The 56752-nt window shown below is 73.9% G+C and carries 50 protein-coding genes (1 of these 50 cut by a window edge); 18 read left to right on the top strand and 32 right to left on the bottom strand.

The features are described from left to right. Positions 1-55: 55 nt before the first annotated feature. The 3 genes from ACFT5B_RS12770 to ACFT5B_RS12780 all read right to left on the bottom strand — a co-directional run bounded on the left by ACFT5B_RS12770 (position 56) and on the right by ACFT5B_RS12780 (position 1463). Positions 56-244 (bottom strand): DUF5302 domain-containing protein, encoded by a 189-nt coding sequence (locus tag ACFT5B_RS12770; protein ID WP_386798777.1) that lies wholly within the window; start codon positions 242-244, stop codon positions 56-58. Between the two features lie 98 nt (positions 245-342). Continuing rightward, positions 343-879: a transcriptional regulator NrdR gene (gene nrdR / locus ACFT5B_RS12775; protein ID WP_386798895.1), complete on the bottom strand. Its 537-nt coding sequence runs from the start codon at positions 877-879 to the stop codon at positions 343-345. 410 nt (positions 880-1289) lie between these two features. Continuing rightward, positions 1290-1463 carry a LysM peptidoglycan-binding domain-containing protein gene (locus ACFT5B_RS12780; RefSeq protein ID WP_386798779.1) on the bottom strand — a complete coding sequence of 58 codons (174 nt, stop codon included), beginning with the start codon at positions 1461-1463 and terminating at the stop codon, positions 1290-1292. A gap of 497 nt (positions 1464-1960) precedes the next feature. Here ACFT5B_RS12780 and lexA point away from each other — a divergent pair, with 497 nt between their 5' ends. After that, entirely contained in the window at positions 1961-2719 is a 759-nt protein-coding gene (gene lexA / locus ACFT5B_RS12785; RefSeq protein WP_386798781.1) for a transcriptional repressor LexA, read from the top strand. Positions 2720-2776: 57 nt separating this feature from the next. Here the strand turns inward: lexA and ACFT5B_RS12790 are convergent, their stop codons facing one another. The 3 genes from ACFT5B_RS12790 to hflX all read right to left on the bottom strand — a co-directional run bounded on the left by ACFT5B_RS12790 (position 2777) and on the right by hflX (position 7592). Further along, positions 2777-3799 (bottom strand): L-lactate dehydrogenase, encoded by a 1023-nt coding sequence (locus tag ACFT5B_RS12790; protein ID WP_386798784.1) that lies wholly within the window; start codon positions 3797-3799, stop codon positions 2777-2779. A 42-nt stretch (positions 3800-3841) separates the two neighbouring features. Further along, positions 3842-5941: an ATP-dependent DNA helicase gene (locus ACFT5B_RS12795; protein ID WP_386798786.1), complete on the bottom strand. Its 2100-nt coding sequence runs from the start codon at positions 5939-5941 to the stop codon at positions 3842-3844. A 97-nt stretch (positions 5942-6038) separates the two neighbouring features. Then, positions 6039-7592, bottom strand: coding sequence for a GTPase HflX (gene hflX / locus ACFT5B_RS12800; RefSeq protein ID WP_386798788.1), 1554 nt, complete (start codon positions 7590-7592; stop codon positions 6039-6041). Positions 7593-7664: 72 nt separating this feature from the next. On the opposite strand from hflX, the gene ACFT5B_RS12805 reads away from it, so the two are divergent. Beyond that, on the top strand, positions 7665-8303 hold the full coding sequence (locus ACFT5B_RS12805) for a class I SAM-dependent methyltransferase (protein ID WP_386798791.1): 639 nt from the start codon (positions 7665-7667) through the stop codon (positions 8301-8303). Here ACFT5B_RS12805 and dapF read toward each other — a convergent pair. The 3 genes from dapF to ACFT5B_RS12820 are packed head-to-tail and all read right to left on the bottom strand — an operon-like array spanning position 8275 to position 10675. After that, positions 8275-9264: a diaminopimelate epimerase gene (dapF, locus tag ACFT5B_RS12810; RefSeq protein WP_386798793.1), complete on the bottom strand. Its 990-nt coding sequence runs from the start codon at positions 9262-9264 to the stop codon at positions 8275-8277. The genes ACFT5B_RS12805 and dapF overlap by 29 nt on opposite strands. Further along, entirely contained in the window at positions 9261-10226 is a 966-nt protein-coding gene (miaA, locus tag ACFT5B_RS12815) for a tRNA (adenosine(37)-N6)-dimethylallyltransferase MiaA (RefSeq protein WP_386798795.1), read from the bottom strand. The genes dapF and miaA overlap by 4 nt, the downstream gene beginning before the upstream one ends. Then, on the bottom strand, positions 10220-10675 hold the full coding sequence (locus tag ACFT5B_RS12820) for a hypothetical protein (RefSeq protein ID WP_386798797.1): 456 nt from the start codon (positions 10673-10675) through the stop codon (positions 10220-10222). The genes miaA and ACFT5B_RS12820 overlap by 7 nt, the downstream gene beginning before the upstream one ends. 78 nt (positions 10676-10753) lie before the next feature. Between ACFT5B_RS12820 and ACFT5B_RS12825 the strand changes: the two genes are divergently transcribed. Together ACFT5B_RS12825 and ACFT5B_RS12830 are read left to right on the top strand one after the other, a co-directional pair. Continuing rightward, positions 10754-11416: a YbjN domain-containing protein gene (locus ACFT5B_RS12825; protein ID WP_386798799.1), complete on the top strand. Its 663-nt coding sequence runs from the start codon at positions 10754-10756 to the stop codon at positions 11414-11416. Then, positions 11413-11937 (top strand): YbjN domain-containing protein, encoded by a 525-nt coding sequence (locus ACFT5B_RS12830; RefSeq protein WP_386798801.1) that lies wholly within the window; start codon positions 11413-11415, stop codon positions 11935-11937. Before ACFT5B_RS12825 ends, ACFT5B_RS12830 begins: the two co-directional genes overlap by 4 nt. Before the next feature lie 22 nt (positions 11938-11959). On the opposite strand, the gene miaB is transcribed toward ACFT5B_RS12830, so the two are convergent. Further along, positions 11960-13576 carry a tRNA (N6-isopentenyl adenosine(37)-C2)-methylthiotransferase MiaB gene (gene miaB / locus ACFT5B_RS12835; protein WP_386798803.1) on the bottom strand — a complete coding sequence of 539 codons (1617 nt, stop codon included), beginning with the start codon at positions 13574-13576 and terminating at the stop codon, positions 11960-11962. A 149-nt stretch (positions 13577-13725) separates the two neighbouring features. Between miaB and ACFT5B_RS12840 the strand changes: the two genes are divergently transcribed. The 4 genes from ACFT5B_RS12840 (at position 13726) to ACFT5B_RS12855 (ending at position 17093) form a co-directional block, all read left to right on the top strand. Continuing rightward, entirely contained in the window at positions 13726-14481 is a 756-nt protein-coding gene (locus ACFT5B_RS12840; protein ID WP_386798805.1) for an amino acid ABC transporter ATP-binding protein, read from the top strand. Positions 14482-14543: 62 nt separating this feature from the next. After that, complete coding sequence (locus ACFT5B_RS12845; protein WP_386798807.1) at positions 14544-15377, top strand: glutamate ABC transporter substrate-binding protein; 834 nt, start codon at positions 14544-14546, stop codon at positions 15375-15377. 115 nt (positions 15378-15492) lie between these two features. After that, positions 15493-16191: an amino acid ABC transporter permease gene (locus ACFT5B_RS12850; RefSeq protein ID WP_386798809.1), complete on the top strand. Its 699-nt coding sequence runs from the start codon at positions 15493-15495 to the stop codon at positions 16189-16191. Beyond that, a complete protein-coding gene (locus tag ACFT5B_RS12855) occupies positions 16188-17093 on the top strand; it encodes an amino acid ABC transporter permease (RefSeq protein ID WP_386798811.1) in 906 nt (301 codons plus the stop codon). The genes ACFT5B_RS12850 and ACFT5B_RS12855 overlap by 4 nt, the downstream gene beginning before the upstream one ends. 506 nt (positions 17094-17599) lie before the next feature. Here ACFT5B_RS12855 and ACFT5B_RS12860 read toward each other — a convergent pair. The 5 genes from ACFT5B_RS12860 to ACFT5B_RS12880 form a co-directional block, all read right to left on the bottom strand. After that, complete coding sequence (locus ACFT5B_RS12860; protein WP_386798813.1) at positions 17600-18247, bottom strand: regulatory protein RecX; 648 nt, start codon at positions 18245-18247, stop codon at positions 17600-17602. 11 nt (positions 18248-18258) lie between these two features. Beyond that, positions 18259-19347: a recombinase RecA gene (recA, locus tag ACFT5B_RS12865; protein WP_386798815.1), complete on the bottom strand. Its 1089-nt coding sequence runs from the start codon at positions 19345-19347 to the stop codon at positions 18259-18261. A gap of 259 nt (positions 19348-19606) precedes the next feature. Beyond that, complete coding sequence (locus ACFT5B_RS12870; protein ID WP_386798817.1) at positions 19607-20401, bottom strand: MBL fold metallo-hydrolase; 795 nt, start codon at positions 20399-20401, stop codon at positions 19607-19609. After that, on the bottom strand, positions 20398-22641 hold the full coding sequence (locus ACFT5B_RS12875) for an alkaline phosphatase family protein (protein ID WP_386798819.1): 2244 nt from the start codon (positions 22639-22641) through the stop codon (positions 20398-20400). Before ACFT5B_RS12875 ends, ACFT5B_RS12870 begins: the two co-directional genes overlap by 4 nt. Beyond that, positions 22641-22874 (bottom strand): DUF3046 domain-containing protein, encoded by a 234-nt coding sequence (locus ACFT5B_RS12880; protein WP_386798821.1) that lies wholly within the window; start codon positions 22872-22874, stop codon positions 22641-22643. Before ACFT5B_RS12880 ends, ACFT5B_RS12875 begins: the two co-directional genes overlap by 1 nt. A 65-nt stretch (positions 22875-22939) precedes the next feature. On the opposite strand from ACFT5B_RS12880, the gene ACFT5B_RS12885 reads away from it, so the two are divergent. Both ACFT5B_RS12885 and ACFT5B_RS12890 read left to right on the top strand, forming a co-directional pair. After that, positions 22940-28024, top strand: coding sequence for a DEAD/DEAH box helicase (locus ACFT5B_RS12885; protein ID WP_386798823.1), 5085 nt, complete (start codon positions 22940-22942; stop codon positions 28022-28024). Next, positions 28011-28892 (top strand): DNA-formamidopyrimidine glycosylase family protein, encoded by an 882-nt coding sequence (locus ACFT5B_RS12890; protein ID WP_386798825.1) that lies wholly within the window; start codon positions 28011-28013, stop codon positions 28890-28892. The genes ACFT5B_RS12885 and ACFT5B_RS12890 overlap by 14 nt, the downstream gene beginning before the upstream one ends. Here ACFT5B_RS12890 and ACFT5B_RS12895 read toward each other — a convergent pair. The 3 genes from ACFT5B_RS12895 to pgsA form a co-directional block, all read right to left on the bottom strand. After that, positions 28856-29251 carry a helix-turn-helix domain-containing protein gene (locus ACFT5B_RS12895; RefSeq protein WP_386798827.1) on the bottom strand — a complete coding sequence of 132 codons (396 nt, stop codon included), beginning with the start codon at positions 29249-29251 and terminating at the stop codon, positions 28856-28858. The two genes, ACFT5B_RS12890 and ACFT5B_RS12895, sit on opposite strands and share 37 nt — an antisense overlap. Before the next feature lie 181 nt (positions 29252-29432). Further along, positions 29433-29957, bottom strand: coding sequence for a CinA family protein (locus tag ACFT5B_RS12900; RefSeq protein WP_386798829.1), 525 nt, complete (start codon positions 29955-29957; stop codon positions 29433-29435). Continuing rightward, positions 29954-30568 (bottom strand): CDP-diacylglycerol--glycerol-3-phosphate 3-phosphatidyltransferase, encoded by a 615-nt coding sequence (gene pgsA, locus ACFT5B_RS12905; RefSeq protein ID WP_386798831.1) that lies wholly within the window; start codon positions 30566-30568, stop codon positions 29954-29956. The genes ACFT5B_RS12900 and pgsA overlap by 4 nt, the downstream gene beginning before the upstream one ends. A 158-nt stretch (positions 30569-30726) precedes the next feature. Here pgsA and ACFT5B_RS12910 point away from each other — a divergent pair, with 158 nt between their 5' ends. Then, on the top strand, positions 30727-31971 hold the full coding sequence (locus ACFT5B_RS12910) for a CapA family protein (RefSeq protein WP_386798833.1): 1245 nt from the start codon (positions 30727-30729) through the stop codon (positions 31969-31971). A 389-nt stretch (positions 31972-32360) separates the two neighbouring features. Here ACFT5B_RS12910 and ACFT5B_RS12915 read toward each other — a convergent pair whose 3' ends face one another. Continuing rightward, positions 32361-34946 (bottom strand): DNA translocase FtsK 4TM domain-containing protein, encoded by a 2586-nt coding sequence (locus tag ACFT5B_RS12915; protein WP_386798835.1) that lies wholly within the window; start codon positions 34944-34946, stop codon positions 32361-32363. A 318-nt stretch (positions 34947-35264) separates the two neighbouring features. Beyond that, positions 35265-35675: a hypothetical protein gene (locus tag ACFT5B_RS12920; protein ID WP_386798837.1), complete on the bottom strand. Its 411-nt coding sequence runs from the start codon at positions 35673-35675 to the stop codon at positions 35265-35267. A gap of 86 nt (positions 35676-35761) precedes the next feature. Between ACFT5B_RS12920 and ACFT5B_RS12925 the strand changes: the two genes are divergently transcribed. After that, positions 35762-36343: a TetR/AcrR family transcriptional regulator gene (locus tag ACFT5B_RS12925; RefSeq protein WP_386798839.1), complete on the top strand. Its 582-nt coding sequence runs from the start codon at positions 35762-35764 to the stop codon at positions 36341-36343. A gap of 54 nt (positions 36344-36397) precedes the next feature. Here the strand turns inward: ACFT5B_RS12925 and ACFT5B_RS12930 are convergent, their stop codons facing one another. Further along, entirely contained in the window at positions 36398-37147 is a 750-nt protein-coding gene (locus ACFT5B_RS12930) for a TetR/AcrR family transcriptional regulator (RefSeq protein ID WP_386798841.1), read from the bottom strand. A 61-nt stretch (positions 37148-37208) separates the two neighbouring features. Here ACFT5B_RS12930 and ACFT5B_RS12935 point away from each other — a divergent pair, with 61 nt between their 5' ends. Next, a complete protein-coding gene (locus tag ACFT5B_RS12935) occupies positions 37209-37628 on the top strand; it encodes a VOC family protein (protein WP_386798843.1) in 420 nt (139 codons plus the stop codon). An 81-nt stretch (positions 37629-37709) separates the two neighbouring features. Here ACFT5B_RS12935 and ACFT5B_RS12940 read toward each other — a convergent pair whose 3' ends face one another. Next, positions 37710-39395: a ribonuclease J gene (locus ACFT5B_RS12940; protein WP_386798845.1), complete on the bottom strand. Its 1686-nt coding sequence runs from the start codon at positions 39393-39395 to the stop codon at positions 37710-37712. After that, complete coding sequence (gene dapA / locus ACFT5B_RS12945; protein WP_386798847.1) at positions 39392-40375, bottom strand: 4-hydroxy-tetrahydrodipicolinate synthase; 984 nt, start codon at positions 40373-40375, stop codon at positions 39392-39394. Before dapA ends, ACFT5B_RS12940 begins: the two co-directional genes overlap by 4 nt. 122 nt (positions 40376-40497) lie before the next feature. Here dapA and ACFT5B_RS12950 point away from each other — a divergent pair, with 122 nt between their 5' ends. The 4 genes from ACFT5B_RS12950 to ACFT5B_RS12965 all read left to right on the top strand — a co-directional run bounded on the left by ACFT5B_RS12950 (position 40498) and on the right by ACFT5B_RS12965 (position 43780). Beyond that, positions 40498-42006: an NAD-dependent succinate-semialdehyde dehydrogenase gene (locus ACFT5B_RS12950; protein WP_386798849.1), complete on the top strand. Its 1509-nt coding sequence runs from the start codon at positions 40498-40500 to the stop codon at positions 42004-42006. A gap of 62 nt (positions 42007-42068) precedes the next feature. Further along, the gene (locus ACFT5B_RS12955; RefSeq protein ID WP_386798851.1) at positions 42069-42683 is read left to right on the top strand and encodes a TIGR00645 family protein; all 615 of its coding nucleotides are present in this window, start codon (positions 42069-42071) and stop codon (positions 42681-42683) included. 57 nt (positions 42684-42740) lie between these two features. After that, positions 42741-43463, top strand: a complete 723-nt coding sequence (locus ACFT5B_RS12960; RefSeq protein WP_386798853.1) for an AzlC family ABC transporter permease — start codon at positions 42741-42743, stop codon at positions 43461-43463. Continuing rightward, complete coding sequence (locus ACFT5B_RS12965) at positions 43460-43780, top strand: AzlD domain-containing protein (protein WP_386798855.1); 321 nt, start codon at positions 43460-43462, stop codon at positions 43778-43780. Before ACFT5B_RS12960 ends, ACFT5B_RS12965 begins: the two co-directional genes overlap by 4 nt. 44 nt (positions 43781-43824) lie before the next feature. Here the strand turns inward: ACFT5B_RS12965 and ACFT5B_RS12970 are convergent, their stop codons facing one another. The 4 genes from ACFT5B_RS12970 to ACFT5B_RS12985 form a co-directional block, all read right to left on the bottom strand. After that, positions 43825-45468, bottom strand: coding sequence for a fucose isomerase (locus ACFT5B_RS12970; RefSeq protein WP_386798857.1), 1644 nt, complete (start codon positions 45466-45468; stop codon positions 43825-43827). Beyond that, a complete protein-coding gene (locus ACFT5B_RS12975; protein ID WP_386798859.1) occupies positions 45465-48074 on the bottom strand; it encodes a GH116 family glycosyl-hydrolase in 2610 nt (869 codons plus the stop codon). The genes ACFT5B_RS12970 and ACFT5B_RS12975 overlap by 4 nt, the downstream gene beginning before the upstream one ends. Further along, positions 48071-49570 carry an FGGY-family carbohydrate kinase gene (locus ACFT5B_RS12980; protein ID WP_386798861.1) on the bottom strand — a complete coding sequence of 500 codons (1500 nt, stop codon included), beginning with the start codon at positions 49568-49570 and terminating at the stop codon, positions 48071-48073. The genes ACFT5B_RS12975 and ACFT5B_RS12980 overlap by 4 nt, the downstream gene beginning before the upstream one ends. A gap of 105 nt (positions 49571-49675) precedes the next feature. Then, positions 49676-50665 carry a LacI family DNA-binding transcriptional regulator gene (locus ACFT5B_RS12985; protein ID WP_386798863.1) on the bottom strand — a complete coding sequence of 330 codons (990 nt, stop codon included), beginning with the start codon at positions 50663-50665 and terminating at the stop codon, positions 49676-49678. Between the two features lie 141 nt (positions 50666-50806). Between ACFT5B_RS12985 and ACFT5B_RS12990 the strand changes: the two genes are divergently transcribed. Next, entirely contained in the window at positions 50807-51940 is a 1134-nt protein-coding gene (locus ACFT5B_RS12990) for a glycoside hydrolase family 172 protein (RefSeq protein ID WP_386798865.1), read from the top strand. 66 nt (positions 51941-52006) lie between these two features. Here ACFT5B_RS12990 and ACFT5B_RS12995 read toward each other — a convergent pair whose 3' ends face one another. The 5 genes from ACFT5B_RS12995 to dapB all read right to left on the bottom strand — a co-directional run. After that, the gene (locus tag ACFT5B_RS12995) at positions 52007-52903 is read right to left on the bottom strand and encodes a carbohydrate ABC transporter permease (RefSeq protein WP_386798867.1); all 897 of its coding nucleotides are present in this window, start codon (positions 52901-52903) and stop codon (positions 52007-52009) included. Beyond that, complete coding sequence (locus ACFT5B_RS13000) at positions 52903-53856, bottom strand: carbohydrate ABC transporter permease (RefSeq protein ID WP_386798869.1); 954 nt, start codon at positions 53854-53856, stop codon at positions 52903-52905. Before ACFT5B_RS13000 ends, ACFT5B_RS12995 begins: the two co-directional genes overlap by 1 nt. Positions 53857-53931: 75 nt before the next feature. After that, positions 53932-55305 carry an ABC transporter substrate-binding protein gene (locus tag ACFT5B_RS13005; protein WP_386798871.1) on the bottom strand — a complete coding sequence of 458 codons (1374 nt, stop codon included), beginning with the start codon at positions 55303-55305 and terminating at the stop codon, positions 53932-53934. Positions 55306-55614: 309 nt separating this feature from the next. Beyond that, entirely contained in the window at positions 55615-56073 is a 459-nt protein-coding gene (locus tag ACFT5B_RS13010; RefSeq protein WP_386798873.1) for a hypothetical protein, read from the bottom strand. A 10-nt stretch (positions 56074-56083) separates the two neighbouring features. Next, a protein-coding gene (gene dapB, locus ACFT5B_RS13015) for a 4-hydroxy-tetrahydrodipicolinate reductase (protein ID WP_386798875.1) crosses the window boundary here: on the bottom strand, positions 56084-56752 show its 3' portion. 120 nt of this gene lie beyond the right edge of the window; only the last 669 of its 789 coding nucleotides appear in the window; the start codon falls outside the window, past its right edge — the gene reads right to left on this strand; its stop codon occupies positions 56084-56086.

Below are 56752 nucleotides of genomic sequence, written 5' to 3' on the forward strand. Positions count from 1 at the left end.
CGTGACCACCCGCCCTCGTTCGTCCCGGGGCCGCGCGAGCGGCCCGACGTGCGGCTCAGCCCGACTTGCGCCGGAACTCGCGCCGCACCGGCCCCTGCGTCTCCGACCCGTGCACGGCACCGCGGTCGCGCGCACCGTCCGACGCGCTGGTGTGCTGGGCCGCCTTCTTGCGGTCGAGTGCCTCGCGGAACTTCGCCTTGACCGCGTCGACCTCCTCGTCGGACTGATGTCCGGGGTCGCTCATGTCGCTCCTCCTCCGTCGGATCCCCCTAGCCTGCCGTGACGCGGGGGCCCGCGCCACGGGAAATCGAGTCCGGACCGGGTCCGACCGGCCGGGAGGCCCTACCGGTCCTCCGCCTCCGTGGCCGGCGACGACGACACCTCCGCGGCTCCCGGAGCGTCGCCGTCCGCAGCCGCGGGCTCGTCCCGTCGCTCCCGGTCGACCCGGAGCGAGGTGATCGCCGCCTCGAAGTCCTCGAGCGAGTCGAAACCCTGGTACACGCTCGCGAAGCGCAGGTAGGCGACCTCGTCGAGCTCGCGCAGCGGCCCGAGGATCGCCAGACCGATCTCGTACGCGTCGAGCTCGGCGGAGCCCGAGCTCCGCAGGGTCTCCTCCACCCGCTGGGCCAGGAGCGCCAGGTCGTCCTCCGACACCGGGCGGCCCTGGCACGCCTTCCGGACGCCGCCGACGATCTTGTCGCGGCTGAAGGGCTCCGTCGCGCCCGACCGCTTCACGACGGACAGGCTGGCCGTCTCGATCGTCGTGAAGCGCCTGCCGCAGTGCGGGCACTGCCGCCGGCGCCTGATCGACTGGCCGTCGTCCGACGTGCGCGAGTCCACGACGCGCGAGTCGGGGTGCCGACAGAAGGGGCAGTGCATGAGCGGGCTCCAGAGGTAGGCCGGGGGGACGGTGCTCAACCTACTAAAGCCTGTCGAACAACTTCGAGCGGTGTCGGGCAGCATCGTCCTCGGACGCACCACCGACACGAACCGGAATGTCAGCCCTGGTCAGGATCAGCCCAGTGCCGGGGACCGGGGGCCCGCTGCCACGAGAACGGGGACGGCCGCCGCAGCAGCCGTCCCCGCCGGGACGCCCCCGTCCCCTGCGCGTATCGCGACTCGCCTCGCCACACGCGGACGTGCACGCCGACCCGATGGGTCGACACCTTGCTCCTGACCCCCCAGCCAGCAGGTAAGGCATGACTAACTTAGGCGAACCTCACCCGGCTGCGCAAGCCGCCGCGAGGAGCCTGACCGAACCTCACCCGGCACCGAGGGCGCGAAGAGCCTCACCCGCGGGCGACCGGGAGGAGCAGCTGCTCGCCGGCACGCAGCCCGGCACCATCGAGGTTGTTGAGCCTCTCGATCTCCACGACCACGTCACGCAGGTCCTCGCGCGAGCTCGCCACGGAGCTCGCGAGAGCCCACAGGGTCTCGCCGGGCTGGACGACGTGGCGCGTCACCTCGACACCTCGGTGGGGCCCACTCGCCTGGGCGCCGCCCGTCGCGACGACGCCGGTGCACGCGAGCACGAACGCGGCGATCCCCAGAACCACACGACCCCGGCGCGTGAGTCGCAGAGGGCCGGGACGGGTGCCGTCGCGCCCCCGCTCCACGCGGCGCGTCGTCCCGTCCGCCCCGAGAGGCCAGCTCACCGTCGCACTCATGCCACACCTCACCGCTCGTCCCGACAATGCCGTACCGCCCGCCGCACCGACCCGCTCTGAAGCGGATTCTTCGAACACCTGTACGTCGAACGTCTGTACGATTCTTAGCACGAGCTCCCGACAGATGTCGAGACACGCTCGAACACATGTTTGAAACTGCACGTCAGGTGCCCTACGGTGGGACACAGGTCGGGGCCGCGCTCGCGTGAGGCTGCGCGACGGGGCGGCGTCGACCAGGCAGCACGGGACAAGGAGCGTCGACGCAGGGCCTACGGGCCGGCAAGGAGGACGGCATGGCCAGCGGCACCACCGGCACGACGCGCGGACCGGGCGAGGGCGACGACGGCGCCCTCGCGACCGTCCGGTCCCTCACGCAAGCCCCCACCGGACCCGACGGCCTGACCCGGCGCCAGCGCCTCGTGCTCGACACCATCCGCGCCTCCGTCGAGGAGCGCGGCTACCCGCCGAGCATGCGCGAGATCGGCGAGGCGGTCGGGCTGACCAGCCCGTCCAGCGTCAAGCACCAGCTCACCGCGCTCGAGCGCAAGGGCTACCTGCGACGCGACCCGAACCGCCCGCGCGCCATCGAGGTCGTCCAGCCCGACGACTCGCGCGCGATCCCGCCGCTCACGCAGGACTCCGCGTTCGCCGTCGCCGAGGTCACCGAGCTCCCGCAGACCCCCGCCTACGTCCCGGTCGTGGGGCGGATCGCGGCGGGCGGCCCGATCCTCGCGGAGCAGGTCGTCGAGGACGTGTTCCCGCTCCCGCGCCAGCTCGTCGGGGAGGGCGAGCTCTTCCTCCTGCGCGTCGTCGGGGACTCCATGATCGACGCGGCGATCTGCGACGGCGACTGGGTGGTCGTCCGTCGGCAGAACGTCGCCGAGAACGGGGAGATCGTCGCCGCGATGATCGACGGCGAGGCCACGGTCAAGACGTTCAAGCGCACCGGCGGCCACGTGTGGCTCGTGCCGCACAACGCCGCCTACGAGCCGATCCCGGGCGACGAGTCCCAGGTCCTCGGGCGGGTCGTCAGCGTGCTGCGCAGCGTCTGACGCCCGCCCGGCCGTCCCGCCGGGCGGGCTCCGCGTCAGCGGACGGCAGTCCCTGTCTCAGAGGCCGAACGTCCTGGCCGCGGCCCGGAGCGCGTCGGCGGACGCCCGGAGCCCGGCACGCTCCGCGTCGGACATCGGCGTCGGGATCGTCTCCCGGACCCCGGTGCGGTCGACGACGGACGGGACCGACAGGCAGACGTCGCTGAGGCCGTCGTAGTCCTGGAGAAGCGAGCTCACGGGGAGCACGGTGTGCTGGTCGTCCAGGACGGCCTCGACGATCCTCGTGGCCGCGAGGGCGATCGCGTAGTTGGTCGCCCCCTTGCCTGCGATGATCTCGTACGCCGAGTGCACGACCTCGTGGTGCATCCGCTCGAGGTCGGTGTCGGTCAGCGGCAGGAGCCCGCCCACACCCGGCCAGTCGCGGAGCGGGATGCCGCCGATCGTCGCGGAGCTCCACAGCGGGATCTCCGAGTCGCCGTGCTCCCCCGCGATGTAGGCGTGGACGTTCTGCACGGCGACGCCCGCGCGCTCGGCGACGAGGAAGCGCAGCCGCGAGGAGTCGAGGACGGTGCCCGAGCCGAACAGCTGGTTCGGGGGAAGCCCCGAGTAACGCAGGGCGGCGTAGGTCACGACGTCGACCGGATTGGTGACCATGAGGTAGATCGCGTTCGGGGCGACCTCGAGCAGGCCGGGCAGGATCTTCTGCATCAGGGCGATCGTGTCGCCTGCGAGGTCCATCCGCGTCTGGCCGGGCTTCTGCTTCGCGCCCGCCGTCACCACGACGACGTCCGAGCCCGCGCACACGGCGACGTCGTCGGAGCCCTCGACGTTGGCCTGCGGCATGAACTGGATGCCGTGCTGGAGGTCGAGCACCTCGGCGTCGACCTTGGCCTTGTTGACGTCGAGCAGCGCGACGTTACGGGCGGCACCGCGCATGAGCATCGCGTAGGCCGTCGTGGCGCCCACGGCGCCCGCCCCGACGATGGAGACCTTCGACGGGCGCCCTTCGGGCCGTGTCCCGGACGCCGCCGCGTTCTCGGGGTGCCCGCCGGTGATCCCTGGTGCTGCGCTCGGTGCCATCGTGCCGCCTCTCGGTCAGGTGACGTGTCCGCCGCGCCCAGCCTAGGAGCGCAACCGCTCCAGCGCAGAGGCAACCAGAGCCGGGTCCTGTGTCGGCCAGAAGCCCGGCATGGAGCGCTGCAGGAACGTGCCGTAGCGAGCGCGCGCGAGGCGCGAGTCGAGCACCGCCACGACGCCCCGGTCGGTCGTCGACCGCACGAGACGCCCGGCCCCCTGCGCGAGCAGCAGCGCGGCGTGCGTCGCGGAGACCTGCATGAAGCCGTTCCCGCCACCGGCGTCGACGGCTTCGGAGCGCGCGGACCGGACCGGGTCGTCGGGGCGCGGGAACGGGATGCGGTCGATGACGACCAGCGACAGCGACGGGCCGGGGACGTCGACCCCCTGCCACAAGGACAGCGTGCCGAACAGGCACGTCTCCTCGTCGGCGGCGAACTCCCGCACGAGCGTCGGGAGCTGGTCGTCCCCCTGGCACAGGATCGGCACCTCGAGCCGGTCGCGCAGCGCCTCGGCGGCCTCCTCTGCCGCTCGCCGCGACGAGAACAGCCCGAGCGTGCGTCCCCCGGCGGCGCGCACGAGCCGCTCGAGCTCGGCGAGGTGCGCCTCGCTCGCCTGCCTCCCCGGCGGGTCGAGGTGGCGCGCGACGTAGAGGATGCCCTGCCGGGCGTAGTCGAACGGGCTGCCCACGTCGAGGCCGCGCCAGGACACGCCGTCGGCGACGAGGCCGAGCGACCGCGCGGCGGAGTCGAACGATCCGCCGAGCTCGAGCGTCGCCGACGTGAACACGCCCGTGCGGTCCGCGAGGAGCTGGCTGCGGATGAGCCCGGCGACCCCGAGCGGCGCGGCGTACAACGTCGAGACGGCGGGGCCGGAGCCGAAGTCGCCGGCGCGCGCGCACCAGACGACGTCGTGACCGTCGGGGTCTGCTGCGAGCCGTTCCGCCACCTCGAACACGGCGAGCACGGCGGCCTGGGCCATCTTGAGCCCCGAGCCCGACTCGCCCTTGGCCTGCGGGTCGGGCTTGAGCGCCGACTGGAGCGTCCGGAGCCCGTCGCGGACGGCGGCCACGGCCAGGCGGGCGTCGTCGGGCAGTCCGTGGGGGTACCGCTCGGCCGGGAGCTGGGCCACGAGCGCGCCGAACGTCTGGGTGGCCGTGTCGAGCGCCTCGGTGGCGATGCCCCCGTGCCGGCGCGCGAGCCGCGCGGCGTGCTCGATCGCGGGGACCGACAGCTCGACGGTCGCCTGCGCGGTCACGCGGTCGGCGAGCTCGTGCGCCTCGTCGACGACGAGCACGTGGTGCTCGGGCAGCGCGCCCGGGGAGCCGGAGGCCGCGACACCGAGCATCGCGTGGTTCGTGACGACGACGTCCGCCTCGCGGGCCGCCTGCCGCGCTCGCTCCGGGAAGCACTCCGCGAGCAGCGGGCAGCGGGTGCCGAGGCACTCGAGCGCCGTCACCGACACCTGCCGCCACGCGCGGTCGCTCACACCCGGCACGAGCTCGTCGCGATCGCCGGAGTCGGTCTCCTCGATCCACGCGCGCGCGGCCCGGACCTCGTCGGCGAGCGAGCGCCCGCCGCGCCGCCCCCGCGGCTCGCGCCCGCCCGACGCCGGTGCGGTAGCGTCGCCGCCGCCGTCGGCCGCGGGATGGTCGGCAGCACCCGACGGCTCGAGGTCGAACAGGGTGCCGCCCTCGTCGACCGGGTAGCCGCCCTCGACCTTGTGCTTGCACGCGTAGTTGTGCCAGCCCTTGAGGAGCGCGATGCGCGGCGGCCGCGGCAGCCGCGGCGCGAGCGCGTCGGCCACGAGCGGCAGATCCCGCGTGAGCACCTGGCGCTGCAGGGCGAGCGTGGCCGTGGAGACGACGACGCGCTCGTCCGTCGTCACGGCGTGCCGGACCGCGGGGACGAGGTAGCCCAGCGACTTGCCGGTGCCGGTGCCCGCCTGGACGAGCAGGTGCTCGCCGGAACGCACCGCCTCGGCGACGGCCTGCGCCATGCGGGCCTGCCCCTCGCGGGGCGCTCCGCCGAGAGCACCGACGGCGACGTCGAGCAGGGCGTCGATCTCGGGGTCCGGCCGCGCCTCGCCCGCGGGCGACGCCGGTCGGGTGGTCGGGCTGGTCGCGTCGGGAGTCACGGTCGGGGGCACCCGGCGAGTCTACGAGCGGCCTCCCACCCGCGGCGCCGCGCGGTGCAGCCTGTGGACGGGGAGCGACCCGGACGCACCGCGTCGGCCGCGGACGGCGTCAGGCGAGCGAGCCCGTGGACGCGCCGACGCTCACCGAGCGGAGCTCCGCGGCCAGCGCGGCGTCCACGCGGGCACGGAGCTCGGTGCCGTCGGCGGTGTGCTCCTCGTGCTCGATCTGCCCGTCCGCGTGCACCCGGCTCACCAGGTCCCCGCGGTCGTAGGGCACGACGACGTCCACGCGCTCCCCCGGCTGCGGCAGCGCCGCTGCGACCCGCTCGAGCAGGTGCTCGACGCCCTGCCCCGTGTGGGCGGACACGAGGACGGCGTCGGCCTCCCGGCGGCGCACGCGCGCGACGACCTCGGGGTCGGCGGCGTCGGCCTTGTTGAGCACGACGATCTCGGGCACGTCGAGCGCGCCCGGCACGTCGGCGAGGACCTCCCGCACGGCCGCGATCTGCCCCTCGGGGTCGGGGTGGCTGGCGTCGACGACGTGCAGCAGCAGGTCGGCGTCGCCGGCCTCCTCGAGCGTGGAGCGGAACGCCTCGACGAGCTGGTGCGGCAGGTGCCGCACGAACCCGACGGTGTCGGCGAGCGTGTAGGCGCGGCCGTCGGGCGTCCGGGCCCGGCGCACGGTCGGGTCGAGGGTTGCGAAGAGCGCGTTCTCGACGAGCACGCCCGCACCCGTGAGGGCGTTGAGGAGCGACGACTTGCCGGCGTTCGTGTAGCCGACGATCGCCACCGACGGCACGGCGTTGCGCTTGCGGGACGCGCGCTTGGCCTCGCGCGCCGGGGCCATCCCCGCGATCTGGCGGCGCAGCTTGGCCATCCGGTTGCGGATGCGGCGGCGGTCGAGCTCGATCTTCGTCTCGCCGGGGCCGCGCGAGCCCATGCCCGCGCCGCCCGAGCCGACCTGGCCGCCCGCCTGGCGGGACATCGAGTCGCCCCAGCCGCGCAGGCGCGGGAGCAGGTACTCGAGCTGCGCGAGCTCGACCTGCGCCTTGCCCTCCTTGGACTTGGCGTGCTGGGCGAAGATGTCGAGGATCAGCGCCGTCCGGTCGACGACCTTGACCTTGACGATGTCCTCGAGCGCGCGGCGCTGGGAAGGCGCGAGCTCGCCGTCGACCACGACCGTGTCGGCCCCGGTCTCGAGGACGATCGCCGCGAGCTCCGCGGCCTTGCCCTGGCCGAGGTACGTGCCGGGGTCGGGGTTGTGGCGGCGCTGCAGGACGCCGTCGAGCACCTGCGAGCCGGCGGTCTCCGCGAGCGCGGCGAGCTCACGGAGCGAGACCTCGGCGTCGGCGGCGTCGCGGGAGAACAGGCCGACGAGGACGACCCGCTCGAGCCGCAGCGAGCGGTACTCGACCTCGGTGACGTCCTCGAGCTCGGTCGACAGCCCGGCGACACGGCGCAGCGCGCTGCGCTCCTCGAGGTCGAGCTGCTCGCCGTCGGCGGCGGTGTGGCGGGTCGCGCCCTCGTCGACGGCGGTGCCGGCGCGGGCGAGGACCCGGGCGACGACGGCGCGCGCGGTGGCGTCCACGTCGTCGGTGCGTGCATCCCGGGCCACGTCGGTCTCCGCGGGCGTCTCGGGACGGTTCTCAGGGGTGGGTGTCATGCAGTCCTCTCGTCCCCCCTAGGATCCCACGCCGGCGCCCACCCCTGCCAGCCGTTTGTAGACTCGTCCGCTATGAGCGAGCAGCCGGACCACTACTTCACGGCCCGGCCGGCGTCGTCGGACGAGCGACGGGCGCTGACGGTCCGGCTCGCGGGGCGCGACGTCGAGGTCGAGACGGCGGGCGGCGTCTTCTCGCCGGGCCGCGTGGACCTCGGGACGCAGGTGCTGCTGCGCACGGTCCCCGACCTCCCCGCGGACGCGGCGGACGTCCTCGACCTGGGCTGCGGCTGGGGCCCGGTGGCGCTGACGATGGCCCTCGAGGCCCGCGACCGCGCGCTCGCGGCGACCCGGGTCTGGGCCGTCGACGTCAACGAGCGCTCGCTCGACCTCGTGGCGCGCAACGCCGCACGGCTGGGCGTCGCGGTCGAGGCCCGCCTGCCCGACGACGTCCCGGACGACGTGCGCTTCGACACGATCTGGTCCAACCCGCCCATCCGCGTCGGCAAGGAGGCGCTGCACGCGCTCCTCGCGCGCTGGCTGCCGCGACTGCGAGCCGGCGGCGACGCGTGGCTCGTGGTCCAGCGCAACCTCGGCGCCGACTCGCTGCAGGGGTGGCTGGCCGACTGGCTGGCCGAGCACCAGGAGGGCGCGACGATCGAGCGCGCCGCGTCCGCGAAGGGGTTCAGGGTGCTGCGGGTGCACCAGCGCTGACGTCGGCGGTCACGAGGGCCCGCGCGTCCGGCGCACCGCCGTCCAGCGGGAACCGTCCGGCGTAGGACAGCACGGCCGGCCCCGCGAGCTCGACGCGACCCCCGGGGAGCGCCCGCACGCGGACCGTCCCGCCGGGGATGTCCACCAGCCAGGTGTCGGGCGAGCCCGGCCCGGCCCACGCGCGCACCGCGAGCGCCGCAGCGCAGGTGCCGGTCCCGCAGGACTCCGTCTCCCCCACGCCGCGCTCGAACACGCGCATGCGCACGCGGCCCACGGAGCCGTCCGCGGTCTCCTCCTCGCCCAGGGGCACGACGAGCTCGACGTTCGTCCCGTGCGGCGGGACGGGCTGGACCTGGGGCTGGACGGTGAGGTCGAGCTCCTCGAGCTCCGTCGCGTCCGCGAGCGCCACGACCGTGTGCGGGTTGCCGAGGTCGACGCTGAGCGCCGGCCGGGCGGCGCGCCACCCGTGGACGGCGACCTGAGCGTCGGCACCGCGAGCGACGGCGTCGTCCCCGCCGGGGAACGTCCACGGGCCCATGTCGACGGCGTACCAGCCGTTCGCCTCACGGACGACGCGCTTGACGCCCGCGCGCGTCCCGACGGCGAGCGTGCTCCCGTCCGAGAGGTCGACGAGGTCGAGGAGCTCCGCGAACGCCGCGAACACGCGGACCCCGTTGCCGCACATCTCGGCGACCGAGCCGTCGGCGTTGCGGTAGTCCATGAACCACACGGCGGCGGGGTCCTCGGCGAGCACGGCCGCGCCCTCGGGCAGGCTCGCGGACGGCGCCAGGCGGATGACACCGTCCGCGCCCACCCCCGAGCGCCGGTCCGCGAGGCGCCGGACGAGGTCGGCGGTGAGGTCGAGGCGGCCGTCGGGGTCGGCGACGAGCACGAAGTCGTTGCGCGTCCCGTGGCCCTTGACGAACGGCAGCTCGTCGGGCGTCTCGTGCGTCCCGGTCATGACCCCAGACTACGGCGGACCGGGCCGTCCCCAGGCTCCGGGGCGGTCCCGGCGTCGGCGGCCTCGACGACCTCGAGCGCGCGTGCGAACAGGTCCGGCGCCTGGGCGTCGAGCCAGTGCACGCGCGGGTCACGTCCGAACCAGCCCATCTGCTTGCGGGCGAGCCGCCGGGTGTTCGCGGTGACGGCCTCGCGCGCGGCGGCCTCGTCGGTCTCACCGCGCAGGGCGGCCAGGACCTCGGCGTACCCGACGGCGCGCGCGGCGGTCCGGCCGAGGCGGGGCGCGAGGGCCCGCACCTCGTCGACGAGCCCCTCGTCCCACATGCGTTCGACGCGTCCGGCGACGCGGGCGTCGAGCGTGGCACGGTCGCTGTCGAGCCCGAGCTGGACGGTCGGCAGGACGTACTCCTGCCGCGGCAGGTTGGCCGTGTAGGGCTCGCCGGTGATCGCGATCACCTCGAGGGCCCGTACGAGGCGCCGGACGTTGCGGGGCCCGATCGACGCGGCCGCCTGCGGGTCGGCGCGGACCAGCTCGTCGTGCAGGGCCCGCGCACCCTCGCGCCCGGCCCGCTCCTCCAGCTCCGCGCGCACGCGCGGGTCGGTCCCCGGGAAGTCCATCGCGTCGAGCAGCGCCCGGACGTAGAGCCCCGACCCGCCGACGACGACGGCGCGAGCCCCCCGGCCTTCGATCGCCGCGAGGTCCGCACGCGCCGCCTCCTGGTAGCGCGCCACGGAGGCGTCCTCCTCGGGCTCGATCACGTCGAGCTGGTGGTGGACGATGCCGCGACGCTCCGGGGCCGGGACCTTCGCGGTGCCGATGTCCATGCCGCGGTAGAGCTGGTAGGCGTCGGCGTTGACGATCTCCGCACCGCCGGGCGCCCGCTCCCCCAGGCGCTCGGCGAGGTCGAGCGCGAGGTCGGACTTGCCGGTCGCGGTCGGTCCGACGACGGCGACGATCAGCACGCGCGCTCCACGTGGACGACGGCACCGGCGCGGGCCGCCCGATGCCCGGACGGCACGTCCAGGACCTCGACGGGTGTGTCCCACCCGGCTGCGCCGAGCGCGAGGAGGGCGACGGTCGCGGCGACGCCGGCTCGGGGGGCGGCGGCGTCGTCGTTGCCGGTGAAGCGCCATGCGACCGCTGCGGCGTCGACGCCCTGAGCACCCGGGTCCGGGACAGGACGCGTCCACGCCGCGGCGGCAGCGTCGTCCGCCCCGTCGACCACGACCCGCACCCCGACGGCGTCCCGCAGCGCGGCGCGGAGCTCGTCCACCAGCGCGCCGGCCGCTGCGGCGTCGTGCCCGCGGCCCGCGACCCCGGGGACGAGCGTCGCGTCACCCGGTACCCGCACGCGCGCGAGTGCGTCGGCGCCGGTCCGCACGAGGCCGGCGGCGGCGTGCTCGGTCGTCATGGCGCGAGACTACGACACCCGCCGCCCGCGACCCGCCCGGCGCACGCCCCGCAGGGGTCCGGCGGGTACGGTGGATCCGTGGGGCACTTCGAGTGGCGGCGACCGTTCGGTCGCAGGGACGGCGGACCGGACGGTCCGGGCCCGTCCGGCGGCCGGGCGCAGCGGGGCTCGGGCCGGATGCGGCGCGAGCGGCTCGACGACGCGACCGCGGCGCGGCTCGGGCTCGATGCGACGGGGGACGTCACGGCAGCGCGTGCGACGGACGGCGCGGGCGGCCACGACCCCGTCCAGCTCGCCGTCGCCGACCTCGCGCCGGCGCCGGTCGACCGGGCGCGCGTCGTCGACTGGCTGCTCGCGGGCGGGTTCTCCTACTTCGTCGACTCCGAGGGCGACGTCGGCGGGCTGTGGCAGGGCCGCCTGTTCTACTTCCTGCTCTTCGGCGAGCACGAGGAGATCGTGCAGGTCCGCGGGCAGTGGAACCGCGAGGTCACGATCGAGCGCCTCGAGGAGATCCTCGAGCTGTGCAACGAGTGGAACGCGGACCGGATCTGGCCCAAGGCGTACACGCGCGTCCGCGACAACGGGCTCGTGCAGGTCTACACGGAGGTCACCGTCGACCTCGAGTTCGGTGCCAACGACGACCAGCTCGCCGACGTGCTCCAGTGCGGGCTGTCGACGGCGTCGGTGTTCTTCGACTCCCTCGACGAGACCTACCCCGACCCCCTGCGGAGCGCACCGTGAGCGGCGGCAACCAGACCGGCTGGCTCGCCCGTCTGTTCGGCAACCGGCCCAAGACCGCGGAGGCGCCGCGCGTGCGCGGGGACGCCGAGCTGCCCACGCCCGCGACCATGGACCGGGTCGGCACGTTCCTCACGCGCAAGGGCTACCGGTTCCGCGTCGACGAGGACGGCGACATCACCGGCACCTGGGAGGGGCACCGCTTCTGGTTCATGCTGCTGGGGCCCGAGCAGCACGTCCTGCAGGTCCGCGGACGCTGGGAGCGCACCGTCCCGCCCGAGGCCCGCCTCGCCCTCCTGCAGGCCATGAACGACTGGAACCGAGAACGGATCTGGCCCAAGGTGTACACGCGCGAGGAGGGCGACCGGCTCGCCGTCTACGCGGAGGTCTCGGTCGACCTCGAGCACGGCGCGACGGGCGACCAGCTCGGCCAGGTGGTCTCGTGCGGGCTGGGCACCGGCGTCCAGGTGTTCTCGTCGCTCGGGACCCTGCTCCCCCCGCCCGACGACGAGCCGGAGGACTAGCGGAGCGTCTGGTCGCGTGTCCTCAGGCGCGCGACGTCAGCGTCGGCATCCCGAGCAGCACGGGCTGTCCGGGCGTGGCGGCCCCACCGTGGGCGTGCGCGTGCTCGTCGCCGCCGAGACCGGCCCGGGCGCGCTCGCGCTGCACCCACGCGTCGCCCGAGCGGGTCCGGCGGACCTCGAACGGACCGCCGCTCGTCGCGGAGTCCGCGAGGAGGTGGTGCGGGGCGCCGTGCGTCACCTCGACCGTGAGCAGGTCTCCGGGGCGCGGCAGGGGCGTGCCCTCGACGAGCCGCGGGTCGCTCTTGCCCTCCGCGCCGGTCCGGGCGAGCCGCGCGAGCGCGGGGGGCAGGGCGACGTGGACGAGGCGGTTGTCGGCGGCACGGCCGCTGACGCGGTGCGTCTCGCCGTCCTTGCGGCCGTCGCCCTCCATGACGAGCACCTCGACCGTGCGGCCGACCTGGCGCTCGGACTCCTCGGCGCTGATCCGCTCCTGGAGCGCGAGCAGCCGCTCGAACCGGTCCTGGATCACGTCCTTGGGGAGCTCCGGCAGGTCCGCGGCAGGGGTGCCAGGACGGCGCGAGTACTGGAAGACGAAGGCAGAGCTGAACCTGCTGGCCTCGACCACGCGCATCGTCTCGGCGAAGTCCTCCTCGGTCTCGCCGGGGAAGCCGACGATGATGTCGGTCGTGATCGCGGCGTCGGGCAGGGCGGCCCGGACCTTGTCGATGATCCCGAGGAAGCGCTCCGAGCGGTACGACCGGCGCATGGCCCGCAGGACCCGGTCCGAGCCCGACTGCAGCGGCATGTGGAGCTGCGGCATGACGTTCGGGGTCTCGGCCATCGCGGCGATCACGTCGTCGGTGAACGCCGCCGGGTGCGGGGAGGTGAAGCGGACGCGCTCGAGCCCCTCGACCCGGCCGCACGCGCGCAGCAGCTTCGCGAACGCGCCGCGGTCACCGAACTCGACGCCGTAGCTGTTGACGTTCTGGCCGAGCAGCGTGACCTCGATCGCGCCCGCCGCGACGAGCGCCTCGACCTCCGCGAGGACCTCGCCCGGGCGACGGTCGCGCTCCTTGCCCCGCAGGTGCGGCACGATGCAGAAGGTGCACGTGTTGTTGCAGCCCACGCTGATGGACACCCAGCCCGCGTAGACAGACTCGCGGCGCGTCGGCAGCGTCGACGGGAAGACCTGCAGCGACTCGTGGATCTCGACCTGCGCCGCCTCGTTGTGGCGCGCGCGCTCCAGCAGGACGGGCAGCGCGTCGAGGTTGTGCGTACCGAAGACCACGTCCACCCACGGCGCCTTGGAGACGATCGTGCCGCGGTCCTTCTGGGCGAGGCAGCCGCCGACCGCGATCTGCATGCCCGGGCGCTGGGCCTTGACCGACGCGAGCTGCCCCAGGTTCCCGTACAGGCGGGTGGCCGCGTTCTCGCGGACGGCGCACGTGTTGATGACGACGACGTCCACCTCGCCGGCCGCCTCCGCCTCGGCGGACGCGCGCGCGTAGCCGGCGTCCTCGAGCATGCCGGCCATGTGCTCGGAGTCGTGGACGTTCATCTGGCACCCGAGGGTGCGCACGACGTACGTGCGGGGGTGCGCCGGCAGGGCGACGGGCTGGGTCAGGGACTGCGTGGACATCCCCACCAGGGTACGGTGCCGCTCCGACCCGCCGTGTACGGCTCCTGGCCTGCCCGGACCTGGGTGAACTCGGGGCATCCGTCGACTTGTTGCCGGGTTGTGACCTTTCGTTACCGGCGGGTACGCCGTGCATCGCCTATGTTCGGTGGATGGATGTGACGTCGGCCACCACCCCGCTCGTCCGGCTGAGCGGGGTCAACAAGCACTTCGGCGACCTGCACGTGCTGCGCGACATCGAGCTCGAGGTCGACAAGGGCGAGGTCCTCGTCGTCATCGGGCCGTCGGGCTCCGGCAAGTCGACGCTCTGCCGCGCGATCAACCGCCTCGAGCCCATCGACTCCGGCGTCATCGAGCTCGACGGCGAGGCCCTGCCCCAGGAGGGACGCGCGCTCGCGCGGCTCCGCTCCGAGGTCGGGATGGTCTTCCAGTCGTTCAACCTGTTCTCGCACAAGACGGTGCTCGAGAACGTCATGCTCGGGCCGGTCAAGGTCCGCAGGACGAAGAAGGCCGAGGCCCGCGAGGAAGCCCTGATGCTGCTCGACCGCGTGGGCGTCAAGGACCAGGCCGACAAGCTTCCCGCGCAGCTCTCGGGCGGCCAGCAGCAGCGCGTCGCGATCGCCCGGGCCCTGGCCATGCACCCCAAGGTCATCCTGTTCGACGAGCCCACCTCCGCCCTGGACCCCGAGATGGTCGGCGAGGTGCTCGACGTCATGGTCTCGCTCGCGCGGGACGGCATGACGATGGTCGTCGTCACCCACGAGATGGGGTTCGCGCGCAAGGCCGCGAACCGCGTGGTCTTCATGGCGGACGGGCAGCTCGTCGAGCAGGCGACGCCCGAGGAGTTCTTCACGAACCCCCGCAGCACCCGCGCCAAGGACTTCCTGTCGAAGATCCTCCCGCACTAGACGTGCCGAGGGTCGGGCGGCCGGTCCGCCTTTTTCTCACCAACCAGAAGGGGAACAACACGATGCGCAAGCGACTCCTGGGGGCGATCGCCCTCGCAGCGGCTTCGGCCCTCGCGCTCGCGGGCTGCGGCTCGGACGACGGCGGCGGCAGCGGCAGCGGCAACGGCAAGATCACCATCGGCATCAAGTTCGACCAGCCTGGCCTCGGGTTCAAGGACGGCGACAAGTACAGCGGCTTCGACGTCGACGTGGCCACGTACATCGCCAAGAAGCTCGGCTACGACGCCGACCAGATCACCTGGAAGGAGTCGCCCAGCGCCCAGCGCGAGACGCTCCTGTCCACGCACCAGGTCGACATGATCGTCGCGACCTACTCGATCACCGACGAGCGCAAGAAGACGGTCGCCTTCGCCGGCCCGTACTTCGTCGCCGGGCAGGACCTGCTCGTCAAGAGCGACAACACCGACATCACCGGGCCCGACACGCTCGACGGCAAGAAGCTCTGCTCCGTGACCGGCTCGACCTCGGCCCAGAAGATCAAGGACACCTACGCCAACAAGGTGAACCTGGTCGAGTACCCGGGCTACGCCGAGTGCGTCACGGCCCTCACCTCCGGTGCGGTCGACGCCGTCACCACCGACGACATCATCCTCGCCGGCCTCGCGGCCCAGCCCGCCAACAAGGGCAAGGTCAAGGTCGTCGGCAAGCCGTTCACCACCGAGAACTACGGGGTCGGCCTGCCGAAGGACAACAAGACCTGCCAGAAGATCAACGACGCCATCACGTCGATGATCGACGACGGCTCGTGGCAGAAGTTCCTCGACACGAACCTCGAGGGCACCGGTTACAAGCCGGACGCGTCGAAGAACCCGCCGAAGCCCGAGGCCTGCGCCTGACGGCTGGACGGAAGCCGGGAACCGGGGCCCGCGTGAGCGCACGCGGGCCCCGGCGACCGCCCGGGCGCCGGGACGCGCGCCGCACGAACGACGACACCGACGGAGGTGAGGACGAGTGAGTCAGAGCGACGGATTCGTCTCGCAGTTCGCCGACCTCTTCGACCAGTACGACGTCATCGGCGCCTTCTGGGTCAACATCCAGCTCACGCTCTGGTCCGCGCTGTTCGCCGGCATCCTCGGCACCGTGCTCGCGCTGTTCCGGATCTCGCCGATCCCCAGCCTGCGCTGGGCAGGGACGGCGTACGTCAACATCTTCCGCAACACGCCGCTCACGATCATCATGGTCTTCCTCACGCTCGGCGTGTGGGCCCAGCTGCACGTGACGCTGTCCGACGACTTCAACAAGAACTTCTTCCGGCTCGCCGTCGTCGGCCTGTCCGTGTACACCGCGTCGTTCGTGTGCGAGTCGATCCGCTCCGGCGTGAACACCGTCCCGATCGGCCAGGCCGAGGCCGCCCGGTCCATCGGGCTCTCGTTCCTCCCGTCGGCACGGCTGATCATCCTCCCGCAGGCGTTCCGCGGCGCGATCGCCCCGCTGGGCAGCACGCTGATCGCACTGACCAAGAACTCGACCATCGCGTCCGTCGTCGGGGTCGCGACCGAGACGTCGAGCCTGCTGAAGACCATGATCGAGTTCAACTCGAGCCTCATGGTCGCGATCTTCCTGACGTTCGCGCTCGGGTACGTGATCCTCGTCATCCCCGTCGGTCTCGCGACGACGTCCCTGTCCCGACGCCTGGCGGTGAAGCGATGAGCACGCAGAACGTCCTGTTCGACGCCCCCGGTCCGCGTGGGCGCCGCACGATCATGATCGGCAACGTGGTCGGCGTGCTCGTCGTGCTCGCGATCCTCGCGATCGTGGTGCGCGGGTTCGCGGAGAACGGCCAGTTCGCCGCCGACCTGTGGACTCCGTTCCTCCACGCCGACGCCTGGACGAACTTCCTGCTACCGGGCCTCGTGAACACGCTCAAGGCCGCCGCGATCGCGATCGTCCTCGCGCTGATCTTCGGACTCGTCTTCGGGCTCGGGCGCCTCGCGTCCAGCCGGACGGTCCGGTGGGTCTCGAGCGTCGTCGTGGAGTTCTTCCGCGCGGTGCCCGTGCTGCTGATGATGATCTTCTTCTCGTTCTTCTTCGCGGTGAACAACGTGTTCCAGAGCGCGTACGTACCGCTCGCGGCCGTCGTGGTCTCGCTCATGCTCTACAACGGGTCCGTGGTCGCGGAGCTGGTGCGCTCCGGCGTGCACGGGCTGCCGCGCGGGCAGCGCGAGGCAGCGCTGGCCGTCGGCCTGAGCTCGGGTCAGTCGCTGCGGACCGTCGAGGTCCCGCAGGCCCTGTCGGCGATGCTCCCGGCGCTCCTCAGCCAGCTCGTCGTCGTGCTCAAGGACTCGGCGCTCGGCTACACGATCGGCTACCTCGAGCTGCTGCAGCAGGCACGCCACCTCGGCGCCGCGGACGGCAACATCCTCCAGTCGCTGCTCGTCGCCGCGGTGATCTTCATCATCGTGAACTACCTGCTGACGCTCGTGGCCGGCCGCGCCCGCCGGCGCCGTCGCCGCACCAGCGGCGGCCAGGGCGCCATCGCGGCGACCACCGCCGTGGCCACCGACGTCGGAGTCACCCCCATCACCGGACTCGGCGAGGGTGGCCGCATCTGACCGCTCCGCCCCGCGCTCAGCGCAGCACGCAGCGGTCCAGCGCCCTCGGGCGCAGCGGGCCGGCACGACGGACCGCCCGCACATCGGTCCCCATGCCCCCACGCGGGGTACCCGCGAAGTGGTCCCCTCACACGGAGTACCCGTGAAGTAGGCCGCCCACGCGGGGTACCCCGCGAGGTATACCGGCGGCCGGTTCTCCGGCGTGAAGGTGCGCCCGACGACAGGGCGAACCCGGAGCGGACGCAACGCCGTTCGCGGGCGACGGCGGAGCGAACCGCGGCCGGTCGAGCGGACGCAGGCGAACCGACGGCCGAGCGGGCGGGTGCGGAGAGGTGGTGAAGGGCGTCAAGGAGTGCGCACGGCCCCCAGGGCCGAAGCACGACAGCCCGAACCACCTCGCCGCACCCACCCGCGCACCCAACCACGCGGGCGTCGCCGTCCCACCGGACCCGACCACGCGGGCGTCGCCGTCCCGCCAACGCGAGCGTCACCGTCCGCGAGAACCGTCAGTCGGACCAGGCGTCCACGTCGTCGCGCGACGCCAGCTCGTCCCGTTCGGCGCCCAGCTCGGCGCTGATCGCGGCGAGCGCGGGACCAGGCGCGTAGCCCTTGCGGGCGAGCACCCCCATGACGCGCCGGACGCGCACGTCACGCTCGAGCCCTGCGGTGCGCGCGAGGCGCTTGCGCACGAGCTCGCGCAGCGCGGCGTCCTCGGCGTCGTCGTCGATGGTCTCGACGGCGGCGCGGGCGTCGTCGTCCTCGATGCCGCGCCGTCGCAGCTCCGCCGCGATGCCGCGGCGGGACAAGGATCGCTCGGCGAGCTGGCTGCGGGCGATCATCCCGGCGAGCTCGGCGTCGTCGAGCAGCCCGACATCGGTGAGGCGCTCGACGAGCTCCTCGACGACGTCGTCGGCGTAACCGCGCCGACGAAGCCCGTCGGCGATCTGGCGGCGTGTGCGGGGAGCGCCCGTGAGCATGCGCAGAGCGACGGCCCGGGCCGCCTCGAGCTGCTCGTCACGCGAAGCAGGGGCGTGCTTCGCGTCCGTCTGCGCTCGAGGGGCCCGGGCCCGAACCTCGTCACGTGCGGACGAGGCCGTGTCGCGGCGGCGCGCGCCGCCGCGAGACGTGTTGGACCGGCCTGAGGGGAAGGTCATGGCCGGGTCCGTCAGAACGGTGCCGCCGCGCCCTTCGCGGCCGCGGCCTTGGGGGCCACGGCCTCGGTCGCGCCGCCCGCCTCCTCGGCGGGCGCGTCGACGCGGGCGCCGACACCGAGCTTCTCCTTGATCTTCTTCTCGAGCTCGTTCGCCAGGTCGGGGTTGTCGCGCAGGAACGAGCGCGCGTTCTCCTTGCCCTGGCCGAGCTGGTCGCCGTCGTACGTGAACCAGGAGCCGGACTTGCGCACGAAGCCGTGCTCCACCCCCATGTCGATGAGCCCGCCCTCGCGGGAGATCCCCACCCCGTAGAGGATGTCGAACTCCGCCTGCTTGAACGGCGGCGCCATCTTGTTCTTGACGACCTTGACGCGCGTGCGGTTGCCGACCGCGTCGGTGCCCTCCTTGAGGGTCTCGATGCGGCGGATGTCGAGGCGGACCGACGCGTAGAACTTGAGCGCCTTGCCGCCGGTCGTCGTCTCGGGCGACCCGAAGAAGACGCCGATCTTCTCGCGGAGCTGGTTGATGAAGATCGCCGTGGTGCCCGACGCGTTGAGCGCGCCGGTGATCTTGCGCAGCGCCTGGGACATGAGGCGGGCCTGGAGGCCGACGTGGCTGTCACCCATCTCGCCCTCGATCTCGGCCTTGGGCACGAGCGCCGCGACCGAGTCGATGACGATGATGTCGAGGGCGCCGGAGCGGATCAGCATGTCGGCGATCTCGAGCGCCTGCTCCCCCGTGTCCGGCTGCGAGACGAGCAGCGCGTCGGTGTCGACGCCGAGCTTCTTGGCGTACTCCGGGTCGAGCGCGTGCTCGGCGTCGATGAACGCCGCGATGCCGCCGGCCCGCTGGGCGCTGGCCACCGCGTGCAGCGCGACGGTCGTCTTGCCGGAGGACTCGGGGCCGTAGACCTCGATCACGCGGCCGCGCGGGAGCCCGCCGATGCCGAGCGCCACATCGAGCGCGATGGAGCCGGTCGGGATGACGTCGACAGGGGCACGGCCCTCCTCACCGAGGCGCATCACCGAGCCCTTGCCGAAGTTTCGGTCGATCTGGGCGAGGGCGGCCTCGAGCGCCTTCTCGCGATCTGCTGGTGCGGGCATGTCAGCCACCTTTGCGCTTTTCGCGCCCGTGCGGCGCGTGTTCGTCGTTGCCATCGGTGAAGACGCTACGTGCGGCCACCGACATCGTCCCCGGCCGATCTCCCGGCTGTGTACGACGCCCCGTGGTCGCGAGGATGTGGACCACCCTACCCGAACAGGTGTTCGATCGGCGGCAGGTCGCCCCGACACGCCGGGGCCGGCGTGTCGCGACCTCCGGCGGCTGCCGTCGACCGCGCTTCCGGGCGAGCGTCGCCGCAGGTCAGCGACGGAGCCCGGGCACCTCGGCGCTCTCGCCCGGCGCGAGGACCACGGCGCGCGTGCCGGGAGCGTGGAGCGCGACCTCGTGCGCGAACAGCGCTCCGGGGCGATCCATCCACCCCGGCGGCACGTGCCGCCCGCCGGGCGCGTGCAGGGTCCCCCAGTGCACGGGCACGGCGACGCCCGCACCGACCAACGCGCACAGCTCGGCGGCCTGCAGCGGCCCGAGGTGCCCGCCCGACAGCCGCGGCCCCCAGCCCGAGACCGGGGCCAGCACCACGTCGGGCGACCGGCCCGCGAGCACGGGCACGCCGGCGAGCTCCGGTGCGAGCTCGGTGTCGCCCACGGCCCACACCGCGAGCTCGTCGCCCGGGGTCCCGCCGTCGAGCAGGAGCAGGTGCCCGTTGGCCGCGTTCGGCCGGTGCGGCATGGGGCGGTGCCCGTGCACCGCGGGCGTCAGCCGCACGCGTGCGCCCGGCGCGACCTCGACCACCTCGTCCGGCCCGAGCCCGATCGCGCCGCGGATGCCGTGCGAGCGCAGCCAGCGCGCGTTCGACGGCGCCGTGAGGACGGGGACGTCGCCCAGCAGCCGTAAGGAGCCGAGCTCGGCATGGTCGTGGTGGAGGTGCGAGAGCAGCACGGCGTCGACGTCGTGCCAGACGTCCGCGGGGCGCCCCCCGCGCCTCCGCAGCACGCCGGCGTGACGGTGGAGCAGCGGGTCGGTGAGCACCCGGACGCCGTCCCGCTCGAGCAGCACCGTGGAGTGTCCGAGCCACGTGACGGTCAGCGCGGTCACGACGGCGTGCCCTCTCGGGCGCCCTCGGCCCGCTCCCCCGTCGGCTCCTGCTCGGCGGGGTCGGCCGGCGCGACGGCCGCTCCGGGGCCGAGGCCGAGCGCGCCCAGCCAGGCGACGAGCTGGCGGTGCACCGCGTCGGCGCCCACGAGCCGGCGACCGTCGGCCGGCCCGGCCCGCAGCGCGTCGTCGACCTCCCACGCGGCCGGGTGGACCAGCACCGCCTGGTTCTGCTCGCCGCCGAGCCCGCCGTGCGACCCGACGAGACCTTCGAACGGGTGCACGAGCCCCGCGTCGTCGACCGACGACACGACCAGCAGGTCGGCCGCCGACTCGAGCCCGGCGGCGCGTGCCAGGTCGGCCGCGGCCCGCGGCCCGTACACCGCGGTCGGGTCCTCCCCCTCGACCGCGCCCGTGACCAGGTGCCGCAGGCCGTGCGCGCCGAGCGCGACCGGGTGGCCGTCGTCGTCGCGACCCACGACGACGCCCACGCCCGGGTGCGCCGCCAGCCCGGGCACGAGGTCCGGCCAGCGCTCGACGAGGCGCGAGAGCCGCAGCGGCTCGTCCGCCCTGGTCACCCACACGCCCGCGAAGTTCCCGGACGCGGCGACGACGAGCTCCTGGTCGGTCGCGAGGCCCGGACCCTCGTCGGCCCGCGCGGTCCGGTCGCCCGCGGCGCGCCCCGTCTCGGGCCCGACGGCGTCGTGCCCGCGGGCCGTCCCGGACAGCGCGCGCAGCGCCTCGGCGACCTCGTGCCACTGCTCGCCGCGCTCGCCGCGTGCCTGGGCGGTGGCGACGTCGCGCCGGGGGCCCCGGCGCTCGTCGTCGGACGGGGCGGGCCAGGGGTCGGTGCCGGTGAGCCGGCGCACGAGCGACTCGAGCGTGAACCCGTAGGTCTTCGCGAACGGCTCGCCGAGCGACTGGCCGTGGTCGGAGAGCACGACGACGTCGTAGGGTCGCGCGGTCTGCCGCCCGAGCTGCTCGAGGAGCCCGACGACGCGGTCGAGGCCCTCGAGCGAGCGCAGCGACTCGGGGCGGAGCGGCCCGGCGTGGTGGGCGACCTCGTCGTGGTCGACGAAGTCCACGAAGATCACGGGCGCGCCCTCGACCATCTGCTCGGCGACGAGCGAGGTGTTGAGGTCGCGCAGCAGCACGTTGGTGATGGCACGCAGGGCCGGGTAGGCGCCGAGGCGGGAGACCCGTGGCTCGACGCGCCGCGCCGTCTGCTGCCAGCCCTGGTAGAGCTCCTTGACGAGCTCGCCGACCGTCAGCAGCAGCGCGCGGGCCAGCACGAACGGGCTCGAGCAGAACTCGACGAACGTCGCGCCGGGTCCGAGCCCGCGGCGCGCGCGGCTCACGACGAGCAGGTTCGTCGCCGCCCCACCGCTGAACATCGTCGACACGGCCGCCCCGCCGCCGGCGAGCAGCCCCGGGCCGGCCTCGGCGAGCCGCTCCTCGAGTAGCGCGGCGTCACGCGGGTGGTTGGTGACGAGGAGGCGGTCGAGCTCGCGGTCCCACCACCGGAACGCGGGGACGCGGTCCGCGGCGCCGTGCAGCAGTCCGGCCTGGCTCGCGGGCGTCGTCGAAGGGACCTGCGCCCACCACGGCTCGAGCCGGTGCGTGCCGTCCCGCAGCCAGCGCGTCAGCGTGGGCGCGAGCCCCGCCTGGACGGCGAACTCGAGCGTGCCCTGCGCGAGCCCGTCGAGCTGGACGACCAGGACGCCCCGCTCGCCGTCCGGCGGCGGCGCGGCGGAACCGGCGGCGCCCGCGCGGTGGGCGGCCCGCGCGCGTCGCCGGGCGCCCCGGCGCGCCCGACGACGCAGGTCGCCGAGCACGTAGTCGTTGTCCCGCAGGCCGAGGAGCCAGCGCCCGACCGCCATCACGACGGCGGCGACCACGAGGACCGGGACGACGTCCGTGCCGTGGGAGAGGTGCAGCCCCGGCACGTGCACGAGAGCCGCCCACGCGATCAGGACCTGCGCGGCGAGCCCGAGGAGCAGGGCGGCGAGCGGCCCGAACCGTGCGGCGAGCAGGCGCAGCGCCGGGCGGACCAGCGCGTCCCCGACCGTCACGATCAGCCCCACCAGGAGGACCGACCACGGCTCGGACACCGACACGCCCGGCACGACGAGCAGCGCGACCGCGAGGCCCGCCGTCGTCGCGACGAGCGACCAGACCGACTCGCGCAGGTCGGCGACGCGGGACGCCCGGTCCCGGCTCGCCTGCGCGGCCGCGAGGTCCATCAGCGCGCCGGGGGTGCCGGACGGCGCCGGTCGGAGCCCCAGCGCCGGGCGTCGGGCACCTCCATGGCGTCGCACAGCGCGTGCCAGACGACGCGCGGATCGACGCCGTCGTCGAGCGCCTGGACGGCGGTGCGCGAGCCCAGCTCGGTGAGGACCTGGACGTCCGCGAGCGTCCGCCCGTAGGCGTCACCGAACACGTCGTCCACCAGGGACCAGAACTCGCTGTAGCGCACGGCACCAGCCTGCCACGAGCCGCCCACCCGGGGCGGGTGTGGGCGCGCCCGACCACAATGGGACGGTGCCCCGCTCACCCTCCGCTCCTGGCCCCGCGGGCCTCGGCCGCTTCGGCGCGTCGACGCGCGACTGGTTCGCGGGCGCGTTCGAGGCGCCGACGGCGGCGCAGACCGGAGCGTGGGACGCGATCGGCAGCGACCGGCACGCGCTCGTGGTCGCGCCCACCGGCTCCGGCAAGACGCTCGCCGCGTTCCTGTGGTCGATCGACCGGCTCGTGGGGGCCACGGACCCGGAGCCCGAGCCTGCCCGCCGCTGCCGGGTCGTGTACGTGTCCCCGCTCAAGGCGCTCGCGGCGGACGTCGAGCGGAACCTGCGCTCGCCGCTGACGGGCATCCGGCAGGCGGCAGCCCGCCGCGGCGAGGCGGTGCGCGAGGTCCGGGTCGGGCTGCGCACGGGCGACACGCCGGCCCGCGAGCGGCGCACGTTCGCCACGGCCCCGCCCGACGTGCTGGTGACGACGCCCGAGTCGCTGTTCCTCGTGCTGACGTCGGGCGCCCGGGACGGCCTGGCGGGCGTGGAGACGGTGATCGTCGACGAGATCCACGCGCTCGCCGGGACCAAGCGCGGCGCGCACCTCGCCCTGACGCTCGAGCGGCTCGACGCGCTCCTGGAGCGCCCGGCACAGCGGATCGGGCTGTCGGCGACGGTGCGGCCCGTGGACGCGGTCGCGGCGTTCCTCGCGGGGTCGCGAACGGATGCGGACGGAGGCCGGGACGTCGTCGTCGTGCAGCCGCCCGCGAGCAAGCGCCTGCGGATCGACGTCGAGGTGCCGGTGCCGGACCTCGCCGACCTGCGCGCGACGCCGCTCGCGGTGCCGGCGGGCGCGGGCGGGGGCCTCCCGCCGCTGCCCGAGGGCGAGCCGGACCTGTCGGGCCCTGCCGCCGTGCCGCTCCCGCTGCCCGGCGACGCCGGCGGACCGGGCGGGGGCACGGCGCCGAGGGCCTCGATCTGGCCGCACGTCGAGGAGCGGATCGTCGACCTGGTCGCCGCGGACACCGGCGCGGACGAGGTCGCGCACCACGCGGCGGGCCGGGTGCAGCGCTCGACGCTCGTCTTCACGAACTCGCGCCGGGGCGCGGAGCGGCTGACCGCGCGCCTCAACGAGCTGTGGGCCGAGCGGCAGGGCGAGGAGGTCCTCGACCCCGGCACCGTGCGCGCGGCGCAGGTCCAGGCGCAGTCGGGCGCGAGCGCAGGCATCGAGCCGGTCGTCGCGCGCGCCCACCACGGGTCGATGAGCCGCGCGGAGCGCACCCGGACGGAGACCGAGCTCAAGGAGGGCCGGCTGCCCGCGGTCGTGGCCACCAGCTCGCTCGAGCTCGGCATCGACATGGGCGCGATCGACCTCGTCGTGCAGGTCGGCTCGCCGCCCAGCGTCGCGAGCGGGCTGCAGCGGCTGGGGCGCGCGGGGCACCAGGTGGGTGCCGAGTCGCACGGGGTGATCTTCCCGACGTTCCGTGGCGACCTCGTCCCGGCGACGGTGGTGGCGCAGCGCATGCTCGCGGGCGAGATCGAGCAGGTGCACGTGCTGCGCAACCCGCTCGACGTGCTCGCGCAGCAGGTCGTGGCGATGGTCGCGATGGACGAGTGGACGGTCGACGACCTCGCCGCGGTGGTCCGCCGCGCTCTGCCCTTCGAGCACCTCACGGACGGCGCGCTCACCGCGGTCCTCGACATGCTCGCCGGGCGCTACCCGAGCGAGGAGTTCGCGGAGCTGCGGGCGCGCGTCGTGTGGGACCGCGCGTCGGGCACCCTCACGGCACGGCCGGGGGCCGGGCGGCTCGCGGTCACGAGCGGCGGCACCATCCCGGACCGCGGGATGTACGGGGTGTTCCTCGTGGGGTCGGGCGACGACCCGACGGTCGAGGAGCTCGGCGACCCCGTGACCGGACCGTCCGGGCCGCGCGGCGGCACCGGTCGGGCCCCCCGCCGCGTGGGCGAGCTCGACGAGGAGATGGTCTACGAGTCGCGTGTCGGCGACACGTTCACGCTCGGCTCGAGCACGTGGCGCATCGAGGAGATCACCCCCGACCGGGTGCTCGTCTCCCCCGCACCCGGGCTGCCGGGGCGGCTGCCGTTCTGGAAGGGCGACTCCCCCGGGCGCCCGGCCGAGCTCGGCGCGGCGATCGGCGCGTGGGTGCGCGAGACGTCCGGGACCGCGGCGGGCGACCCGGACGCGGCGCACGCGCGCCTGCGCGACGCCGGCCTCGACGGCTGGGCGGCGGACAACCTGCTCGCCTACCTCGCCGACCAGCGCACCGCGACGGGTGCCGTGCCCGACGACCGGACCGTCGTCGTCGAGCGGTTCCGCGACGAGCTGGGCGACTGGCGGGTCGTGCTGCACTCACCCTACGGAGCACGCGTGCACGCGCCGTGGGCGCTCGTCGTGGCGCGGCGGCTGCGCGAGCGCCTCGGCGTCGACGTCGCCGCCATGCACTCCGACGACGGCATCGTCCTGCGCCTGCCGGACGTCGAAGGCGCGGTGGCTGGGTTCGATCTGCCCGGCGACGGGCTCGGCGGCCTCGACGGGTCGGGCGACGCCGTCGCGTACGGCGGTTCCTCGGTCACCCTCGAGGACCTGCTCCTCGAGCCCGACGAGGTCGTCGAGGAGGTCCGTGACGCGCTCGGAGGGTCGGTGCTGTTCGCGGCGCGGTTCCGCGAGGCCGCGGCCCGCGCCCTGCTGCTGCCGCGCCGTCGGCCCGACAAGCGCCAGCCCTTGTGGCAGCAACGGCAGCGCTCGGCCCAGCTGCTGTCCGTCGCCTCGGGGTACCCGCAGTTCCCGATCGTGCTCGAGGCTGCCCGCGAGTGCCTCCAGGACGACTTCGACACCGCGGCGCTGGCCGACCTCATGCGCGCGGTGCAGGGCCGCCGGGTGCGCGTCGTCGAGGTGACGACGCAGACGCCGTCGCCGTTCGCGCAGTCGCTGCTGTTCGGCTACACCGCCCAGTTCCTGTACGACGGCGACGCCCCGCTCGCGGAGCGCCGCGCGGCCGCGCTCGCGCTCGACCCGGCGCTGCTGTCCGAGCTGCTCGGAGGCGACGGCACGAGCCAGCTCGCGGACCTGCTCGACCCCGAGCAGGTCGAGCGGACCGAGGCGGAGCTGCAGGCCCTCGCCCCGAACCGTCAGGCCCGCGACGCCGAGGGCCTGTGGGACGTGCTGCGGCGGTTGGGACCGCTCCCGACTGCTGCGCTCGTCGAGCGGACGCGCCCGGACGGCCAGGCCGAGGCACCGGCCTGGCTGGCCGGTCTCGAGGCGGCCCGCCGCGTCATGCGGGTGCGCGTCGCAGGGGCGCCGGACGGCTCGCAGGACCAGTGGGCCGTCGTCGAGGACGCGGCACGGCTGCGGGACGGGCTGGGCGTCGCGCTCCCGGTCGGCCTGCCCGAGGTGTTCCTCGAGCCGGTCCCGGACCCGCTGGGCGACCTCGTGCGCCGGCACGCCCGCACGCACGGACCGTTCCCCGCCGCCGACGTCGCGACCCGATTCGGCGTCGCGCGCGCCGTCGCGACGGAGGTGCTCGTGCGCCTCACCGGCGCGGGCACGCTGGTGCGCGGGCGCCTCCGGCCGCCCTCGCTCGGCGGGGTGGGTGACGAGTTCTGCGACGCCGACGTGCTGCGGACCCTGCGGCGGCGGTCGCTGGCGGCGCTGCGGGCCGAGGTCGAACCGGTGCCGGGAGGCGCGCTCGGGCTGTTCCTCCCGGCGTGGCAGGGGGTCACCGGAGGCGCCGGGGCGGTCGGCGGACCGTCGACGGGCGCGCTGCGCGGGGTGGACGGCCTGCTGCGCGTCGTCGAACAGCTCTCCGGCGCCGCGGTCCCCGCGAGCGCGCTCGAGACGCTCGTCCTCCCGGCACGGGTCCGCGACTACGCACCCGCGCTCCTCGACGAGCTGACCACGTCGGGCGAGGTGCTGTGGTGCGGGCACGCGGCGCTGCCGGGCTCGGGCGGCGGCGACGGGCTCGTGAGCCTGCACCTCGCCGAGACCGCTCACCTCACGCTGCCCGCCGTCGCCGCGCTCGACGACACGGGCGCGGGGACGCCGCTGCACCTCGCGGTCCTCGAGGTGCTCGAGCACGCCGGCGGCCTGTTCCTCGGGCGCGTCGCGGAGCTCGTCGAGGCGTCTCAGAACGAGGTCCTGGAGGCCTTGTGGGACCTGGTGTGGGCCGGGCGGGTCACCAACGACGGGCTCGGGGCGCTCCGCTCGCGCCTCGGTCCCGCGGGCGGCACCCACCGGGCTCCCCGCACCGCGGGCCGGGCCCGCCCGGTCCGGCGCGCCGGGCTCGGTGCGCTCGGCCTGGGCCGCCCGCCCGGCGCGCGCGCCGCCGCGGAGCTGCGAGGCGGCGGCGGGCGCTGGGCCGCGCTGCCCGGCCGCGAACCGGATCCCACCCGCCGGACGACGGCGCTCGCCTCGGTCCTGCTCGACCGGTACGGCGTCCTCACGCGGGGCGTGGCGAGCGCCGAGGGCGTCGTCGACTACTTCCGCGGCGTCTACCGCGTCCTGGCCGAGCAGGAGTCGCTGGGACGGGTGCGTCGCGGGTACTTCGTCGAGCACCTCGGCGGCTCGCAGTTCGCGGTGCCCGGCGCCGTCGACGCGCTGCGGTCGCACGCCACGGACCTGGAAGGCCTTGCCGAGCACCCCGAGCGGGCGCGTCCGCTCCTGCTCGCCGCGACCGACCCCGCCAACCCGTACGGCGCGGCGCTCCCGTGGCCCGAGACGCAGTCCGCTGCCTCGGCACCCGTCGACGCGAACGGGCGGCGGGCCGGCGGGGCGCGCCCGGGGCGCAAGGCGGGCGCCGTCGTCGTGCTCGTGGGCGGGGCGCTCGTCGCGTACGTCGAGCGTGGCGGGCGGTCGGCCCTGACGTTCACGGCCGACGAGACGGCCCTCGCGGTCGCGGCCCGGGAGCTCGGCGCCGCCGTGGGCGACGGCCGGCTCGGGCGGCTGACGGTCGTGCGGCTCGACGGCGCGCCCGCGCTCGACGCCGTCGCGTCCGGCAGCGGGACCACGCCCGCGGCCCGCGCGCTCCTCGCCGCGGGGTTCGCGCCCACGCCGGGCGGGTTGCGTCGTACAGCGGGACGGGGGCCGGGTGCCCGAGGGTGACGTCGTCCTGCTCACGGCCCGGCGGCTCGACGCCGCCCTGCGCGGGCGCCCGCTCGACCGCGCCGACCTGCGGTGGCCGACGGCGTTCGAGGTCGACCTCGTGGGCCGGACCGTGCGCGAGGTCGCGACCTACGGCAAGCACCTGCTGACCCGGTTCGACGACGGCCGCACGCTCCGCACGCACCTGCGGATGGACGGCACGTGGCGCATCGCCCGGACCGGGACGCCGCAGGCGCGGGCGCGCGACCCCCGGGTGCGGGCGGTGCTGGGGAACACGACGTGGACGTGCGTCGGGACGGATCTCGGGATGCTCGACGTGGTCCGGACCCGCGACGAGCGCACGCTCCTCGGCGACCTCGGCCCCGACCTGCTCGCCGACGGCTTCGACGTGGCCGCGCCCGGTCACGGGACCGGGCGCAGCGCGGGCGTCGACGTGGCGACCGAGCGGATCCTCGCCGCCGACGCCGCGGGCGGCTTCCGCCACGAGCACGACCCCGGCGAGGGCGCGCCGCTCGCCGAGCTGCTCCTCAGCCAGCGGGGGGTCGCCGGGATCGGCACGATCTACGCGGCGGAGACCCTTTTCGCGCACCGGCTGTGGCCCTGGGCCTCGGCCCGCGCCGTCGGGCCGGGCGTCGTCCGCGACCTCCTGCTGACCGCGCGCCGGCTCGAGCTGGCGGCCGTCGCGACGGGCCCCCAGGCGCAGGAGCGGTACGTCCACGGACGCGAAGGACGGCCGTGCCGCGTGTGCGGCACGACCGTCCAGGTGGGAGTCGCGAACCGGCCGCCGTACGAGCGGCCGGTGTTCTGGTGCCCGGTCTGCCAGGCGCCCGGTCAGCCGACCGGGGCGAGGTCCTCCGGGGCGCCGTAGCAGGCGCGGGAGGCGTCGGACAGGAGCTCGCGGACCAGGTCGTCGCGCTCCTCGGCCCGGCCGGCGGGCGTCGTGAGCGCGGACATCGTGAGGTCCGCGGGAACGGTGTCGGGGATGGAGAAGCCCTCGGCGACGGCCACGCGGTCGCTGACCTCGCGCAGCACGAGCCACAGGGGCACGTCGAGCGCGTCGCAGATCGACGCGAGGAGCTCGGACGAGGCCTCCTTCTGTCCGCGCTCGACCTCGCTGAGGTAACCCAGCGAGACCCGTGCGTCGGAGGAGACCTCACGCAGGGTACGGCCCTGACGCTGCCGGACGTCGCGGAGGACGTCACCGATCTCACGGCGGAGAACGATCATCGGGCGGCCCCCTCTCGTCTGGTGCCCGTGCGACCCGGAGATGACGCTCACCGGGGTGACCGGGCGGCCCTTCGGCCTGTTGCTGCTCATCGGCCTTTTACTGATCACGGCCAATCTAACGCACGGGGCTGCCACCTTGTTCCGCGAACACGGGGCGCTCACGGTTTTCCCCCGCTCCCCGCTACGCCCGGGGCGAAATCTCCGGCCCGCCGGCCCCGACACCGCCGGGCTCGCGCAGCACGTCGAGCGCGAGGGTGAGCGCCGCGTCGACGGCGGAGGCCCGCACCGCGGCCCGCCCGCCGTCGAGGTGGAGCTCGCGCACCACGGTCGACCCGGGCGCGACGACGGCCACGAACACCAGACCGGGCGCGTGCCCGTCCTGCGGGTCCGGCCCGGCGACCCCGGTCGTCGCGACCCCGACGTCCGAACCGGTCGCGCGCCGCACCCCGGCGGCCATGGCGAGCGCCGTCGGGCCGGCGACGGGGCCGAGCCGGCTCAGGAGCTCGCCGTCGACGCCGAGCAGCCGCGCCTTGAGGTCCGTCGCGTACGCGACGACACCGCCGCGCAGCACGGCGGACGCGCCGGGGACCTCGACGAGCGCGCTGGTGAGGGCGCCGCCCGTGAGCGACTCCGCGACCCCGAGCGTCCAGCCCTGCGCGCGGCACAGCTCGAGGACGCGCGCCGCGTCCGGTCGGCCCGCGCTCACGCGCCCGTCCCCTGCGCGCCGGTGCCCTTCGCGTCCCGGTCGCGGTGCGCGCGCCGGACCCCGAGCAGGTAGTCGAGGCCCGTGACCACCGTGAGCACGATCGCGACCACCATGAAGCACCACGCGACGACCGTGACCGCGTACGGGAGGTGGTCGAGGGGCGCCACGAACAGCCCGATGGCGACCGTCTGCACGAAGGTCTTGATCTTGCCGCCGCGGGACGCGGGGATCACGCCCTCGTCGATCACGACGAGCCGCATCACGGTGATCCCGACCTCGCGCACGAGGATGACGATCGTGACCCACCACGGCACGTCGCCGAGGACCGAGAGCGTGACGAGCGCGCCGCCCATGAGCGCCTTGTCGGCGATCGGGTCGAGGAGCTTGCCGAGCTCGGTGACCAGCCCGCGCGAGCGGGCGATCTGACCGTCGACCCGGTCGGTGAGCGCCGCGAGCCCGAAGAGGACGAACGCCGCCCACCGCCAGCCGGGGTGGTCACCCGGCCCCGAGCCGCCCTGGACGAGCAGGACGATGAAGACCGGGACGAGCAGGATCCGCACGACGGTGATGGCGTTCGCCACGTTCCACTGCGCACGCACCGAGTTGCTCACCCGGACAGCCTAGGCGAGCGGCGGCTCCCGGCCGTGCAGGCGTCCGGGGCGGCTGGGATCCGGGCGTTTCACGCAGGTAGAGTCTCCGGGTGCCCCGACATGTGCGACGCGCCCCCTCTCGCACCGGACAGCGTTTTCTCGCCGGTTCCGTCGCCGTCATGGCGACCGTGGTCCTCGTGACCCTGGCCCTCTCCGCCCACGGGGGCGACACGCACGACCCGCTCGGGTTCATGACGCCGACGCCGTCGTCGACGCCCACCCCGAGCGCGACTCCGACGCCCACGCCCACCCCGCAGGACGCGGTCTTCACGATCCTCGGCGCGGGCGACGTGCTGCCGCACAACGACGTGGTCAAGGACGCGAAGACCAAGGACGGCACGTACGACTTCACGACCGAGCTGTCCGGCCTCGACGCGTGGGTCCAGGGCGCGGACCTCGCCCTGTGCCACATGGAGGTGCCGGTCGCGCCGCCCGGCACCGCCATCACCACCTACCCCAGCTTCGGCGCCCCGGCCTCCCTCGTGAAGGACCTCGCCGACCAGGGCTGGGACGGCTGCTCCAACGCGTCCAACCACGCGATGGACCGCGGCTTCGAGGGACTCGAGGCCACGCTCGCCGCCTTCGACGCGAACCACCTCGGCCACGCCGGGACCGGCCGCACCACGAAGGAGGTCGCCGCCCCGCAGCTCTACCGGCTCACGCGGGACGGGCAGACGATCACCGTGGCCCACCTGTCCGCGACCTTCGGCCTGAACAACCTCGCGCAGCCCGGCGGCAAGAGGTGGGCGGTCGAGATCATCGACACCGCCAAGCTCGTGGCGCAGGCCAAGGCAGCGCGCAAGGCCGGCGCGGACGTCGTCGTCGCCTCGATCCACGACGGCACCGAGTACGACGCCGCCCCGACGGCCGACCAGAAGAAGGTCATGTCGGCGCTCGCGAGGTCGGGCCAGATCGACGCCGTGCTCGGTGCGCACGCCCACGTCCCGCAGCCCGTCGCCAAGCTGTCCGGCGGCGTCGGCGGACGCGGCATGTGGGTCGCCTACGGGATGGGCAACATGCTCTCCAACCAGGACTCCGACTGCTGCGTCGCCCAGACCGACTCCGGGCTCCTCGTCACGGTCACCGTGACCAAGCCGATCGGCGGCGCGGCCCGCGTGACCGGCTTTGAGTGGACGCCGGTCACGGTCGACCGCACGGGCGGTCACCGGGTCTACGCGATCCCCGACGTGCTGCGCCGCAAGAGCGGCGTCGGCAAGCTCTCGCACGCCGAGCTCGTCGCGCGCCTCTCGCGCGTCAAGGAGGCGGTCGGCACGGCCGCCCCGGAGCGCACGACGCCGCCCACCTCGACCGGCCCCGCGCCCGTCGTCGTCGCGCACGTGGGCGCCCCGAAGCCGAAGAGCTGAGCCTCGCGCCGGCCGTCCGAGGACACGGCCGCCGGGTCGAAACGCCCGCACGAAGTACCCCGGCGGCCCGCATACCTCACGAAGTACCCCGGCGGCCCGCATACCTCACGAAGTACCCCGGCCGCCCGCATACCTCACGAAGTACCCCGGCATCCGGGGTACTTCGGCGCGAGGGTGCGCCCGAGGGCGCAGGCCCCACCCGAGAAGGCGAGGTGACGGTCGAGCGGGTGGGTGCGGGGGGTTGGGTGCGGGGGGTTGGTGACGGGCGTCCTCGAGTGCCCACCGCCCGGGCCGAAGCACGACAGCCCGAACCAGCTCGCCGCACCGACCCGCGAACGACCACGCGGCATCACGCGCGGCGAGCCACAGCGTGGAGAACCGCGCGTCCTTCAGCCGCGTCCCGTGAGCGACCAGGCGTCGGTGTCGTCGTCCGAGGAGTCGTCCGCGCCGTCGTCGTACTCCCGGGCGACGGGCGGCCGCGACGCCTCGACCGCGTCCACGGGGCCGTCGTCGCCGGCCTGGTCGTAGACGCCGGGCGCGGGCTCGCCGCGCAGCATCGCGAGCGCGGCCGGCAGCCCCTCGGGCGTGACGAGCACGGCCCGCGCCTTCGACCCCTCCGACGGGCCGACGATCTCGCGGGACTCGAGCAGGTCCATGAGGCGGCCGGCCTTCGCGAACCCGACGCGCAGCTTGCGCTGGAGCATCGACGTCGAGCCGAACTGGGTGGTCACGACGAGCTCCGCGGCCTGGAGCAGGAGCTCGAGGTCGTCGCCGATGTCCTCGTCGACCTGCTTCTTGGTCGCCGCCGCGGCGGTGACGTCCTGCCGGTACACGGGCTTGAGCTGGGTCTTGACGTGCTCGACGACCGCGTGGACCTCGGACTCGCCCACCCACGCGCCCTGGACGCGCATGGGCTTCGCGGACCCCATCGGGAGGAAGAGGGCGTCACCCTGTCCGATGAGCTTCTCCGCGCCGGGCTGGTCGAGCACGACGCGCGAGTCGGCGAGCGAGCTCGTCGCGAACGCGAGCCGCGACGGCACGTTGGCCTTGATGAGGCCCGTGACGACGTCGACGGACGGGCGCTGCGTCGCGAGGACCAGGTGGATGCCCGCGGCGCGGGCGAGCTGCGTGATGCGCTGGATCGACGCCTCGACATCGCGTGGGGCGACCATCATGAGGTCCGCAAGCTCGTCGACCACCACGAGCAGGTACGGGTAGGGCGCGATCTTCCGCTCCGACCCGGGCAGCGGCTTGACCTTGCCGGCGCGGACAGCGGCGTTGAAGTCGTCGACGTGCTTGTAGCCGAAGAGGGCCAGGTCGTCGTAGCGCGCGTCCATCTCGCGCACGACCCAGTCGAGCGCCTCGGCGGCCTTCTTGGGGTTCGTGATGATCGGCGTGATGAGGTGCGGGATGCCCTCGTAGATCGTCAGCTCGACGCGCTTGGGGTCGACGAGGATCATCCGGACCTGGTCGGGCGTGGCCCGCATGAGGATCGACGTGATCATCGAGTTCACGAACACCGACTTGCCGGCGCCCGTGGCGCCCGCGACGAGGATGTGGGGCATCTTCGCGAGGTTCGCGACGACGTACCCGCCCTCGACGTCCTTGCCGACGCCGATGACCATCGGGTGCTCGGTGCGGCGGGCCGCGCTCGAGCGCAGCACGTCGCCGAGCGAGACGGTCTCGCGGTCCGTGTTGGGGATCTCGATGCCGATCGCCGACTTGCCGGGGATCGGCGACAGGATCCGCACGTCCGCGCTCGCGACCGCGTACGCGATGTTGTTGGACAGCGACGTGATGCGCTCGACCTTGACCTTGGGGCCGACCTCGACCTCGTACCGCGTCACGGTCGGGCCGCGCGTGAACCCGGTGACCTGCGCGTCGACGTCGAACTGCTCGAACACGCCGGTCAGCGACTCGACGACCCGGTCGTTGGCCGCGGAGCGGGTCTTGTGCGGCGGCCCCTTGACGAGCGCGTCCTCGCTCGGGAGCAGGTAGACGGTCTCGCCGTCGAACATGGGCTGCTCGCCCTTGGGCACGGGCCCGTGGTTCGCCGGCGGGGCGGGCGGGGGCGGCGGCACGGTGGCCGCCTCGGCGAGGGCCTCGACGGGCGCCGTGATGGCCTGCGTCGGGGCGTCGTGCAGGTCGACGGGCGGCTTCGCGGCGCCACGGCGACGCTTGGCCGGCTCGGGCCCACGGTCGACCTCCGCGGCCTGCTCGAAGGCCTCGTCGCCCGCGTACCCGGCGAGCCGGGCGGACTCCTCGGCCTCGGCGCGCTCGCGCTCCTTGCGCTGCGCACGGGTCTCGCGCTTCTTCCCGGCCGGGCGCGCGTCGTCGGAGCCGTCGTGGCGCGAGACGCCGTCGGCGAGCTCGAGGCCGTCGTCGGGAGCCCAGGGCTCCTCGTCCCGCTGGGAGCCGGTCAGCAGGTGGTAGGCGGAGCGGAACCGCTCGGGGATCGCGTGCACGGGCGTCGCGGTCACGACGAGCAGCCCGAACAGGCCCAGCAGGACGAAGATCGGCACCGCGAACCAGGGCGTGAGGGCGGTCGCGACGGGCGTCGCGAGGAGGTAGCCGAGCACGCCGCCCGCGTCCCGCACGCCGTCGAAGCCGTCGCGCGGCGCGGGGAGGTCGTCGGCGATCGCGACGAGCGCGCACACGGACGCGACGACGAACACCACCCCGATCGCGACCCGGCCGTTCGCCTGGGCGCGCTCCGGGTGGCGCATGAGCCGCACGGCGAGCCAGAGGAGCAGGACCGGGACGGCGACGCCCACGACGCCGAACGTCCCCGCGACGACCGCGTGGACGCCGTCGCCGAAGCCGCCCGCGATGCCCCACCACTCGCGCGCCGCGACCACGACGGCGAGCGCGACGAGGAAGAACGCGACGCCGTCGCGCCGGTGGGCCGGGTCGAGGTCCTTGGCGCCGTGCGAGATCCCGCGCGTCATGCCGCCGACGCCGTGCGCGACGCCCATCCACACGCTCCGGACCGCGCGCACGGGCCACGCGGGCTGCCGGGACGCAGGACGCCGGGCGGTGGTCCGGCCCTTCGACGCGCTCGACGTCCGCTTGGTCGCAGCCTGCTTCGACGTGCCGCGCGACGTGGACGAGGCGCGTCCCGACGACGTGCCCGTGCGGGCTCGGGGGGGCGCGCCGGTCGCACGCGTCGCCGTCGGGCGTCCGCCTGCCGAACCACGGGATGAGGGCGTACGTGCTGCCATGATGCGCTCCACGCTAGCCGCCGGGTGCGTCAACGCTCGTCAGGCGCGCCGCGACCGGCGAAGGCGCGGTCGTCACCCCCGCAGCAGCCCGACCCCCAGCGTCACGACGCCGACGGCGACGGCCGTCGCGCCGAGCACGAGCAGCACGACGAGGCCGCTCGGCCGCGTCCGGCCGTTCCCGAGCGCCGACAGGAAGAACCCCGCGGGCATGAGCACGGCGCCCACGAGCACCCCCGTAGCGGCGACCCAGCGGACGGGACCGCCGAGCGTGGTCGCCTCGGTGAGCAGCACGCACAGGAGGCCGAGGATCACCAGGACGCCCGCGTGTGCGTGCCCCGCGCGGAAGAACCCGCGCTGGAAGTCGGTCGCGGGGACCTTGCCGGTCGCGACCCGCACGAGGAAGGCTCCCCCGGACTCGATCGTGACGACGGTCAGCAGGACGATGCCGGCAGTGATCCGCGCGGCGTCGGTGAGCTCGAGCACGAGAAACCTCCAGAAGGGCAACGGGTTTACGAACACCGTTATCGAACAACGTTCCAAAACCCGCGTCAACCCCGTACGATCGCCCTGTGCCCCGCCCACGCCTGCACGACGCCGCCCTGCGCACCCGCCTCCTCGAGGTCGCCTCCGAGGTGATCGCGACGAGCGGCGCGTCGGCGCTCACCGTGCGCGACGTCGCCGCGAGGGCCGAGACGTCGGCCTCCGCGGTCTACTCGCTCTTCGGCTCGAAGGAGGCGCTCGTCGAGGCGGTGCGCGCCGAGGCCTTCGACCGGTTCGCCGCCCACCTGGCCCGGGCCCCGCGCACCGCGGACCCCGGAGCCGACCTGCTCGCGCTCGGCCACGCGTACCGCGACAGCGCACTCGCAGACCCGCACTTCTACGCGGTGATGTTCGGTGGGGCGCTCCCCGGCGAGCACGGCGACGAGACGGCGGACGACCCCACGTTCCTGGTCCTGCGGGACGCGGTCACCCGGCTCGGCCCCACGGGGCGGGCGGCGACCGAGGCGGCGCTCGCGCTGTGGGGGCTCGTGCACGGGCTCGTCGGGCTCGAGCTCACGGGGGCCCTGCCGGGCGGGCCGGACGAGCGACGGGCCCGCTACGACCGCGCACTGCGGGCCGCCGGGCCGGCACTGGCGGGGGCCGGGTCCTGACCCGCACCGCACCCCGTGGCACCGCGTGACGGGTCGGCGCCGACCCGCGACGCGTCACACGCCGTCGTCGGCAGGGGCGAGCGCGGCGAGGCCGGCCAGGACTCGTGCGAGGCCGAACCGCCACGCGTGCTCGGGACTGTACGCGGCCTGCTGGGCCTCGCCCGCCGCCGCGCCGACCCGCTGCGCGAGCGGGTGCCGCTCGCCGAGATAGGCCGCGAGGCGCTCGCCCGACGACGCCCACTCCGCCGCCATCCGCTCGGCCGACGCCGCGCCGCGCCGCGCCCGCGCGGCGGACCACGCGAAGTCGAGGACGAACGTGAGCGCGGCGTCACGGTCCACGTCGTCGAGGCCGAGCGGCTCGAGGGCCGCCAGCTCGGCGTCGTACTTCGCGATCGCGCCGGGACCCAGCGCGGTGCGCTGGTCGGTGACGTCGAGGAGCCACCGGTGCCGCGTGCCGAGCGCGAGGTTGGCCTCGGCCACGCGGGTCACGCGGTCGCGCCACGGCCCCGTCGCGTACGACGCCCTCAGCGACGGCGCCGAAGCCGCGGCCGCGAGCACGGCGTCGGCCATGAGCACGAGCAGGTCCTCGTGCGAGCCGACGTACGTGTAGACGGACATGGGAGCGACGCCGACCTCGGCAGCGACGCGTCGCACGGTGACCGCCGGCAGCCCCTCGGCGTCCGCGAGCCCCACGGCGGCGTCGACGACGTCCGACGTCGTCGCGCGGCCGCGCGGGCCGCGGGCCCCGCCCGGGGGCGCGCCCGGGTGGTCGCGCCACAGCAGGTCGATCAGGTCACGCGCCACGGCCCCCACCTCCCGGAATATCCGCGGACCAGTTTACCTTGTACGTCGTACGGTGTTCTGCGTGGACGCCGTGAACCCCACCCACCCGACGGACGGAGCACCCGTGAAGATCAGCGCGACGACCCTCTCCCTCAACGTCCCCGACCCCGAGGCGTCGGCCGCGTTCGCGCGCGACCACCTGGGCTTCGCGACGGCCATGGAGGCCGACGGCTTCGTGTCGCTCCACCACCCGGACAGCGCGCTCGACGTCGTCTTCCTGCGCGTCGGGCTCGAGACGTTCAAGCCCGCGGACATCGCCGGTCCCGCCGGGCAGGGCACGCTCCTCGCCCTCACGGTCGACGACGTCGACGCCGAGTTCGCCCGGATCGCGGCGGCCGGGGCGACGGCGGTCACCACGCCCGAGACCGAGCCGTGGGGCGAGCGGTACTGCCAGTTCCGCGACCCGAACGGCATCGTCTGGCAGCTCGTCGCCTGGGTGTGAGCCGGGCGCAGCGACGCCCGCGAACGCCGAGCGGCGCCGTCGGACCTGCCGACGACGCCGCTCGCGTGGGGTGCGGGGGGCTCAGGCCTCCACGACCACCGGGACGATCATGGGGCGACGACGCAGCTTGGTTCCGGCCCAGCGCCCGACGACGCGGCGCATGACCTGCTGGAGCTGGTAGGTGTCGTTCGCGCCTGACGCGATCGACTCCTCGAGCGCCTTGGAGACCTGCGGCAGGATCCCGTCGAAGACCTTGTCGTCTTCCGCGAGGCCGCGCGCGAGGATCTGCGGGCCGGCGATAACCTTGCCGGTGCCCGAGTCGACGACGGCGAAGACGGACACGAAGCCCTCCTCGCCGAGGATGCGGCGGTCCTTGAGCTCGGCCTCGGTGATCTCGCCGATGCTCGAGCCGTCGACGAACACCAGCCCGCACGGCACAGCCCCCACGACGGACGCCTTGCCGTCCACGAGGTCGACGACGACGCCGTCCTCGGCGAGCACGACGCGCTCCGGCGGGACGCCCGTCTTGACCGCGAGCGCCGCGTTGGCGACGAGGTGACGCACCTCGCCGTGCACGGGCATGACGTTCTTGGGCTTGACGATGTTGTAGCAGTAGAGCAGCTCACCGGCGCCCGAGTGGCCGGACACGTGCACGCGCGCGTTCCCGCTGTGCACGACGCGCGCGCCCAGTCGCGTGAGCCCGTTGATGACCCGGAACACGGCGTTCTCGTTGCCCGGGATCAGCGAGCTGGCGAGGATCACGGTGTCGCCGGGGCCCACGGTGACGCGGTGGTCGTGGTTGGCGATGCGCGAGAGCGCGGCCATCGGCTCGCCCTGCGAGCCGGTGCACATGAGGACGATCTCGTCGTCGCGCAGCTGGTCGACCTGCTTGAGGTCGACCAGCACGCCCTCGGGGACACGCAGGTACCCGAGGTCGGCGGCGATGCCCATGTTCCGGACCATCGAGCGTCCGACGAGCGCGACCTTGCGGCCGTGCGCGTACGCGGCGTCGAGGACCTGCTGCACGCGGTGGACGTGCGAGGAGAACGACGCGACGACGATCCGCTTCTCGCTGGCCGCGAAGACCGAGTCGAGGACCGGTCCGATCTCACGCTCGGGCGTGACGAACCCGGGCACCTCGGCGTTGGTCGAGTCGACCATGAAGAGGTCGACGCCGCGCTCGCCCAGGCGCGCGAACGCGCGCAGGTCGGTGATGCGCCCGTCGAGCGGGAGCTGGTCCATCTTGAAGTCGCCCGTGTGCAGGACGGTGCCCGCACCCGTGGTGACCGCGACGGCGAGCGCGTCGGGGATCGAGTGGTTGACGGCGACGAACTCGCAGCGGAACGCCCCGAGCTGCTCGACCTGCCCCTCCTTCACCGCGAGGGTGACGGGCGTGATGCGGTGCTCCTTGAGCTTCGCCTCGACGAACGCGAGCGTGAGCTGCGATCCGACGAGCGGGATGTCGCGGCGCAGGCGCAGCAGGTAGGGCACGGCGCCGATGTGGTCCTCGTGGCCGTGCGTGAGGACGATCGCCTCGACGTCGTGGAGGCGGTCCTCGATGTACCCGAAGTCGGGCAGGATCAGGTCGACGCCGGGCTGGTTGTCCTCGGGGAAGAGGACGCCGCAGTCGATGATGAGGAGCTTGCCGTCGTACTCGAGGACGGCCATGTTGCGGCCGACCTCGCCGAGGCCGCCGAGCGCGACGATCCGCAGCGCCCCCTTCGCGAGGGGCGGCGGCGGTGCGAGCTCGGTGTGCAGGTGTGTCATCGGGCGACCTCCGGGGCCGGTTCGGGCTGGGCAGTGTTCTGGGGGCGCGCGGCGCTCTGCGCCGTGCGGTCGAAGACGCCGGCCTGCTCGATCGCCGCGCGCACGGCGGCGGCCTCGGCGTCGGTGGCCTGGACGTTGGGCAGGCGCAGGTGGCGGTTGCTGTGGAGGCCGAGCGCCTCGACGGCGGCCTTGGCCATGACGGCCTGCGCACCGGCGCCGTTGAGCGCCTCGACCACGGGGGCGACGCGCCGGGCGATCGCGAGGGCGGCAGCGTGGTCGCCGGCGTCGAACGCGCGGACCGCGTCGGCGTACTCGCGCGCCACGACGTGGGTGCTGACGCCGACGATGCCGCCCGCGCCCACCGAGAGGAACGGCAGGAGCAGGCCGTCGTCGCCGGAGTACCAGGCCCATCCGGTCGCGGCGATGAGCTTGAGCGCGGAGCCCACGTCGCCCGTGGCGTCCTTGGACGCGACGAAGCTCTCGTGCTCGGCGAGCCGCTCGTACGTGGACGGCGCGATCCGCAGGCCGGCGCGGCCCGGGATGTCGTAGACCATGACCGGCAGGTCGGTCGCGTCGGCGACGGCGACCATGTGCTGGTAGAGGCCCTCCTGCGTGGGGCGCGAGTAGTAGGGCGTGACGACGAGGAGCCCGGTCGCGCCCGCGGCGGCTGCCTGCTCGGCCATGCGGACCGCATGGTCGGTGTCGTTGGAGCCGGCGCCCGCGACGACGTGCGCCCGGTCGCCCACGGCCTCCACGACCGCGGCGATCAGGTCCGCCTTCTCCTGCGCGTGCGTCGTCGGGGCCTCGCCGGTGGTCCCGTTGAGGACGAGCCCGTCGTTCCCCTCGTCGACGAGGTGGCGGGCGAGGCTCGCAGCGGCCTCGAGGTCGATCGCGCCGTCCGGCGTCATGGGCGTGACCATCGCGGTCAGGACGACGCCGAACGGTCGGCGCGGCGCGGTGAGCGCGGTGCTGGGGGCCATGGGGCAAACTTACCGCGACGAGGCCCGGGGCCCGTGCTCGGGGGCGGTCCCCGGCCTGCCTACCGGGACGAGCCGTGCCCATACTGGAGAGCAGGTGCCAACCGTCTCGAGGAGGTGGGCGCATGTCCGTCGCCGCACCCGTCCTGCCGCCCGCCGGCTCCCCTCCCCTGCCGCCCGACGTCGCCGCGCACGTACCGACCGGCGTGCTCGTGGGCGGGGCCTGGGGGCCGTCGTCGTCGGGTAAGACGTTCGAGGTCGCCGACCCCGCGACCGAGGAGACGCTCTTCGACGTCGCCGACGGCACGGCCGAGGACGGCGACCGTGCGCTCGGGGCAGCGTGGGACGCCTGGCCGGCCTGGCGTGCCGTCGCACCGCGCGAGCGCTCCGAGCTGCTGCGTGCGGTCTACCGCCGGGTCATGAACCACCGCGAGGACTTCGCGGCGCTCATCACCGCCGAGTGCGGCAAGCCGCTCGCCGAGTCGCGCGCCGAGGTCGACTACGGCGCCGACTTCCTCCGGTGGTTCGCCGAGCAGGCGGTCCGGTTCGAGGGGCTGTACCGGCCTGCGCCGGCCGGCGGCGTCCGGCAACTCGTGTCGCGGCGTCCGGTCGGCCCCGCGCTCCTCGTGACGCCGTGGAACTTCCCCATCGCGATGCTGACGCGCAAGCTCGCCCCGGCGCTCGCGGCCGGGTGCCCCGTGGTGATCAAGCCGGCACGGCTCACCCCGCTCACGACGCTCGCGCTGGCGGAGATCCTGCGCTCCGAGCTCGCCGACCGCGACCTGCCGGTCGGCGTCGTGAACGTCGTCCCGACGTCGTCGGCGTCGACCGTGACCGGGCCGCTGCTCGCCGACCCGCGCCTGCGCAAGCTCTCGTTCACGGGGTCGACCGCGGTCGGGCGGACGCTCCTCGAGGCGGCTGCCGGGCAGGTCCTCAAGGCGTCCATGGAGCTCGGCGGCAACGCGCCGTTCCTCGTCTTCGAGGACGCTGACCTCGACGCGGCCGTCGCGGGGGCGCTCGTCGCGAAGCTCCGCAACACCGGGCAGAGCTGCGTGGCGGCCAACCGCTTCCTCGTGCACGACGCGGTCGCGGACGAGTTCTCCTCCCGGCTCGCCGCCGCCGTCGGGAAGCGCCGGATGGGGCGCGGGACAGAGGACGGCGTCGACGTCGGGCCGCTCATCGAGGCCTCCGCCGTGGAGAAGGTCTCCGGGCTGGTGCAGGACGCCGTCGACGACGGCGCGCGAGTCCTGGCCGGCGGCGAGGCGCCCGCGGGGCGCGGGTACTTCTACGCGCCCACCGTGCTCGGCGACGTCCCCGCGGACGCCGCGATGCTGGGCGAGGAGATCTTCGGGCCCGTCGCACCCGTGACCCGGTTCGGGTCGGACGACGAGGCGCTCGAGCTCGCGAACAGGACCGAGTACGGGCTCGTCGCCTACGCGTACACGCGGGACGTCGGGCGCGCGCTGCGGCTCACCGAGGAGCTCGAGGCCGGGATGATCGGGATCAACCGCGGGCTCGTGTCCGACGCGAGCGCGCCGTTCGGCGGGCTCAAGCAGTCCGGGCTCGGGCGCGAGGGCGGCGAGGCCGGGATCGAGGAGTACCAGGAGACGGTGTACGCGGCCGTCCAGCTCTGAGGTCCAGGGAAGGGCAGGCTCACCTTGCTACGATCGCCCTCCCCGAGAACCAGGAGAGCCCCGTGGCCGACGTCCTCGACCGCCCGACCCCCGACTCCCCCGCCCCGGCCCGCCGCCGCCCGCCCACCATCGGGCTCGGGTACGCGATCTTCGCGTCCCGCTGGCTGCAGGCGCCCCTGTACTTCGGCCTGATCGTCGCGCAGGCCGTCTACGTGTGGCAGTTCCTCAAAGAGCTCTGGCACCTCATCGAAGGCGTCTTCTCCGGCCACGACCCGCTGAGCGAGTCGACGATCATGCTGTCCGTGCTCGGCCTCGTCGACGTCGTGATGATCTCCAACCTGCTCATCATGGTGATCATCGGCGGGTACGAGACCTTCGTGTCGCGCCTCCAGGTGCACGGCCACCCCGACGAGCCCGAGTGGCTCAGCCACGTCAACGCCAACGTGCTCAAGACCAAGCTGGCGATGTCGATCATCGGCATCTCGTCGATCCACCTGCTGCGGACCTTCATCAGCTCCCAGGACTACACGGCCGAGCAGATGATGTGGCAGACGATCATCCACCTCGCGTTCGTGTTCTCCGCGCTCGCGCTCGCCTGGATCGACCGCCTGTCCCTCACGGCCCACCAGCGCGCCGCGAACGCGCGGCTCGGCGACGAGGCGCCCGTCGGCCACTGAGCCGCCGGCGCGGGGCGGCGGCCTGGACCGCAGCCCCGCGCTCGGTAGGCTCAGGCCGTGCCCTCCACCCGCCCGACGACGCCGCCCGACGAGCGCGCCGTCGTCCGGCAGGCGGTGTCGGTGTCCGTCGCGACGGGGCTCTACGGCATCTCGCTCGGCGCGCTCGCCGTCGTCGCGGGCCTGTCCGTGTGGCAGTCCGTCGTGCTCAGCCTCTTCATGTTCTCCGGCGGGTCGCAGTTCGCGCTCGTCGGGATCGTCGGCACGGGGGGCTCGGCCGCCTCGGCGATCGCGACCGCCGGGCTCCTGGGGATCCGCAACGGGTTCTACGGCGTCCAGCTCTCGCCGCTGCTCGCCGTCCGGTCCTGGCGGCGGGTGCTCGCCGCGCACCTGACCATCGACGAGTCCACCGCCGTCGCGACCGCGCAGCCCACCGTGCGGCTCGCGCGCGTCGGCTTCTGGCTCACCGGCGCCGGGGTGTTCGTGCTCTGGAACGTCTTCGTGCTCGCAGGGGCGCTCGCGGGCAACGCGCTCGGAGACCCGAAGCGCTACGGGCTCGACGCCGCCGCGTCCGCCGCGTTCCTGGCCCTGCTCTGGCCGCGGCTGCGGACGGCCCTCGCGCGGTGGGTCGCGGCGGGCGCGGTCGTCGTCGCGGTGGTCCTCACCCCCGCCGTACCGAGCGGCGTGCCCGTGCTCGTCGCGGCCGTGCTGGCCGTCGTCGTCGGCTGGTGGACCGGGCGCGAGCCTGCGCGCCCGGCAACCGCGGACGGGGAGGCCTCATGAGCCCGACGACGATCTGGGTGACCGTCCTCGCCGGGAGCGCGGTGTGCCTGGCGCTCAAGCTCGCGGGGCACGTCGTGCCGGGGACGTGGGCCGCGCACCCGCGCGTCGCGCGGACGGCTGCGCTCGTCACCGTCGCGCTGCTCGCGGCGCTCGTCGCCGTCCAGACCGTCGCCTCGGGCCGCGAGCTCGTGATCGACGCCCGGCTCCCCGCGCTCGCCGTCGCCGCGGTGGCGCTCGTGCTGCGCGCGCCGTTCATCGTGGTCGTCGTGCTGGCCGCCCTCACCGCCGCCCTGCTGCGCGCCGTCGGCATGAGCTGACGGTCCGGCGCCCCGGTCCTCGGTCCGGGGGCGCCGGGGTCCCGTCAGAGCGCGACGTCCCCCGCGAGATGGACGACGATCCCCATCCGGTCGAGCATCGCGGCCTTGGCCGCGAGCGCCTTGTCCGCCGTGGCGGCGTCGGGCGCGTACGCGAGCTGGGCGTGGTTGGCCTTGTGCCGAGCCATGAACTGGTCGCGCGTGATGCCGTGCAGCACGACGTGCGCGATGGGCCACTCGGGGTTGGTCGCGTCCTTGCGCCGCTGCGTCTCTTCCCCGGGGAGCTCGACGACGGTCCCGCGAAACAGGTCGGCCTGGAGGATGCCGTCGGCGATGTAGATGCGGGACAGCACGATCGCGCCCGGCTTCGACACGCCGTTGATGGTCGCGCCGCCGGCAGGGAAGAAGACGTGGCCCTGCCGCCAGCCCTCGGCCTTGTCCCAGCCGCCGAGGTGCGACCCGGGGACCGAGCCCGAGATCTCGTAGACCCACACGAACGCGCCGTCGTAGTCCTCCCCCCACCGGACGTCGTGCAGCGTGGTGTCCGGGACGAGCCCCATCCCCCGCCAGACCCGGTTCGTGACGAGCGCGTCGACGGCCACACCCTCGTCGGCCTCGTTGAAGTGCGGGAACGCGAGGCCCGCGTGCACCTCGCGGGAGCCGTCGCGCGAGCGCACCGGGGGACGTTCGGTCGAGTTGAGGAGGCCCTCGGCGAGGTCGGAGGCCGGGACGAGGTCCTTGAGGCCCTGCTGGTACTGGATCCCCACGGCGTCGAGGCCGAAGTCGTCGGCGATCCGGAGCGCGGCGATGTACATCTTGAGCTGCGACTGCACCTGCTCGCGGGTGAGCTCGGTGGCGGGGTCGCTACCGTAGCGGAACGTCATCCCGCGGTCGGTCAGCCATGTGTACGCCTCGTCCGCCTCGGCGTCACCGACCTGCTGCATCTCGGCGAACAGCGCCGACTGGCTCAGACGCTCCTTGTAGACGCCGGTCGGGTTGAGGAGCTCGTCGTCGAAGATCGCGTTGTACATGCCCATGCAGCCCTCGTCGAACACGCCGACGATCGCCTTGTCGGCGAGAATCTGGTCGCCCAGGGCGCGGCCGAGCCGGACCTCCGGGGTGTCCGGGAGCGCGGGGAGCGGGCGGACGTGCGACGCGTCGTGCGTGATGCGCCCGGTGTCGGTCCACTCCTTCAGGCCGGCGCGGAACCAGTCGTCGGTGAAGTCGACCGACCAGGTCGTGGCGTACTCCTTGCCCATCTTGGTGAGGCCAGCGTTGAGGCCGAGCAGCCCCACGAGGCCCGGCCACTCACCCTCGAAGTTCGCCACCGTCAGGATGGGGCCGCGGTGCGTCCGGAGCCCGGCGAGCACGTGGTGCGAGTACTGCCAGACGGCCTCGACGACGACCAGCGGCGCGTCCTCCGGGATCGCCTTGAACACCTCCAGGCCCATGCGCTGGCTCGAGACGAAGCCGTGCCCGGTCGCGGGGTCCACGCCGTTCGCGCGCACGACCGTCCAGCCGAGGTCCTCGAGCGCACCCGTCACCGCGGCCTCGACCGCCTGCTGTGTCGGCCAGCCCGCAACGTTGGCGGACTCCCGCAGGTCGCCCGATGCGACGAGGTACGCCGTCCGCGGCGCGAGCGGGGGCCGCGGGGCGGACGTGGGCAGGGCGTACTCGGTCTGGTCCGTCATCGTGTCTCCAGTCGTTCGTCGCGGACGGCCCAGACGCCGTCGCGGGGTGGTTCGGGGTCGTGGCCGGCGGTCGCCCAGCTCTCACCGGCCGCCAGGTGCAGCGGGCCGTGGGCCGCGACGGCGCCCCGGAGGACGAGCCGGTCGAGGTCGAGGGCGCCGCCGAGGACGTGCAGGGCGATCCCGTCGCCGGCGACCTCGACCCGGCCCCAGCCGGTGCCCGTGGTGAACAGCGCCCGGAGAGGGCCGCGTGGCACCGGGTCGAAGGCGAGGGTGCGCGTCGGCGCGTCCCACTGCGCCCCCGTCCAGCCCAGGAGCAAGGCCCACGACGCGAGCGACCGGGCGTAGTGGTTGCCGCACTCGATCTCGTTCCACGGGCTGCGCCGGCTGCCGTCGTAGCGCGCTCGGAGGGTGCGCTCGACCAGCAGCGCGTCGTCGACCAGGCCGGCGAACAGCAGCGACGCGGCGACCTGGTGCTCGACCCCGGTCCAGACCTCGTCCGAGTAGACGAACGGGATCGCGGGGCGTCCGCCGCGGGGCCACGACGCGAGCAGGAGGCCGCCTTCGTCGTCGACGGCGTAGACACGCTGGGTGCTCTCGTGCTCGCGCAGGTCCGTGCGGTGGTTCTCGCGGACGACCGTCCCGAGCGCGGCGCGCACCCGTGCGGGCGGCAGCAGCTCGCCGAGGCCCCCCAGGTAGGCGTGGAACTGCCCCAGCAGCTGGTCGGACAGGACCCCGTCCCCGTACTGGTAACGGTGTGCGTCCACGTCCACGCCCACCTGCCGGTAGCAGGACCCGTCCCACAGGACCGCGTCCATCGCGGCCGCCACGCGGTCCGCGCGGCTGTGCCACCGCGCGGCGAGGCGGTCGTCGCCGAGCGACGCGGCCATCCGCTCCCCCGCCCTGAGGGCGGCGAGGAACATCGAGTTGGCGAGCGGCTCGACGCCGTGGAACTCGATGTCGTAGGTGTTGTGCAGCGCGCCGTCGAGCAGCCCGTCGCCGTCGTGGTCCCACCGCGTCGCGGCGTGCTCGAGGCTGCGGGCCGCCGCCGGCCACAGCTCACGCAGGAACGCGTCGTCTCCCGAGTACCGCCACTCGCGGTGCAGCCGCAGGAACGTGCCGAGCTGGCCGTCGACGGCCGGCCCCATGAACCAGGCCGGGCCACCGAGGACCCGGTTGGTCCGGAACTTCTGCGCCCCGTCCGCGTCCGTCTCGAGGAGCAGCTCGACGCGGCGGGCGCTGCGCTCGAGGGACGGGAACAGCCACGCGACCGTCTGGGCGTACGACCACACGTGCGTGCACGTGCCCTCGCACGAGCCGCCGTGGTCGAACGAGCCCTCCCACGCGAGGAAGACCGGCCCGTCGCCGAGCTCAGGGTTCGGCGTCTCCAGCACGAAGCACGTCGTCGACCGGGCCGCGGCGACGTTGGCGCCCACCGCGTCGGCGATCACGGGATCGAGCGTCCCGCCGTACAGCGCCTCGACGAACGCCGACGTCGCGGTCTCGAGCTCGCCCAGGCGGGCGTGCAGGTCCGCGGCGGCCGACCAGGCGTCGGGCCAGAGCGTCGCGTAGTGGTTGCGCACGACCTCGCTCGCGTGCGGGTTCGGCAGGCCGATGGTGCCGAGCCAGGCGCGCGGGCGGTTCGGGAAGCCCCACGCGAGCACGAACTCGAACGCGCGCGACTCGCCGGGCGCGAGCTCGTGGACGATGCCGAGCGACCCGGTCCGCAGGCGCGGCAGCAGCTCCAGCAACGCGGCCGGGTCCATCGCCCCGGCGGCTCCGCCCGCACGCGTGCCGGCGGCCTCCGGGTCGAGCTCCGCGAAGAGCCCGCGCGGACGGTCCTCGAGCGTGACGGAGGGCTCGGGCTCGAGCAGGCCGTCGTCGACGAGGTCGTCCCAGAACAGCCGGGCGCCGTCGGGCCAGTAGCCCGTGACCCACTGGGGCTTGGTGGTCACCTGCGCGTCGGTCGTGGTGAGGCTGAGCGTGCCGTACCCGACGTCGTCCGGCGGCAGCTCGATGCCGAAGTCGAGCCCGCGCACACGCCCGTCGTCACGCCACCGCACGGTCTGGGGGGCGCGGAGCCCGAACGGTCCGTCCCCGCGTCCGGCGGTGTGGGTCATGCTCCCGACGACGGTCACGGCCACCGGGACCGGGCCCGGGTTGGTCACCGTGTAGCGCAGGACGGCCGCCGGGATCCCGGAGTCGTCGGGCTCGAGCGGCACGAGGGGCGTGAACGCGCGCAACGACACCTCGACTGGTAGTGCGTCGTCGGAGAAGTCGACGTCGGCGACCGGGTACTCGCCGTGCAGGGTCGCGCTCGCGAGGCGCGGCAGGCCCGCGACCCGGTCGAAGCCGTACCCGGCGTCCCAGTCGCGACGGCCGGTGTCGCGCGCCTCCAGCACCCGCGTCACGGCCGCGCCGCCGCGCGGCTCGGCCCGGATCGCGAAGAACGAGTAGGGGTTGAGCCGACCCTTGTCGGGCCGGTTCTCGAGCTCCCAGTCGCGCAGCTCGCCGCGAGCGCCGACCGACACGTTGCCGGTGCCGACGCCGCCCAGCGGGAACGCCGCGCGCTCCGCGGTGTGCGGGATCCCGCGCGCCCGCCGGGTCATGCCGCACCCGCCTCGTCGGCGGCGAGCTCGTGGACCACGCCCTTGGTGGCGTCGTAGAGCCGGAGGTAGCGGTCGTAGAGAGTGTGGTACCGGTCGCGCAGCGCCGGGTCGGGCTGCACCGTCCGGGCGACGGGGTTCCAGGCGTCGACGTCGGCGTCGTCCCCGAGCGCCCGCGCCGCGAGGAACGCCGCCCCGTAGCTCGCGCCGACCGTCGTGGCGGGCACCTCCTGCACGAGGCCGGTCACGTCGGAGACGACCTGGAGCCAGAGGCCACCCTGCGTCCCCCCACCGACCGCGACGACGCGCTCGATCTCTGCGCCCGCCGCCCGCATGGTCTCGACGTTGTGGCGCACACCGAACGCGGTGGCCTCGAGCGCGGCCCGGTAGAGGTCGCCCCGCGTGTGCCGCAGCGTGAGCCCCGCGACGACGCCTCGCGCGTCAGGATCGAGGATCGGCGTGCGCTCGCCCGCGAAGTACGGGAGCGTGAGCAGGCCGTGCGCCCCGGGGCCGGACGCCGCGGCCTCGGCAAGCAGCTCCGGGTACCCGGCGCCGGTCAGCTCCGCCAGCCACGCGGTCAGCGCGCCCGACGTCGCGAGGCCGCCCGCGAGGTTCCGGCTGCCCGGGAAGACGCCCACGGTCGTCCACATCGACGGTGTCCGGAGCGTCCGCGGCCCGGTCGCGACCAGGAACATCGTGGTCCCGTACATGAGCATGAGGTCGCCGTCGCGCGTGGCGCCGACGCTCACCGCCTCGCTCCAGGCGTCGATGGTGCCCGTGACGACGGGGACGCCGGCGGGCAGGCCGGTGGTGTCGGCCGCCGCCGGGGTCACCGTGCCCGCGACCTCGCCCGCCCAGCGCAGCTCCGGGGCCTCGATCCCGGGCGCGTAACGCTCCCAGAGCTCGGGCTCCCAGGAGGCTTGCTCCAGGTCGTAGAGGGGCGAGACCTGGCTCGCCGACTGATGGTCGAGCACGTACGCGCCGGTCAGGTGCCGGACGAGCCACGACGCCGGCATGAAGAGACGACGCGCCCGGGCGTACGCCTCGGGCTCCTCGTCCGCCACCCAGACGATCTTCGGTCCCGCGGCCTGCGAGCTCAGGCGGGAGCCGCCGACCGTGGTGATCCGCGCGTCGCCGAGCTCCTTCGTCATCCGCGTGACCTGCGCCGTCGACCGGGTGTCGACGCCGTAGAGGACGGCGGGGCGGACCGGACGGTCCTCGCCGTCCGCGAGGAGCACGCAGGGGCCCATCCCGCTCACGCCCACCGCGGCGACCTCGACGTCGAGCCCGCCCGCCACCGCGCCGGCGAGGAGCGTCCGCACGAGCGTGACGAGCTCGTCCCACCAGACGCCCCCGTCCATCTCGACCCAGCCCGGCCGGGGGCGTGCGACCTCGTGCTCGACCGTCGCGGAGCCTCGGACCGCCCCGCTGGCGTCGACCAGGACTCCCTTGCTGCTCGAGGTGCCGATGTCGACCCCCAGGGTGCAGCGCAGCCGCATCGCATCCTCCTTGACCGTGCCGGCGATGTCCCAACCCTAGGCGAAATCGATTTCAGACACAACCCCCGAAGATCGCGGCGAGAGCCGGTGAGGCGAGACGGAGAGTCAGGGCGCGGGCGGCTGCTGCGCGGGCTGGAGCTCACCCCGCAGCACCACGGTCCGAGCCGGCTGCGTGTCGCCGCCGATCCGGTCGAGCAGCATCCGGGCCGCGGTCACGCCCATCTCGCGCGCCGGCAGCCGGACCACGGACACCACGCTCGGCGAGAGCGTGGTGAACGGCAGCGACCCGATCACGGCCACGCCCACCCGCGGCGGAGTGAGGCCGCGCTCGGTGAGCACCTGGATGGTCCCGACGCCGAGCAGGTTGTTCCCGGCGACGACGGCCTCGGGCGGCTCGGGCAGCGCGAGGAAGCGCTCCATCGCCTCCCGGCCCCCGTTCACCTGGAAGCTCGAGTAGACGAGCAGCTCGTCGAGGTCGAGCTCGGGCGCGCGCCGGGCCATCACGGCGCGCCACCCCTGGGCGCGCTGGGCCGCGGTCTCGATCGACTCGGGGCCGGTCACGCACGCGATCCGACGGTAGCCCGCGTCGAGGAGGTTCTCGGTGGCGGCCTGGCCCGCGGACCGGTTGGCCATGACGACGCCGTCGACGTCGTAGCCGGACGCCCGGTCGACCGCCACGACGGGGCGGCCGGTCGCGAGGACCTGGTCGAGGCTCGTCTCGCTCGACGCGGCGGCGATGATGACGCCCGCCATCTGCTCGGAGATGGCGATCCGGAGGTAGGTGTCCTCCTTGGCGACCTGGGAGTCGGAGTTGCAGAGCACCACCGAGTACCCCGCCTCCGAGGCGACGTCCTCCACCCCTCGCGCCATCTCCGTGAAGTGCGGGTTCTCGATGTCCGGGATGACCAGCGCGACGACCTCGGACGCCTGACGCCGCAGGGACCGGGCCGTCCGGTTGGGCGTGAAGTCGAGCTGACGAGCGGCCTCGCGGACCGCGGCGGCCTTCTCCGCGGACACGCCCACGTTGTTGAACACGCGCGAGACCGTGGCCGGCGAGACGCCCGCGAGCTTGGCGACCTCGTAGATCGTTGACATGGGCCTCCGCCCGGGAGAGTCCTTCACGTTGACACGTGGGTGGCCTCACCCTACAGTGCTGAAATCGATTCCGCCACTGCGTGCGGCCGCTGTCACCGCAGGTCGCGACGGAGAAACCCGACACGAGGAAGTGCGGTCACCATGAGCCAGCCCACCCCCGGGGCCACCGCGATCGCGGCCCTGCGCGACCTGAGCACCCGCTCGATCTCGCCCGAGAACTTCGACGGCGCGCCCGGCGGCGGCGCCCGCGCGACGACCGGGACGGGCGCCGCGTGCGCGCGCGACCTCGGGCCGGGCTGGAAGATCTCGCCGAGCGTCGACGTCGAGCCCGGGGCCACGTTCGACCTCGCACGCATCGACGGGCCCGGCCGCATCACGCACGTCTGGCTCACGACGCACACCGACCACTGGCGCACCCTCCTGCTGCGCGCCTACTGGGACGGCGCGGACGAACCCGCGGTCGAGGTCCCCCTCGGCGACTTCTTCTGCAACGGCTGGGGCGTGTTCGCGCAGGTGAGCTCGCAGGTCGTCGCCGCGAACCCGCACGGCGGCTTCAACTCGTACTGGCCGATGCCGTTCCGCAGCGGGGCGCGGCTCACCCTCGAGAACACGTCCGAGGTCGCGGCCCGCGTCTACTACCAGGTCACGTACGAGGTCGGTGGCGACCACAGCCAGGACGGCTACTTCCACGCGCAGTGGCGGCGGTCGAACCCGCTCGAGGACCGCACGCCGCACGTCCTCGTGGACGGCGTGGAGGGCAAGGGGCAGTACGTCGGCACGTACCTCGCCTGGGGTGCCAACTCCAACGGCTGGTGGGGCGAGGGCGAGATCAAGTTCTACCTCGACGGCGACACCGACCACCCGAGCATCTGCGGCACCGGGACGGAGGACTACTTCGGTGGCGCCTGGAACTTCGACGTCCCCGGCCAGGGCTACACGCCGTACACGACGCCGTACCTCGGCCTGCCGCAGGTGATCCGGCCGGACGGTCTCTACGTCTCGCAGCAGCGGTTCGGGATGTACCGGTGGCACCTGCCCGACCCGATCTACTTCTCGCAGCGCCTCGCTCGCGTCGACATCCAGGCCCTCGGCTGGCGCAGCGGCTGGCGCTACCTGCCCCTGCGTGACGACATCGCCTCGACGGCGATGTTCTACCTCGACCGGCCCACGGCCCGCCGGCCTCGGACGCCGAGCGCCGACGACATGGAGGTGCACCTGGGCACCGCCCCCGTGCCCGACATCGGCGCCACTCCCCCGCGCGAGCCGCGGGACTGACCACCGGGAGGGCAGCGACCACGCGTGGGACCGACCGCGGGCCGCTGCCTCCGGGAGTCCGGCCCGTCACTTGAGGCCGGCGAGCTTGATGTTCCCGATGATCTGCCGCTGGAAGACCAGGAAGAGCACGATCACGGGCGCCGCCGCGAGCACGGAGCCCGCCATGAGCAGCCCGAGCTCGGAGCTCCGCTCCGACCGGAAGTTCGCGAGGTACTGCTGGACGACGTACTTGTCGGGGCTCGTGATCGTGAGGATCGGCCAGACGTAGGAGTTCCAGTACGCGAGGAACGACGTGATACCCATGACCACGAACGGCGGCTTGGACAGCGGCACGAACAGCCGCCAGAAGATGCCGAGCCGGCCGCAGCCGTCCAGCATCGCGGCCTCCTCGAGGCTCGAGGGGATGCTCAGGTAGAACTGCCGGATGAAGAAGATGGTCGCCGCGTTCGCTGCGCCCGGGACCACCAGCACGGCCAGCGTGTCGAGCATCGCGAGCTTGGTCACGACGATGAAGCTCGTGAGCAGGATCGTCATGCCCGGGATGAACATCGTCGTGATGACGACCGTCCAGATGGTCCGTCTGAAGCGGAAGTCGAGCCTCGCGAACGCGTAGGCGGCGAGGGAGTTCACGCTGAGGCTGAGCACCGTGAAGAGCACGGCGCCGCCGAACGTCCACGCCATCGTCCGCAGGAACGTCGGGTCCGACAGGATCTGGGTGTAGTTGTGCCACTGCCACACCTCCGGGAAGAACTGGAACGGCGTCGCGACGACCTCGGTCTTCGACTTGAACCCTGCGATCACCATCCAGGCGAGCGGGAACAGGGCGACGAGCACGAACGCTGCGCCGGCGACCCCCTTGCCCGTGCCGACCAGCCACCAGGCCGCCCCGCGCCGAGGGTGCGGCCGGTCCGACCTGCTAGGCGCGCCCGCGCCCACGGCCTCGATCTCGTACGCGACGGCCATCAGTCCACCAGCTTTTCGGAGTTGACGAAGCGGAACACCAGCGCGGACACCGTGCCGAGGACGACGAACAGCAGCAGCGCCGCCGCGATCGAGTAGCCCACGTTGATGTCGTTGCGGAAGTGGTTGAAGATGAACAGGTTCGGCAACGTCGTGGAGTCGAGCGGGCCGCCCTGCGTCATCACGAGGGGGAGCTCGAACTGCTGGATCGCGGCGACGAAGCCGGTGATCATGAGGTACAGGCCGATGTTCTTCATCTGGGGCAGCGTGATGTACCGCGTCTTCTGGCCCCAGTTGGCGCCCTCCATCGCCGCCGCCTCGTAGTACTCGGTCGGGATGTCGACCATGGCCGCGACCATGATGAGCGACTGCAGCCCGACGCCCAGCCAGATCGCCGGCACCGCGATCGCGACGAGCGCCCACGTCGGGTCGCCGAGCCAGGCGACCGGGCTCACGCCGAACAGCCCGAGGAACCAGTTGAGGAGCCCGCCCGAGTAGTCGTAGATGAGGACGAACAGGATCGACGTGATGACCGTGGACACGATCGTCGGGACGTAGATGCTGACCTTCAGCACGCTGGCGAACCGCTTCGAGACGCTCACGACCAGGCTCGAGAAGAGGAACGCCAGCACGAGCATCGGCGGGACGGTGAGCAGCACGAACACGAAGCCGCGTTTGATCGTGTCCCAGAAGAGCGGGTCCGTCAGGACGTCCGTGTAGTTCTTCCAGCCCACGAACTCGGGCGCCTTGTAGAAGCTCCAGTCCTGGAACGACAGGTACCCGGCGTAGCCCGCAGGCCACAGGACGAAGACCCCCAGCAGCACGACGGCAGGTGCGATCAGCAGGTACGCGACCTTGCTGTCGCGGTACCGCTTGCGCCTCGTCCTGTCCTCCGGGCGGCCACCGGCCGCGTCGGCCACGTCACCGCGCGGCACCCTCAAGGTCTCGCTCGCCATCGTGCGTCTCCCGTCCTGCCCCGGGCCGTGCGGGAGCGGCCCTCCCGCTGCCGCACGGCCCGGGGCGTCGTGCCACTAGTTCTTCGGCGCCTTGGAGGCCAGGTCCTGGCTCGAGATGACCTTCTTGATCGCAGCCTCGGCCGTCCCGATCGCCTTGTCGGGGCTGGCCGCACCCTTCATCACGGATTCCATCGCGGTACCGACCGCGAGCGAGACGTCCCACGGGTAGGTCGGCTCCGGGATCGCCGTCGGGGCGATCTGGTTGACGACGATGTCGGACCACGGAGCGTTCGCGGCGCCCTCGTCCTTGGCGACCGCCTCCTGCACGGACTTGCGGACGGGCACCTTCGTGAACTGCGTGTCCACGAAGAACGGCACCACGTTGGCCGGGTCGCCCGCGATCGCCCAGGTGAGGAACTTGCCCGCCGCGTCGGCGTGCTGCGACTTCGCGTCGACGACCCACTTGAAGTTGCCCAGCGTGGTCGCGGTGCGCCCGCCGGCGTCGGGCGCGTTCGGGAACGCCCCGACGCCGGTCTTCGCGAGCAGGTCCTTGTAGTCCGAGCCGATCTCGGACATCATCCACGAGCCCGAGACCTTGAACGCGACCTTCTTCTGACCGAAGTCCTTACCCTCGACGTATGCGGCGAGGGGCTGCTTGGGCATGTAGCCGTTGTCCCAGAGCTTCTTGTAGTCGTCCATGAGCGCCCGGTAGCCGTCGTCGTCGATGTCCGGGGCCGTCCAGTCGTCGGTGAGCGCCGTGTGGCCGGCGAAGTTGTACTGCTGCCCGACGGTCGACCAGGCGAACGTCGCGGCGTCCTGCGCGGGGGCGATGCAGTACTGCCCCGACTTCAGGGTCGGCTTGATCTTGGCGCAGTCCGCGAGCAGCTCGTCCCACGTCGTCGGACCGTGCTCGGGATCGATTCCAGCCGCCTGCAGCATGTCCTTGTTCCAGAACAGCACCGACTGCGCCTCGAGCAGCAGCGGGTACGCGTAGTACGTCCCGTCCAGCTCCGACACCGGCTTGGCCGCGTCGATGATCTGGTTCAGGGCGTCGTCCGGGACGATCCCGTCGAGCTTGTGGAGCTGACCTGCGTTGACGGCGTCCTGGATGGAGCCGGAGTGCGTGTAGATGTCGGGCGCCTTGCCCGCGGCCTGGGCGGCCTTCATCTTCTGGTCCCAGGCGTCGGCGGGCACCTCGGTGTCCACGACCTTGATCTCCGACTGGGAGTCGTTGAACTTCTTGACGATGTCCTTGTACCAGGCGTTCTCGGGCGGGGTGAACGTGCGGTGCCAGAACTGGATCGTGGTCGTGCTGCCGGCCCCGCCACCCCCCTTCGCCTCGTCGTCCTTGCTCTGGCCGGGTGTGCTCGATCCGCAGCCTGCGAACATCAGGGCGGCCGCCGCGGCGGCCGACACGCCTACGAAGAGCTTGGTGCGTCGGGTGTGCATGTGTCCCTCCTCAGGAACACGGCTCGTCAGTGAGCCGTCGAGGTCTCCGGCCTGTCGGCCGACCGCATCGAGGGAGCGACGACCGGTCTGGGTCGTCGTCGATCCGCATCACGTGACACAGTAGAAGAAATCGATTTCAGACGCAACGGCCCGGACGCATCTCCACCGGTTCGTGACCTTCGGGCCGGATCCGCGCCGGCTTCGGTCCGGGCGACCCCACGCCCGCGCGCCCACCCCGCCCAGCGCTCCTGCGACGCGCCCGCGCAGAACAAGTCCCGTTCTCCCGCGCGACGTCGCAGGTGCCCTCGGCTACTTCGAGGAGGACGCGGCAGTCGCGTGGAGCTTCACGGCGTGCCGCAGCGCCTCGCGCGCCCGACGCCGGTCCCCCGACGCGTCGTAGGCGAAGCCCAGGTTGAACCAGGCGCGCCAGTCGTCGGGCGCCGCCTCGACGTCCGCCTGACGGAGCGCGAACTGCGCGTCCGCGGCATCACGGTCGATCCGGCCGCCGGGCGAGCGGGGCAGGTCGTCGACGGGCAGCCCGCCCTGGGCGTGGAGCTCGTTCGCGAGGCCCTGGACGCGGGACGCGAACCACCACTCGCGCCCGATGTACCAGAGCGCGAGCACAGGGATGACGATCAGGCAGACGCCGATCGCGATCCCTACGGCCTCACCGGAACCGAGGAGCGCGACCACCGCGCGGCCGATCGCGAAGGCGTACACCACGAGCACGGCGGTCGCGAGCAGCGCCCCGAGCAGTCCCTTGCGCATCGTCGGCCCCTCAGCCGAGGTCGAGGACGTGCTCGAGCCCGACCGTCAGCCCGGGCCGCCGGGTGACCTCGCGCACGGCGAGCACGACACCCGGCATGAACGAGACCCGGTCGAACGAGTCCTGGCGGATGACGAGCTGCTCGCCGACGTTGCCCAGGAGGATCTCCTCGTGCGCGACGAGCCCGCGCAGGCGGACCGCGTGCACGCGCACCCCGTCGACGTCGGCGCCGCGGGCCTCGAAGCCCGACTCCGTCGCGTCGGGGCTCGGCGCGACGCCGGCCGCAGCGCGCGCGGCGGCGACCGCGCGGGCCGTGTGCGTGGCGGTGCCGCTGGGCGCGTCGAGCTTGTCAGGGTGGTGCAGCTCGATCACCTCGACCGACTCGAAGTAGCGCGCCGCCTTCGTGGCGAACGTCATCGCGAGCACCGCGGACAGCCCGAAGTTCGGAGCCACGATCACCCCGAGGTCGACGCCCTCGGCCGCGCGACGGGCGAGGTGCTCGTGCACCCGCGCCTGACGCTCGGCGGTCCACCCCGTCGTCCCGACGACGACGTGCACCCCGGCGCCGAGCGCCGCGTGCACGTTGTCCTCGGTGACGTCGGGCCGGGTGAAGTCGACAGCGACGTCGGCGCCCGAGTCCGCCAGCGCCTGCGCGACGTCGTCGCCGCGGGTCACGCGCGC

This window comes from Luteimicrobium sp. NPDC057192, from assembly GCF_042670205.1.
In the GTDB taxonomy this organism is placed as follows: Bacteria; Actinomycetota; Actinomycetes; order Actinomycetales; family Cellulomonadaceae; genus Luteimicrobium.

Excerpts from the sequence above, each read along its gene's own strand:
- dapA (WP_386798847.1), bottom strand. The coding sequence starts at position 40,375 with ATGGCCCCCAGCACCGCGCTCACCGCGCCGCGCCGACCGTTCGGCGTC.
- ACFT5B_RS12910 (WP_386798833.1), top strand. The coding sequence starts at position 30,727 with ATGGCGACCGTGGTCCTCGTGACCCTGGCCCTCTCCGCCCACGGGGGC.
- ACFT5B_RS12875 (WP_386798819.1), bottom strand. The coding sequence starts at position 22,641 with ATGGACCTCGCGGCCGCGCAGGCGAGCCGGGACCGGGCGTCCCGCGTC.
- ACFT5B_RS12995 (WP_386798867.1), bottom strand. The coding sequence starts at position 52,903 with ATGGCCGTCGCGTACGAGATCGAGGCCGTGGGCGCGGGCGCGCCTAGC.
- nrdR (WP_386798895.1), bottom strand. The coding sequence starts at position 879 with ATGCACTGCCCCTTCTGTCGGCACCCCGACTCGCGCGTCGTGGACTCG.
- ACFT5B_RS12770 (WP_386798777.1), bottom strand. The coding sequence starts at position 244 with ATGAGCGACCCCGGACATCAGTCCGACGAGGAGGTCGACGCGGTCAAG.
- ACFT5B_RS13000 (WP_386798869.1), bottom strand. The coding sequence starts at position 53,856 with ATGGCGAGCGAGACCTTGAGGGTGCCGCGCGGTGACGTGGCCGACGCG.
- ACFT5B_RS12855 (WP_386798811.1), top strand. The coding sequence starts at position 16,188 with ATGAGCACGCAGAACGTCCTGTTCGACGCCCCCGGTCCGCGTGGGCGC.
- ACFT5B_RS12985 (WP_386798863.1), bottom strand. The coding sequence starts at position 50,665 with ATGTCAACGATCTACGAGGTCGCCAAGCTCGCGGGCGTCTCGCCGGCC.
- ACFT5B_RS12820 (WP_386798797.1), bottom strand. The coding sequence starts at position 10,675 with ATGACGACCGAGCACGCCGCCGCCGGCCTCGTGCGGACCGGCGCCGAC.
- ACFT5B_RS12860 (WP_386798813.1), bottom strand. The coding sequence starts at position 18,247 with ATGACCTTCCCCTCAGGCCGGTCCAACACGTCTCGCGGCGGCGCGCGC.
- ACFT5B_RS12845 (WP_386798807.1), top strand. The coding sequence starts at position 14,544 with ATGCGCAAGCGACTCCTGGGGGCGATCGCCCTCGCAGCGGCTTCGGCC.
- ACFT5B_RS12805 (WP_386798791.1), top strand. The coding sequence starts at position 7,665 with ATGAGCGAGCAGCCGGACCACTACTTCACGGCCCGGCCGGCGTCGTCG.
- ACFT5B_RS12975 (WP_386798859.1), bottom strand. The coding sequence starts at position 48,074 with ATGACCCGGCGGGCGCGCGGGATCCCGCACACCGCGGAGCGCGCGGCG.
- ACFT5B_RS13010 (WP_386798873.1), bottom strand. The coding sequence starts at position 56,073 with ATGCGCAAGGGACTGCTCGGGGCGCTGCTCGCGACCGCCGTGCTCGTG.
- ACFT5B_RS12915 (WP_386798835.1), bottom strand. The coding sequence starts at position 34,946 with ATGGGCGTCGCGCACGGCGTCGGCGGCATGACGCGCGGGATCTCGCAC.
- ACFT5B_RS12965 (WP_386798855.1), top strand. The coding sequence starts at position 43,460 with ATGAGCCCGACGACGATCTGGGTGACCGTCCTCGCCGGGAGCGCGGTG.
- ACFT5B_RS12990 (WP_386798865.1), top strand. The coding sequence starts at position 50,807 with ATGAGCCAGCCCACCCCCGGGGCCACCGCGATCGCGGCCCTGCGCGAC.
- ACFT5B_RS12970 (WP_386798857.1), bottom strand. The coding sequence starts at position 45,468 with ATGACGGACCAGACCGAGTACGCCCTGCCCACGTCCGCCCCGCGGCCC.
- lexA (WP_386798781.1), top strand. The coding sequence starts at position 1,961 with ATGGCCAGCGGCACCACCGGCACGACGCGCGGACCGGGCGAGGGCGAC.
- dapF (WP_386798793.1), bottom strand. The coding sequence starts at position 9,264 with ATGACCGGGACGCACGAGACGCCCGACGAGCTGCCGTTCGTCAAGGGC.
- ACFT5B_RS12895 (WP_386798827.1), bottom strand. The coding sequence starts at position 29,251 with ATGATCGTTCTCCGCCGTGAGATCGGTGACGTCCTCCGCGACGTCCGG.
- ACFT5B_RS12950 (WP_386798849.1), top strand. The coding sequence starts at position 40,498 with ATGTCCGTCGCCGCACCCGTCCTGCCGCCCGCCGGCTCCCCTCCCCTG.
- ACFT5B_RS13005 (WP_386798871.1), bottom strand. The coding sequence starts at position 55,305 with ATGCACACCCGACGCACCAAGCTCTTCGTAGGCGTGTCGGCCGCCGCG.
- ACFT5B_RS12790 (WP_386798784.1), bottom strand. The coding sequence starts at position 3,799 with ATGGCACCGAGCGCAGCACCAGGGATCACCGGCGGGCACCCCGAGAAC.
- ACFT5B_RS12840 (WP_386798805.1), top strand. The coding sequence starts at position 13,726 with ATGGATGTGACGTCGGCCACCACCCCGCTCGTCCGGCTGAGCGGGGTC.
- recA (WP_386798815.1), bottom strand. The coding sequence starts at position 19,347 with ATGCCCGCACCAGCAGATCGCGAGAAGGCGCTCGAGGCCGCCCTCGCC.
- ACFT5B_RS12980 (WP_386798861.1), bottom strand. The coding sequence starts at position 49,570 with ATGCGGCTGCGCTGCACCCTGGGGGTCGACATCGGCACCTCGAGCAGC.
- ACFT5B_RS12940 (WP_386798845.1), bottom strand. The coding sequence starts at position 39,395 with ATGACACACCTGCACACCGAGCTCGCACCGCCGCCGCCCCTCGCGAAG.
- miaB (WP_386798803.1), bottom strand. The coding sequence starts at position 13,576 with ATGTCCACGCAGTCCCTGACCCAGCCCGTCGCCCTGCCGGCGCACCCC.
- hflX (WP_386798788.1), bottom strand. The coding sequence starts at position 7,592 with ATGACACCCACCCCTGAGAACCGTCCCGAGACGCCCGCGGAGACCGAC.